Origin of the sequence: Pseudomonas sp. SMV71 (assembly GCF_052042015.1) — a bacterium.
Classification (GTDB): Bacteria; Pseudomonadota; Gammaproteobacteria; order Pseudomonadales; family Pseudomonadaceae; genus Aquipseudomonas.
The window spans coordinates 1-54,726 of record NZ_JBKGGU010000001.1 but is presented as its reverse complement, the minus strand read 5'-3'; the positions used below and the strand labels follow the sequence as shown (position 1 = coordinate 54,726).

Annotated in this window: 54 protein-coding genes and 2 tRNA genes (1 of these 56 only partly in view); 22 read left to right on the top strand and 34 right to left on the bottom strand. The window is 61.8% G+C overall.

Features of this window, described 5'->3' with window-relative positions:
• Window positions 1-247: the 3' portion of a recombination regulator RecX gene (recX, locus tag ACLEJQ_RS00280; protein WP_440791106.1), read on the top strand. Its footprint begins 221 nt before the window's first position; 247 of the gene's 468 nt are visible here — the last part of the coding sequence; the start codon falls outside the window, past its left edge; the stop codon is at window positions 245-247.
• A 47-nt stretch (window positions 248-294) separates the two neighbouring features.
• Here the strand turns inward: recX and ACLEJQ_RS00275 are convergent, their stop codons facing one another.
• The gene (locus ACLEJQ_RS00275; RefSeq protein ID WP_440791104.1) at window positions 295-1,413 is read right to left on the bottom strand and encodes a TIGR00730 family Rossman fold protein; all 1,119 of its coding nucleotides are present in this window, start codon (window positions 1,411-1,413) and stop codon (window positions 295-297) included.
• Window positions 1,414-1,877: 464 nt separating this feature from the next.
• Here ACLEJQ_RS00275 and ACLEJQ_RS00270 point away from each other — a divergent pair, with 464 nt between their 5' ends.
• A complete protein-coding gene (locus tag ACLEJQ_RS00270) occupies window positions 1,878-2,069 on the top strand; it encodes a hypothetical protein (RefSeq protein WP_440791102.1) in 192 nt (63 codons plus the stop codon).
• Here ACLEJQ_RS00270 and ACLEJQ_RS00265 read toward each other — a convergent pair whose 3' ends face one another.
• Window positions 2,070-2,492, bottom strand: coding sequence for a quorum-sensing-regulated virulence factor family protein (locus ACLEJQ_RS00265; RefSeq protein WP_245138880.1), 423 nt, complete (start codon window positions 2,490-2,492; stop codon window positions 2,070-2,072).
• A 181-nt stretch (window positions 2,493-2,673) separates the two neighbouring features.
• Here ACLEJQ_RS00265 and ACLEJQ_RS00260 point away from each other — a divergent pair, with 181 nt between their 5' ends.
• The 3 genes from ACLEJQ_RS00260 to ACLEJQ_RS00250 all read left to right on the top strand — a co-directional run bounded on the left by ACLEJQ_RS00260 (window position 2,674) and on the right by ACLEJQ_RS00250 (window position 4,722).
• Window positions 2,674-3,423, top strand: a complete 750-nt coding sequence (locus tag ACLEJQ_RS00260; protein ID WP_440791100.1) for a tRNA-uridine aminocarboxypropyltransferase — start codon at window positions 2,674-2,676, stop codon at window positions 3,421-3,423.
• A 211-nt stretch (window positions 3,424-3,634) separates the two neighbouring features.
• The gene (erdR, locus tag ACLEJQ_RS00255; RefSeq protein ID WP_245138878.1) at window positions 3,635-4,288 is read left to right on the top strand and encodes a response regulator transcription factor ErdR; all 654 of its coding nucleotides are present in this window, start codon (window positions 3,635-3,637) and stop codon (window positions 4,286-4,288) included.
• Window positions 4,289-4,359: 71 nt separating this feature from the next.
• Window positions 4,360-4,722 (top strand): diacylglycerol kinase, encoded by a 363-nt coding sequence (locus tag ACLEJQ_RS00250; protein ID WP_063322710.1) that lies wholly within the window; start codon window positions 4,360-4,362, stop codon window positions 4,720-4,722.
• A gap of 4 nt (window positions 4,723-4,726) precedes the next feature.
• On the opposite strand, the gene ACLEJQ_RS00245 is transcribed toward ACLEJQ_RS00250, so the two are convergent.
• Complete coding sequence (locus tag ACLEJQ_RS00245) at window positions 4,727-5,653, bottom strand: LysR family transcriptional regulator (RefSeq protein ID WP_440791098.1); 927 nt, start codon at window positions 5,651-5,653, stop codon at window positions 4,727-4,729.
• Between the two features lie 121 nt (window positions 5,654-5,774).
• Between ACLEJQ_RS00245 and fpr the strand changes: the two genes are divergently transcribed.
• Window positions 5,775-6,554: a ferredoxin-NADP reductase gene (gene fpr, locus ACLEJQ_RS00240; RefSeq protein WP_003198368.1), complete on the top strand. Its 780-nt coding sequence runs from the start codon at window positions 5,775-5,777 to the stop codon at window positions 6,552-6,554.
• 202 nt (window positions 6,555-6,756) lie between these two features.
• Here the strand turns inward: fpr and tsaA are convergent, their stop codons facing one another.
• The 5 genes from tsaA to rimO all read right to left on the bottom strand — a co-directional run bounded on the left by tsaA (window position 6,757) and on the right by rimO (window position 10,911).
• Window positions 6,757-7,455: a tRNA (N6-threonylcarbamoyladenosine(37)-N6)-methyltransferase TrmO gene (tsaA, locus tag ACLEJQ_RS00235; protein ID WP_440791096.1), complete on the bottom strand. Its 699-nt coding sequence runs from the start codon at window positions 7,453-7,455 to the stop codon at window positions 6,757-6,759.
• Window positions 7,456-7,538: 83 nt separating this feature from the next.
• Window positions 7,539-8,000 (bottom strand): DUF1456 family protein, encoded by a 462-nt coding sequence (locus ACLEJQ_RS00230; RefSeq protein WP_440791094.1) that lies wholly within the window; start codon window positions 7,998-8,000, stop codon window positions 7,539-7,541.
• Window positions 8,001-8,056: 56 nt separating this feature from the next.
• Window positions 8,057-8,767: an rRNA pseudouridine synthase gene (locus ACLEJQ_RS00225; RefSeq protein ID WP_440791092.1), complete on the bottom strand. Its 711-nt coding sequence runs from the start codon at window positions 8,765-8,767 to the stop codon at window positions 8,057-8,059.
• Between the two features lie 82 nt (window positions 8,768-8,849).
• Window positions 8,850-9,323 carry a GNAT family N-acetyltransferase gene (locus ACLEJQ_RS00220; RefSeq protein ID WP_440791090.1) on the bottom strand — a complete coding sequence of 158 codons (474 nt, stop codon included), beginning with the start codon at window positions 9,321-9,323 and terminating at the stop codon, window positions 8,850-8,852.
• A gap of 247 nt (window positions 9,324-9,570) precedes the next feature.
• Complete coding sequence (gene rimO / locus ACLEJQ_RS00215) at window positions 9,571-10,911, bottom strand: 30S ribosomal protein S12 methylthiotransferase RimO (RefSeq protein ID WP_440791088.1); 1,341 nt, start codon at window positions 10,909-10,911, stop codon at window positions 9,571-9,573.
• Window positions 10,912-11,246: 335 nt separating this feature from the next.
• Here rimO and ACLEJQ_RS00210 point away from each other — a divergent pair, with 335 nt between their 5' ends.
• Window positions 11,247-13,088 carry a potassium transporter Kup gene (locus ACLEJQ_RS00210; RefSeq protein ID WP_440791628.1) on the top strand — a complete coding sequence of 614 codons (1,842 nt, stop codon included), beginning with the start codon at window positions 11,247-11,249 and terminating at the stop codon, window positions 13,086-13,088.
• 242 nt (window positions 13,089-13,330) lie between these two features.
• Here the strand turns inward: ACLEJQ_RS00210 and ACLEJQ_RS00205 are convergent, their stop codons facing one another.
• The 3 genes from ACLEJQ_RS00205 to ACLEJQ_RS00195 all read right to left on the bottom strand — a co-directional run bounded on the left by ACLEJQ_RS00205 (window position 13,331) and on the right by ACLEJQ_RS00195 (window position 17,491).
• Entirely contained in the window at window positions 13,331-14,620 is a 1,290-nt protein-coding gene (locus ACLEJQ_RS00205; RefSeq protein ID WP_440791086.1) for a virulence factor family protein, read from the bottom strand.
• Window positions 14,620-17,262: a bifunctional lysylphosphatidylglycerol flippase/synthetase MprF gene (gene mprF, locus ACLEJQ_RS00200; protein ID WP_440791084.1), complete on the bottom strand. Its 2,643-nt coding sequence runs from the start codon at window positions 17,260-17,262 to the stop codon at window positions 14,620-14,622. Before mprF ends, ACLEJQ_RS00205 begins: the two co-directional genes overlap by 1 nt.
• A 152-nt stretch (window positions 17,263-17,414) precedes the next feature.
• Window positions 17,415-17,491: transfer RNA gene (locus ACLEJQ_RS00195), tRNA-Met, on the bottom strand.
• A gap of 96 nt (window positions 17,492-17,587) precedes the next feature.
• Between ACLEJQ_RS00195 and ACLEJQ_RS00190 the strand changes: the two genes are divergently transcribed.
• Window positions 17,588-17,734, top strand: coding sequence for a hypothetical protein (locus ACLEJQ_RS00190; protein ID WP_440791082.1), 147 nt, complete (start codon window positions 17,588-17,590; stop codon window positions 17,732-17,734).
• Between the two features lie 59 nt (window positions 17,735-17,793).
• On the opposite strand, the gene ACLEJQ_RS00185 is transcribed toward ACLEJQ_RS00190, so the two are convergent.
• A tRNA-Met gene (locus tag ACLEJQ_RS00185) sits at window positions 17,794-17,870 on the bottom strand.
• A 280-nt stretch (window positions 17,871-18,150) separates the two neighbouring features.
• Between ACLEJQ_RS00185 and dinB the strand changes: the two genes are divergently transcribed.
• Complete coding sequence (dinB, locus tag ACLEJQ_RS00180; protein ID WP_440791080.1) at window positions 18,151-19,212, top strand: DNA polymerase IV; 1,062 nt, start codon at window positions 18,151-18,153, stop codon at window positions 19,210-19,212.
• A gap of 175 nt (window positions 19,213-19,387) precedes the next feature.
• Here dinB and ACLEJQ_RS00175 read toward each other — a convergent pair whose 3' ends face one another.
• From ACLEJQ_RS00175 to ACLEJQ_RS00160, 4 genes are all read right to left on the bottom strand, one after another.
• On the bottom strand, window positions 19,388-20,341 hold the full coding sequence (locus tag ACLEJQ_RS00175) for a hypothetical protein (RefSeq protein WP_440791078.1): 954 nt from the start codon (window positions 20,339-20,341) through the stop codon (window positions 19,388-19,390).
• Window positions 20,342-20,358: 17 nt separating this feature from the next.
• Window positions 20,359-22,074 carry a proline--tRNA ligase gene (locus ACLEJQ_RS00170; protein ID WP_440791077.1) on the bottom strand — a complete coding sequence of 572 codons (1,716 nt, stop codon included), beginning with the start codon at window positions 22,072-22,074 and terminating at the stop codon, window positions 20,359-20,361.
• A gap of 108 nt (window positions 22,075-22,182) precedes the next feature.
• Window positions 22,183-23,742: an AmpG family muropeptide MFS transporter gene (locus tag ACLEJQ_RS00165; protein ID WP_440791075.1), complete on the bottom strand. Its 1,560-nt coding sequence runs from the start codon at window positions 23,740-23,742 to the stop codon at window positions 22,183-22,185.
• Between the two features lie 44 nt (window positions 23,743-23,786).
• Window positions 23,787-24,140, bottom strand: coding sequence for an MGMT family protein (locus ACLEJQ_RS00160; protein ID WP_440791074.1), 354 nt, complete (start codon window positions 24,138-24,140; stop codon window positions 23,787-23,789).
• Between the two features lie 160 nt (window positions 24,141-24,300).
• Here ACLEJQ_RS00160 and ACLEJQ_RS00155 point away from each other — a divergent pair, with 160 nt between their 5' ends.
• A complete protein-coding gene (locus ACLEJQ_RS00155) occupies window positions 24,301-25,308 on the top strand; it encodes a DUF481 domain-containing protein (RefSeq protein WP_440791072.1) in 1,008 nt (335 codons plus the stop codon).
• A 194-nt stretch (window positions 25,309-25,502) separates the two neighbouring features.
• On the opposite strand, the gene ACLEJQ_RS00150 is transcribed toward ACLEJQ_RS00155, so the two are convergent.
• Window positions 25,503-25,712 (bottom strand): cold-shock protein, encoded by a 210-nt coding sequence (locus tag ACLEJQ_RS00150; protein ID WP_002554837.1) that lies wholly within the window; start codon window positions 25,710-25,712, stop codon window positions 25,503-25,505.
• Between the two features lie 354 nt (window positions 25,713-26,066).
• Here ACLEJQ_RS00150 and dcd point away from each other — a divergent pair, with 354 nt between their 5' ends.
• Window positions 26,067-26,633: a dCTP deaminase gene (dcd, locus tag ACLEJQ_RS00145; RefSeq protein ID WP_017126297.1), complete on the top strand. Its 567-nt coding sequence runs from the start codon at window positions 26,067-26,069 to the stop codon at window positions 26,631-26,633.
• A 104-nt stretch (window positions 26,634-26,737) separates the two neighbouring features.
• The gene (locus ACLEJQ_RS00140; RefSeq protein ID WP_440791070.1) at window positions 26,738-26,944 is read left to right on the top strand and encodes a hypothetical protein; all 207 of its coding nucleotides are present in this window, start codon (window positions 26,738-26,740) and stop codon (window positions 26,942-26,944) included.
• Between the two features lie 58 nt (window positions 26,945-27,002).
• Here the strand turns inward: ACLEJQ_RS00140 and pdeM are convergent, their stop codons facing one another.
• From pdeM to ACLEJQ_RS00085, 11 genes are all read right to left on the bottom strand, one after another.
• Window positions 27,003-27,668, bottom strand: coding sequence for a ligase-associated DNA damage response endonuclease PdeM (gene pdeM / locus ACLEJQ_RS00135; RefSeq protein ID WP_440791068.1), 666 nt, complete (start codon window positions 27,666-27,668; stop codon window positions 27,003-27,005).
• Window positions 27,668-30,154 carry a ligase-associated DNA damage response DEXH box helicase gene (locus ACLEJQ_RS00130; RefSeq protein ID WP_440791067.1) on the bottom strand — a complete coding sequence of 829 codons (2,487 nt, stop codon included), beginning with the start codon at window positions 30,152-30,154 and terminating at the stop codon, window positions 27,668-27,670. The genes pdeM and ACLEJQ_RS00130 overlap by 1 nt, the downstream gene beginning before the upstream one ends.
• Before the next feature lie 227 nt (window positions 30,155-30,381).
• Window positions 30,382-31,146, bottom strand: coding sequence for an ABC transporter ATP-binding protein (locus ACLEJQ_RS00125; protein WP_440791065.1), 765 nt, complete (start codon window positions 31,144-31,146; stop codon window positions 30,382-30,384).
• 13 nt (window positions 31,147-31,159) lie between these two features.
• Window positions 31,160-32,278, bottom strand: a complete 1,119-nt coding sequence (locus ACLEJQ_RS00120) for a succinylglutamate desuccinylase/aspartoacylase family protein (RefSeq protein ID WP_440791063.1) — start codon at window positions 32,276-32,278, stop codon at window positions 31,160-31,162.
• A 28-nt stretch (window positions 32,279-32,306) separates the two neighbouring features.
• Entirely contained in the window at window positions 32,307-33,017 is a 711-nt protein-coding gene (locus tag ACLEJQ_RS00115) for an ABC transporter permease (RefSeq protein WP_440791061.1), read from the bottom strand.
• On the bottom strand, window positions 33,014-33,742 hold the full coding sequence (locus ACLEJQ_RS00110; RefSeq protein ID WP_003198406.1) for an ABC transporter permease: 729 nt from the start codon (window positions 33,740-33,742) through the stop codon (window positions 33,014-33,016). The genes ACLEJQ_RS00115 and ACLEJQ_RS00110 overlap by 4 nt, the downstream gene beginning before the upstream one ends.
• 57 nt (window positions 33,743-33,799) lie before the next feature.
• A complete protein-coding gene (locus ACLEJQ_RS00105; RefSeq protein WP_440791059.1) occupies window positions 33,800-34,582 on the bottom strand; it encodes a transporter substrate-binding domain-containing protein in 783 nt (260 codons plus the stop codon).
• Between the two features lie 270 nt (window positions 34,583-34,852).
• Window positions 34,853-35,986 carry an acyltransferase family protein gene (locus tag ACLEJQ_RS00100; protein WP_440791057.1) on the bottom strand — a complete coding sequence of 378 codons (1,134 nt, stop codon included), beginning with the start codon at window positions 35,984-35,986 and terminating at the stop codon, window positions 34,853-34,855.
• 495 nt (window positions 35,987-36,481) lie between these two features.
• Window positions 36,482-38,170, bottom strand: coding sequence for an ATP-dependent DNA ligase (locus ACLEJQ_RS00095; protein WP_440791056.1), 1,689 nt, complete (start codon window positions 38,168-38,170; stop codon window positions 36,482-36,484).
• Window positions 38,167-39,195: a ligase-associated DNA damage response exonuclease gene (locus tag ACLEJQ_RS00090; protein WP_440791054.1), complete on the bottom strand. Its 1,029-nt coding sequence runs from the start codon at window positions 39,193-39,195 to the stop codon at window positions 38,167-38,169. Before ACLEJQ_RS00090 ends, ACLEJQ_RS00095 begins: the two co-directional genes overlap by 4 nt.
• A 248-nt stretch (window positions 39,196-39,443) precedes the next feature.
• On the bottom strand, window positions 39,444-41,894 hold the full coding sequence (locus ACLEJQ_RS00085) for a penicillin acylase family protein (protein ID WP_440791052.1): 2,451 nt from the start codon (window positions 41,892-41,894) through the stop codon (window positions 39,444-39,446).
• Between the two features lie 358 nt (window positions 41,895-42,252).
• On the opposite strand from ACLEJQ_RS00085, the gene ACLEJQ_RS00080 reads away from it, so the two are divergent.
• The gene (locus ACLEJQ_RS00080; RefSeq protein WP_440791050.1) at window positions 42,253-42,810 is read left to right on the top strand and encodes a cysteine hydrolase family protein; all 558 of its coding nucleotides are present in this window, start codon (window positions 42,253-42,255) and stop codon (window positions 42,808-42,810) included.
• Window positions 42,811-42,997: 187 nt separating this feature from the next.
• Here the strand turns inward: ACLEJQ_RS00080 and ACLEJQ_RS00075 are convergent, their stop codons facing one another.
• From ACLEJQ_RS00075 to ACLEJQ_RS00060, 4 genes are all read right to left on the bottom strand, one after another.
• A complete protein-coding gene (locus tag ACLEJQ_RS00075) occupies window positions 42,998-43,201 on the bottom strand; it encodes an SEC-C metal-binding domain-containing protein (protein WP_003198420.1) in 204 nt (67 codons plus the stop codon).
• A gap of 5 nt (window positions 43,202-43,206) precedes the next feature.
• On the bottom strand, window positions 43,207-43,692 hold the full coding sequence (locus tag ACLEJQ_RS00070; protein WP_440791048.1) for an LEA type 2 family protein: 486 nt from the start codon (window positions 43,690-43,692) through the stop codon (window positions 43,207-43,209).
• 68 nt (window positions 43,693-43,760) lie between these two features.
• The gene (locus tag ACLEJQ_RS00065) at window positions 43,761-44,237 is read right to left on the bottom strand and encodes a YchJ family protein (protein WP_440791627.1); all 477 of its coding nucleotides are present in this window, start codon (window positions 44,235-44,237) and stop codon (window positions 43,761-43,763) included.
• An 11-nt stretch (window positions 44,238-44,248) separates the two neighbouring features.
• The gene (locus ACLEJQ_RS00060; RefSeq protein WP_440791047.1) at window positions 44,249-44,746 is read right to left on the bottom strand and encodes a DUF6231 family protein; all 498 of its coding nucleotides are present in this window, start codon (window positions 44,744-44,746) and stop codon (window positions 44,249-44,251) included.
• Between the two features lie 192 nt (window positions 44,747-44,938).
• Here ACLEJQ_RS00060 and ACLEJQ_RS00055 point away from each other — a divergent pair, with 192 nt between their 5' ends.
• The 4 genes from ACLEJQ_RS00055 (at window position 44,939) to ACLEJQ_RS00040 (ending at window position 47,616) form a co-directional block, all read left to right on the top strand.
• Window positions 44,939-45,634: an OmpA family protein gene (locus ACLEJQ_RS00055; protein WP_440791045.1), complete on the top strand. Its 696-nt coding sequence runs from the start codon at window positions 44,939-44,941 to the stop codon at window positions 45,632-45,634.
• Window positions 45,635-45,723: 89 nt separating this feature from the next.
• Entirely contained in the window at window positions 45,724-46,449 is a 726-nt protein-coding gene (locus ACLEJQ_RS00050; protein ID WP_440791043.1) for an OmpA family protein, read from the top strand.
• A 143-nt stretch (window positions 46,450-46,592) separates the two neighbouring features.
• A complete protein-coding gene (locus ACLEJQ_RS00045) occupies window positions 46,593-46,865 on the top strand; it encodes a DUF1145 domain-containing protein (protein ID WP_440791042.1) in 273 nt (90 codons plus the stop codon).
• Window positions 46,858-47,616, top strand: coding sequence for a collagen-like protein (locus ACLEJQ_RS00040; protein ID WP_440791040.1), 759 nt, complete (start codon window positions 46,858-46,860; stop codon window positions 47,614-47,616). Before ACLEJQ_RS00045 ends, ACLEJQ_RS00040 begins: the two co-directional genes overlap by 8 nt.
• Window positions 47,617-47,748: 132 nt before the next feature.
• Here the strand turns inward: ACLEJQ_RS00040 and ACLEJQ_RS00035 are convergent, their stop codons facing one another.
• Complete coding sequence (locus tag ACLEJQ_RS00035) at window positions 47,749-48,213, bottom strand: CopD family protein (protein WP_440791039.1); 465 nt, start codon at window positions 48,211-48,213, stop codon at window positions 47,749-47,751.
• A gap of 100 nt (window positions 48,214-48,313) precedes the next feature.
• Between ACLEJQ_RS00035 and dinG the strand changes: the two genes are divergently transcribed.
• From dinG to pdxH, 4 genes are all read left to right on the top strand, one after another.
• Window positions 48,314-50,458 (top strand): ATP-dependent DNA helicase DinG, encoded by a 2,145-nt coding sequence (gene dinG / locus ACLEJQ_RS00030; RefSeq protein ID WP_440791037.1) that lies wholly within the window; start codon window positions 48,314-48,316, stop codon window positions 50,456-50,458.
• A 266-nt stretch (window positions 50,459-50,724) separates the two neighbouring features.
• The gene (locus ACLEJQ_RS00025; protein WP_440791035.1) at window positions 50,725-51,870 is read left to right on the top strand and encodes a serine hydrolase domain-containing protein; all 1,146 of its coding nucleotides are present in this window, start codon (window positions 50,725-50,727) and stop codon (window positions 51,868-51,870) included.
• A 117-nt stretch (window positions 51,871-51,987) separates the two neighbouring features.
• Window positions 51,988-53,103, top strand: coding sequence for an OmpA family protein (locus ACLEJQ_RS00020; RefSeq protein WP_440791034.1), 1,116 nt, complete (start codon window positions 51,988-51,990; stop codon window positions 53,101-53,103).
• A gap of 24 nt (window positions 53,104-53,127) precedes the next feature.
• A complete protein-coding gene (pdxH, locus tag ACLEJQ_RS00015) occupies window positions 53,128-53,775 on the top strand; it encodes a pyridoxamine 5'-phosphate oxidase (protein WP_440791032.1) in 648 nt (215 codons plus the stop codon).
• Here pdxH and ACLEJQ_RS00010 read toward each other — a convergent pair.
• Entirely contained in the window at window positions 53,723-54,007 is a 285-nt protein-coding gene (locus ACLEJQ_RS00010) for a hypothetical protein (protein WP_440791030.1), read from the bottom strand. The genes pdxH and ACLEJQ_RS00010 overlap by 53 nt on opposite strands.
• Before the next feature lie 169 nt (window positions 54,008-54,176).
• Between ACLEJQ_RS00010 and ACLEJQ_RS00005 the strand changes: the two genes are divergently transcribed.
• The gene (locus ACLEJQ_RS00005; protein WP_245138243.1) at window positions 54,177-54,641 is read left to right on the top strand and encodes a glycine zipper 2TM domain-containing protein; all 465 of its coding nucleotides are present in this window, start codon (window positions 54,177-54,179) and stop codon (window positions 54,639-54,641) included.
• Window positions 54,642-54,726: the final 85 nt, after the last annotated feature.

Genomic DNA, 54,726 nt, shown 5'->3' with positions numbered 1-54,726 from the left:
CGGACCATTGCGTATTCGTGAAGAACTGGGCCAGCGCGGGTTGCAACGTTCGGATATTGAGATTGCCTTGCGCGAAAGTGGGATCGATTGGCAGGAGCAGCTTACCGACACCTGGCACCGCAAGTTCTCGGGGCATTTGCCTATCGATGCACGGGAACGAGCCAAGCAGGGGCGCTTCCTGGCGTACCGAGGGTACTCCATGGAGATGATCAACCGCTTATTCAGCGGTCGCGGCATGGACGATTGAATGAAACGGCCCGCTATTTTTATAGCGGGCCGTTTTTTTTTTGCGTCTCAAGTCACCTTGATCGGCTCCCAAGTGAGGGGTTGGACTTCCTGGGTGGGTTCGGCCCAGTTTTCCGGCAGATTTATGTAGTCCACCAGTTCCCTCAAGCGCCCGTGATCCCGGGCGTTGAAGGTAAAGGCCAGTCGGGTCAGATGACTGAACCGGGCTTCGTCGTGGTCATCGTCGCTGGAGTCGTGCTGACGGAAACAATCATTCAGGCACAGGTCGGCAAAGTTCGCCTGCATCAGTTGCATGGCCTGCTCGCTGAGCTTGTGATTCATGCGGATCACGAATTGATGCTTGAGCCAACGACTGGAGTGAAAGTTAAGGTAGAACCGGTTGATCTCCTCGACGGCATCTTCGGCATTGTGCACCAGGCGCATCAGCTTCAGGTCGGTGGGCAGGATGTAGCGGTTTTCCTCCAATTGGTCACGGATGAAGTCCAGGGCGCCTTGCCAGAATCTGCCGCCCGGTACATCGAGCAGGACCACCGGCACCAGGGGGCTTTTGCCGGTTTGCACCAGCGTCAGGACTTCCAGTGCCTCGTCAAGGGTGCCGAAGCCTCCCGGGCAAAGGACCAGGGCGTCGGCCTCCTTGACGAAAAACAGTTTGCGGGTGAAGAAAAAGTGGAACGGCAACAGGTTCGGCGTGCCCTCGACGGTCGGGTTGGCATGTTGTTCGAAAGGCAGGGTGATATTGAAACCCAGGCTGTGGTCCCGGCCGGCGCCTTCATGGGCAGCGGCCATGATACCGCCGCCGGCGCCGGTGATGACCATCATGTCCGAGCGGGCCAACGCTGCCCCGAGTTCACGGGCCATGCCATACAACGGATGTTCGATGGGGGTCCGGGCCGAGCCGAAGACGGTCACCTTGCGTCGTCCCTTGAACTGTTCGAGTGTGCGAAATGCATGCTCCAACTCCCGCAGGGCCTGGAGGGTGATCTTGGCGTTCCAGCGGTTGTGATCCTCCTGGGCCATGCGCAACACGGTCAGGATCATGTCGCGGTAGATGGGCAGGTTCGGGCTGTTGGGTGACACCAGGTTGAGTTGCTCTTCGACCTTGTGGATCAGGTCGTGGCCATGGCTCTCAAAATGACGGTTGAGCAGGTCATTCGGTTTGTAAGGCATTCAGCTTCTCCTTCTTGGCAGGACTCCCGCCCCGAACGAGACATTCGTCAGGGCCACGACAATCCATGTGTCGTTGTCCGCCCAGGCTCGGTGCCTGGACATTGACCTGGCTCGACGCGGTCTGCGCGGGGCAAACCGGTCATCCAGCAGGTCCTGCTTTTCCTTGGATTCAAAACAATCGCACGGCATGACGCGGCTGGGCAGCCTCGTTCTGCCCGACACCAAAAGAGATACCTCTGAATCTAGACCGTCGCACCGATCTTCGCAGACCTGATCATGGCGCCCGGGAGCGACCGTTGGCAACCGAAGTTCCAAGACTGTGGAGCACCGTGCCGCTCGTCAGATTGCCGACCGGCCGGGTACCGTTCTGATTTACTGATCAGCAAGCGTGTCAATGTCCTCGGCGTCTTGGGCCAGGCGGCACGCGATGGATTGAAGCGGATCGGGCATGGAGGCAGGAGAAAATGAGGGTGACTCTGGAACTCGACAGGCAGCTTTACCTGACACTGCTGGAAGCGGCCCAGGCCAATCGGGTGAGTCTTGAAGAAGAATGCTGCCGCCGACTGGAAGGGCGGACATGGCGCTCGCGCTATCTACAGGCACTGGTAGCAGAACTGCGCGCCGACGATGAGCAGCGGCGCGCACGCTCGGGTTGATTACTTCTTCGTCTTGGCCGGTTTCGGGCAATCCGATTCCTGGAAGCGTTCGGTCGCGACCGGACGGTTGGTCTTAACTTCAGTGAATTCGTAGCGCATCGTCGCGCCCTTGGCCATCAGCTTGCGGAAGCCCGGGTTGGTGCAGACCGTGGAGCCCAACTGGAAATACACGGCCTTGGGGTCGGCACGCATTTTCTGGGCATGGCTGCTTTGCACGCTGAGGTGGTTGATCAGCTCGGTGCCTTCAACCGTATACCCCTGGTCGAGGATATCTTCGTTGATCGCCCGTGGCGTACCGACGCTGCTTTCCCTGGCGACGTTCTGCAGCATCTTGTTCAGTTCGAGTTCTTTCAGCGAGGCAGCCTGAGCGCTGATGGACGTCGCCAGCAACACGGCAACGGTGGGGACGATAAGGCGCAGCATGAAACTCTCCTGGTTCAGTGACGGGTTGTTCGACCGATCACATGACTGTGCGTTCAGTGGCCGGGAATTATAGGGGAGGCGGGTTGGACGGTACAGGCTTGCGCGCTCTGGTAGACTGCCGGGCTTTGTTGTCCTGCCGAGTGTCGTTCGTGTCGAGTTTTTCTTTCTGGCGGCGTCGCCCATGAGCCTGCAAGCCCCGAATGCTGTTGCCCGTCTGCGTGACCAACGCATCGATGAAGGTATCAAGCCACTCCAGGCCCGTGGCTGGCGTGCGCCCCGTTGCAGCGCTTGCCGGGTGATCGAGAGCCATTGCCTGTGCGCTTGGCGCCCAAGTGTCGAGACCCGTTCCGGGGTCTGTCTGATCATGACCAACAAGGAGGTGTTCAAGCCAAGCAACACCGGTTGGCTGATTGCCGATGTGGTCCGTGATAATCATGCATTCATCTGGTCGCGTACTGATGTCGACCCGCAACTATTGACGCTGCTGAACGACCCGCAATGGCAGCCGTACCTGGTGTTTCCTGGCGAATACGTCGAGCCGTCGCGGGTGACGCACACGGTCGACCTCGATCAGTCCAAGCGCCCGCTGTTCATCCTGCTGGACGCAACCTGGACCGAGGCCCGGAAGATATTCCGTAAAAGCCCATACTTCGACCGGTTGCCGATCCTGAGCCTGCTTCCCGACAGACTGTCGCGTTATCGCTTGCGCCGGTCGACCCGTAGCGATCACCTGTGCACCGCCGAAGTGGCGGCGCTGTGCCTGGAGCTGGCGGGCGATAGCGACGCCGCGTCGGCCCTGGATGCCTATTTCGACGTGTTCAGCCAGCATTACCTGGGCGCCAAGCGTCAACAAGAGGTGAATCTGGCGACCCCGGCCCATGCCGAGTTGCAGCCCTTTATCCGCCCGCCGCAAAACATGTTGGCCCAATAGTGGCCCATACTGGAGGCAAGAGCGGCCGTGCTGCTTGACCACCCTGGCTTCGCTGGGCATGCTGGGCGCCGACTTGGGGCAGCCCACGTTTCAGACGCCGTTTCTGGCGTTGGACGCGCCCCTGTGGAGGCTGCGGCGAGCAGTGTCTTGAGTTGTCTTGGCGAGGCGCGAATGCATCGGGCCTGCCATTAAAAACAGGATCATTTGAACAATGGCCACATACGAAATCCTGATTGCCGATGACCACCCGCTCTTTCGCAGCGCGTTGCGTCAGGCAGTGACCCTGGGCCTTGGCCCGGATGTCCGATTGACGGAGGTGGCCAGCATCGCGGAACTGGAGGTCCGGCTCACCGAAAAGGCCGACTGGGACCTGGTGCTGCTGGACCTGAACATGCCCGGCGCCTATGGTTTCTCAGGCTTGGTGCTGTTGCGCGGCCAGTATCCGCAGATCCCGGTGGTGATGGTCTCGGCCCAGGAAGAGGCCTCGGTGATGGTCAAGGCCCGTGAATTCGGCGCCAGTGGCTTCATCCCTAAATCCAGTTCCCTGGAGATGATCCAGCAGGCCGTCAAGGCGGTTCTGGACGGCGATGTCTCCTGGCCACCCCAGGCGTTCGAAGCGGTGAGCGTATCCGAGGAAGCCAAGGCTGCCAGCGAGGGCCTGGCCAGTCTCACGCCGCAGCAGTTCCGCGTGTTGACCATGGTCTGCGAGGGTCTGCTGAACAAGCAGATCGCCTATGAATTGAACGTGTCGGAAGCCACCATCAAGGCCCACGTCACGGCAATCTTTCGCAAATTGAATGTGCGTACGCGGACTCAGGCTGCCTTGCTGCTGCAACAACTTGAGTCAATTTCACCGCAGACTTAATGTGCGTGTTCACGCTTTTTTGACCGGCTTTGCATTAGCTTCTCCATTCCTTTTCGATCAGTGCCCAACCTATGTCACCTTTCAAAGGCCAAACCGGCCTTAAACGCATCCTCAACGCTTCTGGCTATTCCCTGGACGGCCTGCGCGCGGCCTTCGTCGGCGAGGCGGCTTTCCGTCAGTTGGTGCTGCTCAACGTCGTGTTGATCCCCTTGTCGTTCTTCCTCAACGTCAGCCGTGTCGAGCAGGCGCTGTTGATTGCAGTCTGCCTGTTGGCATTGATCGTGGAGTTGCTCAACTCCGCGGTGGAAGCGGCCATCGACCGTATCTCCCTGGAACTGCACCCGCTGTCGAAGAACGCTAAGGACATGGGCAGTGCGGCCCAACTCGTTGCTCTGACGATGATTGCCCTGGTCTGGGGCGTGGTCCTGCTCTGACCGCTCAGGCGATGGCCGGCAGGACGATTTCATCGCTGCGCTGGGCCCCGGCCGTGAAGGCCCGGCACAAGTCGAGGAACTCGCGCATGGCCGAGGTCTGGTATTTCTGTTTGTGCCAGATGAAATAGAACTGCCGCGCCAGGTCCATGTCCGGGGTTTCCACCGGCACCAGGCTGCCGCGGCGGAAGGCATCGCGCAGGGCCAGGCGTGAAATGCAGCCAATCCCCAGGCCCGACTCGACGGCCCGCTTGATGGCTTCGGTGTGCTCCAGTTCCAGGCGAATATTCAACGCGCTGCGATGATGACGCATCGCCTGGTCGAAGGTCAGTCGCGTGCCTGAACCCTGCTCCCGCAGAATCCACGCCTCATGGGTCAACTCCGCCATCGTCGCCTGGCCGCGATTGGCCAGTGGATGCTGGGGCGCGCAGAACACCACCAGTTCGTCCTCTACCCAGCTTTGCACCTCGATGTCCGGATGGCTGCAATCGCCTTCGATTAGACCCAGGTCAATTTCATAATGAGCGACCTGGTGCACGATATTGGCAGTGTTCTGTACGTGCAACTTCACCTGGCTTTCCGGATGACGCTGCATGAAGCCGCCGATCAACAGGGTTGCCAGGTAGTTGCCGATGGTCAGGGTGGCGCCGACCGCCAGTGAACCGAAACCGGACTTGCCGTTGAGCAGGTCTTCGATTTCTTTGGCCTGGTCCAGCAGCGCCACCGCCTGGGGTAACAGCTGTTTGCCCAGGGCATTTAGACTCAGGCGCTTGCCGGCGCGGTCGAACAGCTGGCAGCTCGATTGGCGCTCCAGTTCGGTAATGGAGGTGCTGGCCGCCGATTGCGATAGGTTGAGCAGACCCGCAGCACGGGAAACGCTCTCCTGCTGGGCGACGGCGACGAAGACTTGCAGTTGACGGAGAGTAAATCGCATATCGATATAACCGATAACCCTTATCTTAATAATTCAGTTAACAGATATTGTCGTCGCCATTAGAATGCGATGCAATTGCGCAGATCAACGGCGCAGGCATCATTCCCAGGAGTCCCCGTACATGAGCAACATGAACCACGAGCGTGTCCTCAGTGTTCATCACTGGAACGACACTCTGTTCAGCTTCAAGTGCACCCGCGATCCGGGCCTGCGCTTCGAGAACGGTCAGTTCGTGATGATCGGCCTGCAACAACCCAATGGCCGCCCGCTTATGCGCGCTTACTCGATTGCCAGTCCGAACTGGGAAGAACACCTCGAATTCTTCAGCATCAAGGTGCCTGATGGTCCGTTGACTTCCCAGTTGCAGCATCTGAAGGAAGGCGACGAGATCATCATCAGCAAGAAACCCACCGGCACCCTGGTGCTGGACGATCTCAAGCCCGGCAAACATTTGTACCTGCTCAGCACCGGCACCGGCCTGGCGCCTTTCATGAGCGTCATCCAGGACCCGGAAACCTACGAGCGTTTCGAGAAGGTGATCCTGTGCCACGGCGTGCGTTACGTCAATGAAGTCGCCTACCGCGAGTTCATTACCGAGCACCTGCCGCAGAACGAGTTCTTCGGCGAAGCCCTGCGGGAAAAACTGATCTACTACCCGACCGTGACCCGCGAGCCGTTCGAGAACGAAGGCCGCCTGACCGACCTGATGCGCAGCGGCAAGCTGTTCCGCGACATCGGCCTGCCGCCGATCAACCCGCAGGACGACCGCGCCATGTTGTGCGGCAGCCCGAGCATGCTCGACGAGACCAGCGAAGTGCTCAACAGCTTCGGCCTGACCGTTTCGCCGCGTATGCGCGAGCCGGGTGATTACCTGATCGAGCGGGCGTTTGTAGAGAAGTAAGCTGTATTTGTGGAGTCTGATAGATCGCTATCGCGAGCAAGCTCGCTCCCACAGGGTTTGTGTTGAGTCATATTTGGTGAACAACCCAGATCGGGCGTGGGAGCGAGCTTGCTCGCGATGGCAGCGACTCGATCCAACAGTTACCCGCAGAAAAGCCCGCGCTACCTGATAAAGGCAGCGCGGGCTTTTTCGTTTCCAACACTCAGGATCTGGCCGGTACCACTTCCAACACCCGGATCAACCCCGGCTGCGGGTAATGCCAGCGCACATCCAGATCCCAGAACTGCGCGCCATATTCTCGCTCTGCCGCAGGAATCTGATACGCCGGGCGGGGATCCTGGGCCAGGCACTGCTCGATCAGCTCCCTCAGTGGCTCTTGCAGTCGTATGGCGTGCTCGTGGGCCTGTTGCAGGGCTGTGTCTGCCCACTGCACCGCAATCAACTCAGGCGCGGCGCTGGCGATGGTGTTGGACGCCGAGCCGATGATGTCGGCGTAGGGCACGTAGGGTTTGATGTCCAGCACCGGTGTGCCGTCCAGCAAATCGATGCCTGAGATCCACAGGCGCCCGGCTTCGACCCGGTCCAGCTTCACCACCGACTGACCGATGCCGTTGGGGCGGTGGGTGGCGCGGGTGGCGAACACGCCCATGGATTTGTTGCCACCCAGGCGCGGCGGCCGCACTTTCAAGCGTGGCTTGTCTTCCAGCGCCTGGTGAAACAGGAACAATAGCCAGACATGGCTGACCTGCTCCAGGCCCTGCACCGCCTCACCCTGGTCGAACGGCGCCACCAATTCCAGCACGCCGCGTGCGGCCGGAGCCAGTTGCGGTTGGCGCGGAATGGCGAATTTCTCCTTGAAGCAGGAGCGGACGAAGCCGATGGGGGAGACGTTATAGGTCATTTAAAGTCTCAAGCTTCAAGCTTCAAGCTTCAAGCTTCGAGCGACAAGTGAAAAGCTTGCAGCTTGAGGCTTGGAGCCATTGTTTAAGCTCTGACGCGCAGCGTCAGGCCCTTGAGGAAGTTGCGCAGCAACTGGTCGCCACAGGGGCGGTAGTTGGTGTGGCCGAATTTGCGGAACAGCGCACTCAGCTCCGGCTTGGACACCGGGAAGTCGGCGGCCTTGAGGATCGCGTGCATGTCGTCCTCCTTCAACTCGAAGGCCACCCGCAGTTTCTTGAGGACGATGTTATTGGTCACCGGCACTTCGATAGGCTGCGGCGGACGGCTTTCGTCCTTGCCACGCTTGAAGATCACCAGGCCATCGAGAAAGTGCGCCATGACTTCGTCCGGGCAGAACACAAAACCTTCTTCCTCATCTTTCTTCAGGTAGCCCGCCAGGTCGGTCAAGGAGACGTCCAGGCCGCCAAGCTTGATGATCTCGATGACTTTCTTGTCGCTGATGTCGAGCATGTAGCGCACGCTGCGCAGTACGTCGTTGTGAATCATGTGTGCAATCCCGATCAAGCTGCAATGGGCGTCCCGGCTCGGCGGGGCGCCGGAAATTAGAATTTCTCTTTGGCGGACAGGTAGCGCCACTGCCCCAGAGGCACCTTGCCGATGGACACCCCTCCGATGCGGATACGGCGGATGGAAACCACCCTGAGGCCGACCGCCTGGCAGAGCAGCGCGAGGATGCCCGGCTGCGGGTTCTTCATGGCAAAGCGCAAGCGGTTCTCGTTCTGCCAGCTGGCCTTGACTGCCGGCATTTCCTTGCCTTTGTAGGTCAGGCCATGGTTAAGGCGATTGAGGCCATGGGCGACCATCTCACCCTCGACTTCCACCACGTATTCCTGCTCGATTTTGGCCGCGTCGGCGGTGAGCTTGCGCAGGATCTTCCAATCCTGGGTGAACACCAGCAGGCCGCTGGCGTTGGCCTGCAAGTCCGCGCTGGCGGTCAGGCGCAGGAAGTGGCCCTTGAGTGGTCGTTTGCCAAAGCGGTGTTCTTCGCTCAGGGTCTGCGGGCCGAGGGAGGCCATGGCAGTGTCCACATCCATGCCCGCCGGGACGTTCAACAGGAGCGTCACTGGCTCCGGCGCGGTGGCCTTGGCGTCGGGGTCGAGCTGGACCTTCTGGGTGGTGACCTTGAATTGTGGCTCATCGATCACTTCGCCATCGACCGTGACCCAGCCGCCCTCAATGAACAGCTCAGCCTCCCGGCGGGAGCAGCCGACCAGTTCGATGAGGCGTTTGGAGAGGCGAATCGGGTCAGTCATGACAGGGCCGTAACAAAAAGGGGGTGGGCATTGTACCTGCCTGGCGCCGGTTAATCGCGGGTCCATTTGCGTCGTGTGGCTTTTAGCCGCGCCGGGCCTTCAGGTCAGGTTGTTTATAACGCATGTGCAGCAGTGGGTAGGGCTGGTCCATGCCGTCCCGCGCCGAACGGCCGACCACCTCGAAGCCTTGCTTGAGGTAAAAGCCCAGCGCCTGCGGGTTCTGTTCGTTGACGTCCAGTTCATCGGCGTTCAGGTGTTCGATGGCATAGCTCAGCAACAGTTTGCCCAGGCCCTGGCCCCGATGTTGCGGGTCGATGAAGAGCATCTCGATCTTGCCGGCGGCCACCCCGGCGAAACCGGTGATGCGCTGGCGAGCGTCCCGGGTGCAGATGAGCATCACCGCGTCCAGGTAGCGGGTGAGCACCAGGTTTTTCAGCAGCTCGATGTAGCTGTCCGGCAGGAAATCGTGGGTGGCCCGTACCGAGGCCTCCCAGACCTCGGTCAGTTCCTGGTAATCGCTGGATTTGGGTGTATGAATGACCGAATGCTGGCGCATGCCCGCCTGTTCCTTGTGCTGGAGGTTTCCACACGATAGTCGTAAAAAAGCCCCGCATCTTGTCGCAAGAGCGGGGCTTTATGATTTTTTTTGAGACAGGCGAAACAGTGACGGGGGATGCGGACCTGTGGCGAGGGAGCTTGCTCCTGCTCGATTGCGTAGCAATCGCAAAAAGCCGGGGCCGCTGCGCGACCCAGCGGGAGCAAGCTCCCTCGCCACGGGTGGTCGTTACAACGCTGGAAATTGGTCAGCCGATCTGCTCAGCCCACAAGTCATATTCATCGGCATCCGTCACCTTGCACCAGACCTTGTCGCCCGGCTTGAGGTTACTGCCATTGTCGATGAACACGTTGCCGTCGATTTCCGGGGCGTCGAAGAAGCAGCGGCCCACGGCGCCTTGTTCGTCCACTTCATCCACCAGCACTTCGATTTCACGGCCGATGCGCATTTGCAGACGGGCCGAGCTGATGGCTTGCTGGTGCGCCATGAAGCGTTCCCAACGGTCCTGCTTGACGTCGTCCGGCACCACGTCCAGGTTCAGGTCGTTGGCCGGTGCGCCTTCGACCGGGGAGTACTGGAAGCAGCCGACGCGGTCGAGCTGGGCTTCGGTCAGCCAGTCCAGCAGGTATTGGAAGTCTTCTTCGGTTTCGCCGGGGAAGCCGACGATGAAAGTCGAGCGGATGATCAAGTCCGGGCAGATTTCACGCCAGTTCTTGATACGGGCCAGGGTCTTGTCTTCGAAAGCCGGGCGTTTCATGGCCTTGAGGACTTTCGGGCTGGCGTGCTGGAACGGAATATCCAGGTACGGCAGGATCTTGCCGGCGGCCATCAGCGGGATCAGCTCGTCGACATGCGGGTACGGGTAGACGTAATGCAGGCGGACCCAGACGCCGAGGGTGCTGAGGGCTTCGCACAGTTCGGTCATGCGGGTCTTCACCGGCGCGCCGTTCCAGAAGCCGGTGCGGTATTTCACATCGACGCCGTAGGCGCTGGTGTCCTGGGAGATCACCAGCAGTTCCTTGACGCCGGACTTGACCAGGCGCTGGGCCTCGTCGAGTACATCGCCCACCGGACGGCTGACCAGTTTGCCGCGCATCGACGGAATGATGCAGAAGCTGCAGCTGTGGTTGCAGCCTTCGGAAATCTTCAGGTAAGCGTAATGGCGCGGGGTCAGCTTGATACCTTGTGGCGGCACCAGGTCGATCAGCGGGTTGTGGTCCTGTTTCGGCGGAACCACTTCGTGCACCGCGCTGACCACCTGCTCGTACTGCTGCGGACCGGTCACGGCCAGCACGCTGGGGTGCACGTCGCGGATGTTGCCTTCTTCCACGCCCATGCAGCCGGTGACGATGACCTTGCCGTTTTCCTTGATGGCTTCGCCGATGACTTCCAGGGATTCGGCCTTGGCCGAGTCGATGAAGCCGCAGGTATTGACCACCACCACGTCGGCGTCCTGATACGTGGACACGACGTCGTAGCCTTCCATGCGCAGCTGGGTCAGGATGCGCTCGGAGTCGACCAGAGCCTTCGGGCAACCCAGGGATACGAAGCCGACCTTCGGGTTGGCTGGCGCGGTAGTGGTGGACATGTCTAACCTCGGTGTAGGGGGATCGTCTCTGGCCGAGACAGGGCGCCTGACGCGCCTCTGATCAAAAAGTGCGCAATTCTAGCGGTGGCCGAGGCACTTGACCAGCTTTATACAGGGAAAAACGACGAGTGCTGCGCTATGCTTCGCGCCTTTGTGTCCTGACGGTTTACTGAGTCAAGGAAACGTCTGTAACAATGCGTAAAACAGCGCATGCTGCATCTACAAAAGCATAGTGCTTCGTTGAAGAAGACAGGTCTGGGAATCGGGAGTGTTGGATGGCTCATGCAAGTAGTCAGGCGGCAGGTGCCGAGCATTCGGCAGCAAAACCGCTGAGCATGCTGGTCGCGGCGGTCGGGGTGGTTTATGGCGACATCGGCACGAGCCCGTTGTACACCCTTAAAGAAGTGTTTTCCGGCGGCTACGGCGTGCCTGTCAACCACGACGGGGTGCTGGGAATCCTGTCACTGATTTTCTGGTCGCTGATCTGGGTCGTTTCAATCAAGTACATGATGTTCGTCCTGCGGGCTGACAACCAGGGCGAGGGTGGAATCATGGCGCTCACGGCCCTGGCTCGACGGGCGGCCGCGGGCAGGGCGCGCCTGCGTACCTTCCTGGTGGTCTGCGGCCTGATCGGCGCGGCGCTGTTCTACGGCGACAGCATGATCACCCCGGCGATCTCGGTGCTCTCGGCCATCGAGGGCCTGGGTCTGGCCTTTGACGGCATCGATCACTGGGTGGTGCCGCTGTCACTGGTGGTGCTGGTGGCGCTGTTCCTGATCCAGCGCCACGGCACCGCGCGGATCGGCATTCTGTTCGGGCCGATCATGGTCACCTGGTTCCTGGTGCTCGGTGCCCTCGGCGTGTACGGCATCATCCAGCACCCGGAAGTGCTGCAGGCGATGAACCCGGTCTGGGCCGTGCGGTTCTTTGTCGTTCATCCGGGCATGGGCGTGGCGATCCTCGGCGCCGTGGTGCTGGCGCTGACCGGCGCCGAAGCGCTGTACGCCGACATGGGCCACTTCGGCCGCAAGCCCATTGCCCGCGCCTGGTTCATCCTGGTGCTGCCGGCGCTGGTGCTCAATTACTTTGGCCAGGGCGCATTGCTGCTGGGCGATCCGGAGGCGGCGCGCAACCCGTTCTATCTGCTGGCACCGAGCTGGGCGCTAATCCCGCTGGTGGGCCTGTCGACCCTGGCGACCGTGATCGCCTCGCAAGCGGTGATCTCCGGGGCGTTCTCCTTGACGCGCCAGGCGATCCAACTCGGGTACATTCCGCGCATGTACATCCAGCACACGTCCAGCGCCGAACAGGGGCAGATCTACATTGGTGCGGTGAACTGGTCGCTGATGGTTGGCGTGGTGCTGCTGGTGCTGGGGTTCGAATCCTCCGGCGCGCTGGCTTCGGCTTATGGTGTTGCGGTGACGGGCACCATGCTGATGACCACGATTCTGGTGTCGGCGGTCATGCTGCTGTTGTGGAAATGGCCGCCGCTGCTGGCGGTCCCGGTGCTGATCGGCTTCCTCTTGGTAGACGGCCTGTACTTCGCCGCCAACGTGCCGAAGATCATCCAGGGTGGTGCCTTCCCGGTCGTTGCGGGGATTGCCTTGTTCGTGCTGATGACCACCTGGAAGCGTGGCAAGCAGATCCTGGTCGAGCGCCTGGACGAAGGCGCGTTGCCGCTGCCGATTTTCATCAGCAGTATCCGCGTGCAGCCACCCCATCGCGTGCAAGGCACTGCCGTTTTCCTCACGGCGCGCTCGGACGCTGTGCCCCATGCGTTGTTGCACAACCTGTTGCATAACCAGGTGCTGCACGAACAAGTGGTGTTGCTGACGGTGGTATACGAGGACATCCCCCGCGTCCCGCCGCAGCGCCGCTTCGAGGTCGACGCCTATGGCGAAGGGTTCTTCCGGGTGATCCTGCACTTCGGCTTCACCGACGAACCGGACGTCCCGCAGGCACTCAAGTTGTGTCACCTGGATGAGCTGGACTTCAGCCCGATGCGGACCACCTACTTCCTCAGCCGCGAAACGATCATCGCCTCCAAGCTCGAAGGCATGGCCCGCTGGCGCGAGCTGCTGTTCGCCTTCCTGCTGAAGAATGCCAACGGCAACCTGCGCTTTTTCAATCTGCCGCTGAACCGGGTGATTGAGTTGGGGACGCAGGTGGAGATGTAGTTCCGATCCACAATAAGCCCCCGTTGTCTTGCGGCAGCGGGGGCTTTTTTGTGAGTGGCATGAGGCACCTGTGGCGAGGGAGCTTGCTCCCGCTGGGTCGCGCAGCGGCCCCCGCTTTTTGCGATTGCTGCGCAATCGAGCGGGAGCAACCTCCCTCGCCACGGTGGGTTTGCAGCGCCTATTCGATAAAAAGCCCCTGCGGTCCGGAGACGGCAAGGGCTTTTCTGTCGGGCTCGATCGGTTTACTGATCGGCAGGCTTGGCCTGGCGCTTGTTGATCTCATCGATCAGGCGCCTGGCCAGGGCCGGGTAGTTTTCGTCGAAGTGATGACCGCCCGGTAGCTTGATCGCTTCGCCTACCGCAGTCTTGTCGGTGCAGCCGCTTTCGTCGGCTTCCTCGCCACCGTAGATGCACACCACCTTCTCGGCTGGCAGCTTGGCCATTTCCGGGCCAGTGGCCGCTTCGGTGCCGGCGTTGCCAAGCCAGCCTTCGACTTCGATTTCGAAGCTGCCGGTGCGGGCGAAGGCCAGCAGGATGATCGCATCGACCCGCTGTTGTTCGGTGGCCGGCAGGCGGTTGTAGATGGCCGGCAACACATCGGCGCCGAACGAATAGCCGGTCAGGATGAAACGCTTGGTGCCCCAGATCTGCCGGTAGTGCTGCATCAATTCCGCGAGGTCCAGCGCGCTTTGCTCAGGGCTCTTGTGCTGCCAGTAGTAGCGCAGGGTGTCGATGCCGACCACCGGGTAACCGATCTTGGCCATCTCATCGGCCACGTCGCGGTCCAGGTCGCGCCAGCCGCCGTCTCCGGAGAGGAACAAGGTCACGGTGTCCCGGGCCTGGCTGGCTGGAACCTCGACTACCGGGATGGCCAGGCCGCCCTTGCCTTTCTCGGCGCCGACCAGGATCTTGCGCAGTTCATTGTTCAGCACTTGCGGCAGGTTGATGTCGTAGTCACTGATGCTGGTTTCGGCGTTTTTCTGGTCCCGTACGAAACCGGCACTGGTGTCGTCGGGGTTGTCGTTCCAGGCCACCAGCCAGTGGCCGTGGGCTGCGCTTTTAGGCAGCAGATGGGTGCAGCCGGGTTTTTCCAGGGCCAGGTCCACCGAAACGGCCTTGGCCTTGTCATCCTTCTGCTCGGCCAGCCAGCGCCAGGCCAACACGGCACCCGGGCCGATGCCGCTGACCAGCGTGGCCGGTCCCTGGAGCTGGCGCAGGCCGGCTTGCAGGGCGCGTCCTTGCAGTATGCAATCCTGGGGCAGGATCACCTGGACGATCTGCGCCGAGCCGCTGCGGCTGAGGGTGGTCAGTTGGGTGTCGCTGAGTTTCTGGTCTTCATTGACGGCCACCAGTACCTGGGCGCGCGGCTTGGTGCCGGGGATGACACGGGTCATGGCTACGCCGTCGGCAGGCGCCAGCTGTTCCAGGGTCGGTTGCGGGGCGGGGCGGTTCCAGTACCAGTAGCCGCCACCGAGAATCACCGCCAGTACCAGCAGGGCGGCCACTACATATCGCCAGGAGCGTTGCATCATCAGCGTTTCACCAGTCCAGTCAGGCCGCCTGCAATCAGGGCGGCGGTATCGGCCAGCGCCACCAGTGGATCGAGTCCGGCGGGCACGGCCATGTAACGAGGTTCCCAGTCAGGCTGGAATTTATCTTTGAAGCGGCGCAGCCCCTGGAAATTGTAGAGCTGCTCGCCACGGCGGAACACCATCGAACCCAGGCGTTGGGTCAGCGGCGCACCGCGGCGCGGTTGCAGGCCCGACAACGGGACCATGCCGAGGCTGAAGCGGGCGTAGTCATGGTTTTTATAATGTTGGATCAGGCCGACCATCATGAATTCCATGGTCAGCTTCGGGGCGTCGGGGTGGGCGCGCATCAGGTCCAGGCTCGCCAGCTCATGGCTGTGGGTTTCCAGCAGGTTGGCGAACGCCACCGGGCGACCTTCGAAACGAATCACCGCGATGCGGAAGTGTTTGAGGTAGTCATCGCTGAAGCGCCCCAGGGAGAAGCCTTTCTCGCGCACGTTCTTGCCCGTCAGCCAGGCATCGGAAATGACCTTGAGCTCCTCCATCGGCGCCTGGCCCGGTTCGTGGATCTCCAGCGAAAGGCCGTCACGGGTGCCACGGTTCCAGGTGTAGCGCAGGTCTTTCATCTCCTTGCCCTTGGCCTCCAGATCGAACCGCTTGAGGTCGACCCGTGCTTCCTCGCCCAGCTTGATCGCCGTCAGACCGATGTCCATGTAGTACGGCAAGTTCTCGGCGCGCACCTGATAGAACACCGGGCGAGCATGGTAGACGTCACACAGGTCGCGGAACTGCCAGATCATCTCGGCACGTTGCTGGGTCGGGCCGATCGGGTCATACAGCGCCACCAGGCTGCGGCCACGGCGGGCATACATCAGGAATGCCTGGTCGTCGGGGTGGAACAGCAGCGCCTTGTCACCGGTCAGGGCCAGGCCGCCGTCGGGCTGCGAGGAGGCCATGAGGATGGTCCTGGCCCGTTCCAGCTCTTCGGCCGTGGGCAAGTGGATCACCGGGCGCGCCGTGCGCAGCAGCCAGGTCAGCGACACCACCACCAACAACACCGCAGCGCCCAGCAGCGAGCGCAGGCCACGCGGGGCGTCGGCATCCAGGGTGAACTGCCACCACAGTTGATGGCTGTAGGGCACGTCCTGATAGGCGAACAACAGCAGCCAGATCGATGCGCCGAGCACGCAGAGGCTGGCGATCAGGAACAGTGGGGAAAAGGGCAGTTCCGTCAGGCGGCTTGGGCGATAGAAGGAGCGCCGGAAGATCGCGAGAAGGGCCGCGGTCAGCGTCAGCAGGGTGGCTTCTTCCCAATCGAAGCCCTTAAGCAGCGAGAGCAGTGCGCCCACCAGCAGCAGAACGGTGGTCAGCATCCAGGCGGCCGACAAGCGTCGACGCAGGCCCTGCGCGAGCAACAGACAGAGCACGCCCACCAGGCTGGCGCCGAAGTGCGAGGCATCCACCAGTCGATGAGGGATCAGAAAACCGATGTGCTCCAGGCGAGTATCGATTTCCGGCGTCACTCCGGAAAACAGCAGCACCACACCAGACAGGAACACCAGCACCGCCAGGATCGGCGCGGCGAAACCCGAAGCCGCCCGCAAGGTCTGGCGCGTCTGGAACAGCCGTTGTGCCTCGTTGATCAGCAGCAGCACACAGGCCACCAGCATCGGCAGCAATACGTAGATCAGGCGATACAACAGCAGGGCGGCGGCCAGCGGCGCGGCCCCCAGTTTGTCGGCAAACGCGGCCAGCAGGATCGCTTCGAAAACCCCGACCCCGCCCGGAACATGACTGAGCACACCGGCGGCCAGCGCCAACAGGTATACCAGCAGGAACGCGCCAAACGGCGGTGCTTCAGGCAGCAACAGATACAGCACGGTGGCAGCTGCGGCCACATCCAGGGCGGTGATGACCAGTTGCAGGAAAGTCAGGCGGCGGCCCGGCAGGCGCAGCGTGCGGCGCCCGGCCTTGACCAGCAGGCTGTCGCGATGGGGCTGTTCCGGCAGGCGCCGACGGTAAATGCCGATGGCCAGGACGCTGGTGAGCAACAACACCGCCAGGGCGATCGAGCCCAGCAAGGCGGCAGGCAGGTGGAGTGCGGCGGAGGCGGCTGGCAGGTTACTGAGCGTTGCCAGCGCCGCCAGTGGCGGCAGTGCGCAACCCAGGGACAAGCTGGCGAACAGCGTCATGTGGGCGACGTCCGACGCCCCCAGGCCATGGCGCGCATACAGACGATAGCGGACCGACCCACCCGATAGCAGCGACAGGCCGATGGCGTTGCCGATGGCAAAGGCGCTGAATCCACCCAGGATCATCGTCTGCGGTGGCAGTGTCACTCCAGCATAACGAGCGGCGGACCACTCATAGCCCAGCAGAATGATGAAACCGGCGACGGTGGCGGCAATCGCGCCGAGCAGGGCAGGCCTCGGCACGTCCAGGATGGAGTCGTGCAGGGCATACAGGTCGAGTTCGCTCAACAGGTGGCGGCAGGCAATCAATGCAATCGCAAACAACAACAGCGTGACGGCAAGGCCGATGGGCTGGCGGTACTGGCTGATGCGATCCATCCAACGCAGTCGCTCGGCCTTGATCGGCTGTGTCGCAGTAGCGGGGTCTTGCGGGTCAGACGAGTGGGCGCGCATCAATCACCTCTTGAGCTATGCGCGACAGGATGGGGCTATCCAGCCAAGTTACCAATCCCTGCGGCAGAAAATAATTACAAAAAATTTGTAATGTAGCCTTTTTTCGGCAGACACAAAAAAGGCCACTCTTTCGAGCAGCCTTTCTTGATATTTGGTTGCGGGAGCCGGATTTGAACCGACGACCTTCGGGTTATGAGCCCGACGAGCTACCAGACTGCTCCATCCCGCGTCTGTGTGGCGGCATTCTACAGGCGAACGCTTGAGTGTCAACCGTTAAACGAGGGTAGGTTCAAATAAGCGGCCAATTCACGTGCGGCGCGGTTAAATGCGCGAAATCAAAAAGGAAATTGTCCTACAACTGGCGCTCACAAGTCGCCGCCAGCCCATTTTGGCGCTGGATCAGATTGCATTGATGTGGAAGGTGCCGACGCTATCGCGAGCAGGCTCGCTCCCACAGGAGGTGCGTGCGTGAGCTGCAAGGATTTACAGGCACAAAAAAGGCCATTCTTTCGAATGGCCTTTTTTGATGTTTGGTTGCGGGAGCCGGATTTGAACCGACGACCTTCGGGTTATGAGCCCGACGAGCTACCAGGCTGCTCCATCCCGCGTCTGTGAGGCGGCATTCTACAGAGGATCGAGCGACTGTCAACCCCAACTGCAAAAAAACCTGTTTCGGTTCAAGCGTTTAGCCTATGAGGATGAAATGTGACAGCGCTGTAACGCAGGTCTGGCAAGGGCTGGCGCTCTATCGCAAGGTTCGCTGCGATTGAAGAAACACATTTACGTAGGCGTTTTCGCGGGTAGTCGAAGGATCTTTCGCAGTACTGGTGCTATATACAGTAACCGATGCGATACTGAGCGCCCGATCCGTCGCACATCTCGCTCGTTATGACGCAACGTAAAATCATCCATGTCGACTGTGACTGTTTCTATGCCGCCATCGAAATGCGCGACGACCCGCGGCTGGCCGGCAAACCCATGGCGGTAGGCGGCTCCGCGGATCGGCGGGGTGTGATTGCCACTTGTAACTATGAAGCGCGGGCCTACGGGGTGCGTTCGGCGATGTCCTCCGGGCATGCGCTGAAGCTTTGCCCTGACCTGATCATTGTCAAACCACGGATGGAGGCCTATCGGGAGGCGTCGAAGGAAATCCAGGGGATTTTCCGCGATTACACGGACCTGATCGAGCCGTTGTCCCTGGACGAGGCTTACTTGGATGTGTCCGCCAGCGCGCATTTCGGTGGCAGCGCCACTCGCATCGCCCAGGACATTCGCCGACGGGTTTCCAATCAGTTGCACATCACGGTGTCCGCCGGGGTCGCGCCGAACAAATTCCTCGCCAAGATTGCCAGCGATTGGAAAAAGCCCAACGGGCTGTTCGTCATTACGCCGGACCAGGTCGAGGATTTCGTCGCGGCGCTGCCGGTCAGCAAGCTTCATGGGGTAGGCAAAGTCACCGCCGACAAGCTGAACCGTCTTGGCATCGTCGATTGCCTGCACTTGCGGCAATGGGACAAGCTGGCGCTGGTGCGTGAATTCGGCAGTTTCGGCGAGCGACTCTGGAGCCTGGCCCGTGGGATCGACGATCGGCTGGTGCACAACGACAGCCGGCGGCAGTCCATCAGTGTGGAAAATACCTACGACGTCGACCTGCCGGATCTGGCCAGTTGTCTGGCGAAACTGCCGGAATTGATGCAGACCCTCAGTGGACGCATGGCGCGGATCGACAGCAGCTACCGACCGGGCAAGCCGTTTGTCAAAGTGAAGTTCCACGACTTTACTCAGACCACGCTGGAACAGGCCGGGGCGGGGCGGGACCTGGGCAGCTACCAATTGCTGCTGACCCAGGCGTTCAACCGTGGCGGCAAACCGGTGCGATTGTTGGGGATCGGGGTGCGGCTGGAAGATTTGCGCGGTGGGTTCGAGCAGTTGGAGTTGTTTGAGCGGTGAGGTTGCCGGGAAAGGCAATATGGATCTGCTTTTGTGGCGAGGGAGCTTGCTCCCGCTGGGCTGCGAAGCAGACCCAAAACAGTGGATTCAATTTGGCTGATACACCGAGGCGGCGGTTTCAGGGTCGCTGTGCGACCCAGCGGGAGCAAGCTCCCTCGCCACAGGGCTGTGTGTCTCAGTGAGCCCCCGGATCCGCCACCAACCGCCCGCCATCCTTGGTCAGGGCTTTCATGAATTCAGTCTGCAGCTCCGGATCGTTGCGTGTGAGTTCGATCAGGCTCTGTTCCAGTTCGCTGGCTTCTTCTTCGAGGCCCAGTTCCGACAGGCGCTTGACCCGGTGGACCCATTGGCTCACCTCGTCGTCTTCCAGGTCGTCATAAATCAAGGCGTGGGCTTCCACCAACTTGCTGCGCAGGGTGCTGCTCAGGCTCAGGGATGAGTCGGTGTGGACCTCGTCCTGGGCGTCGGTGACGCTGATCTGCAATTTGCCGAACTGGCTCAGGTCTTGCTCGGCGAACGGGCTTTCCAGCAGGTTCAGGCGAAGCACGCCGTTGCGGTCGGTGCTCAGCTCGAATGTCTGCCGGGCGGCCTTGACCTCCACCGGGCGCTCGCTCCAGGGCAGGCTCGAATGCTCCGTACGCTTGTCCCGCTGGATTTCATCGATACCCGCCAGATTCTGCTGTGCGCGGCCATGGGACGGGACGTTCATGAACGGGTTGAGCCCGGCGAAACCATAGCTCAGCCAGTCGTGGGTTACCGACTCCGGCAGGTTGCCGAGGGCGAACACATTGACCACGTTCGCGCCGACACCGGCCACCACCGCCACCGCGCCGAGGGGGATCTCATAGATCTCTCGCCAGGGTTGGTACGGTGTGTAGCGATCGTAACGGCGGGTGACCTCGAACTCCGTGACTTCGAAAGTCTTCTGCTCATTGATCCGCACCCGACGCTGCGGCAGGTCGAGCACCTTGGGTTCGCCAACATCGATCTGCAGGCTGTGGTCGAGCAGTTTGCGCTCGACCCGCTCTTCGTGCTCGCTGCGTTGTGACATGTGGTTGGCACAGCCACTGACCAACAGGGCGCCGCACAGGGCGACGCCACCGAGGCCTAAGGTGTTTCGCTTGAACATGACGTCTCTATCTGGTCTCAGCGGCGGATACGGGCCTGGAGGAACGACAGGACCTCGGCGACCGGCAGTGCTTGCGGCTCTGCTTCGGTGCGGCTCTTGTATTCCAGGTTGCCTTCGGCCAGGCCTCGGTCACTGACGACGATCCGGTGCGGGATGCCGATCAGTTCCATGTCGGCGAACTTGATGCCGGGGCTGGTTTTCTTGTCACGGTCGTCCAGCAGCACTTCGAAGCCGGCGGCCGTCAGTTCGGCGTAGAGCTTGTCGGTGGCTTCGCGCACCAGGTCGGTTTCGTAGCGCAGCGGCACCAGGGCGATCTGGAACGGCGCCAGTGTGTCGCTCCAGATAATGCCCTTCTCGTCGTTGTTCTGTTCGATGGCAGCTGCCACCACGCGGGAAACGCCGATACCGTAGCAACCCATTTCAAGGGTCACCGGCTTGCCGTTCTCGCCCAGCACCTCGCACTTCATCGCCTTGCTGTACTTGTTGCCCAGCTGGAAGATGTGCCCGACTTCAATGCCTCGCTTGATTTCCAGCGTGCCCTTGCCGTCCGGGCTCGGGTCGCCGGCTACGACGTTGCGCAGGTCCGCCACGGTGGGAACCGGCAGGTCGCGTTCCCAGTTCACGCCGAAGTAGTGCTTGTCATCGATGTTGGCGCCGATGGCGAAGTCGCTCATCAGTTCCACCGAGCGGTCGATGATGATTGGCAATGGCAGGTTCAGCGGGCCGAGGGAACCGGCACCGGCGCCGATTGCATCGCGCAGCTCGGCTTCGGTGGCCATGACCAGCGGGCTGGCGACGCCTGGCTGGTTGGCGGCCTTGATTTCGTTGAGTTCGTGGTCGCCGCGCACGATCAGGGCGATCAGCTTGCCAGCTTCTTCGGCGCGCACGATCAGGGTCTTGATGGTGCGTTCGATGGGCAGGTTGTAGCCTTCCACCAACTGGGCGATGGTCTTGGCGTTCGGTGTGTCGACCAGGCGCAGTTCTTCAGTCGGCGCGGCGCGAGACGTTTCCCGTGGCACGGCTTCGGCTTTCTCGATGTTGGCGGCGTAGTCGGAGCCATTGCTGAAGACGATGTCGTCTTCACCGGACTCGGCCAGTACGTGGAATTCATGGGAGCCGGCACCACCGATGGAGCCGTTGTCGGCTTCGACCGGACGGAATTTCAGGCCCAGGCGGCTGAACACGTTGCAATACGCCTGGTGCATGCGGTCATAGGTGACTTGCAGTGAAGCCAGGTCGGTGTGGAACGAGTAAGCGTCCTTCATGATGAATTCGCGACCGCGCATCAGGCCGAAGCGCGGGCGGATTTCATCGCGGAACTTGGTCTGGATCTGATACAGGTTGATCGGCAACTGCTTGTAGCTGCTCAGCTCATTGCGCATCAGATCGGTGATCACTTCCTCGTGGGTCGGACCTGCACAGAAGTCACGACCGTGGCGGTCTTTGATGCGCAGCAGCTCGGGGCCGTATTCTTCCCAGCGTCCCGATTCCTGCCACAGCTCGGCCGGTTGGGTACCCGGCATCAACACTTCCAGAGAGCCGGCGGCGTCCATTTCTTCGCGAACGATGGCTTCAACCTTGCGCATGACCCGCAGGCCCATCGGCAGCCAGGTGTACAGGCCCGAAGCGAGTTTGCGGATCATGCCGGCACGCAGCATCAGCTGATGGCTGATCACGACGGCGTCGGAAGGCGTTTCTTTCTGTGTGGCGAGCAAAAATTGACTGGTGCGCATGGTTGGCCGTTGTCGGTTGCTGATGACGAGAAATGACGGAGCATTGTACGGGCGAGATGCCCTGGCGTACAGGCGCGTGGCCGGACGCCAGGGACAAACTGAAGTTTCCTACGATTCTTCCGCCGGGCGGGTGGGCGCCGGTTCGACGGTGGGCGCCTCACCCTGACGGCGGTTTTCCTGGAACCAGTGCAGTGCAATCAACAACAGGGTCGGGACGCCCAGCAGCGCGGTAATCAGGAAGAAGTTGTGATAGCCGAACTTTTCCACCATCACTCCTGAATAACCCCCGATCAGGCGCGGCAGCAACAGCATGATCGAGCTGAGCAGCGCATATTGGGTGGCCGAGAACTTCAGGTTGGTCAGGCTCGACAGGTAGGCCACGAAGGCCGATGTCGCCAGGCCGGAGCTGAAGTTGTCCAGAGAGATGGTCAGGATCAGCATCTTCAGGTTGGCGCCCATGTCGGTCAACATCAGGAACAGGATGTTGGTAGCGGCCGAGGCGACGCCGCCGATGAACAGGATCGGCAGGATGCCGAAGCGCACGATCAGCAGGCCGCCCATGCCGGCGCCGACCAGGGTCATGATGAGCCCGAAGATCTTGCTGACGCTGGCGATCTGATCCTTGGTGAAACCCTGGTCGATATAGAAGACGTTGGCCATGACGCCCATGACCGTGTCGGACATCCGGTAGGTCGCGATCAGCCCGAGCAGCAGCAGGGCCTGCCAGCGGTAGCGCACAATGAAGTCATTGACCGGTGTCAGTACCGGCGCCAGGCCGCGGCGGCCCATGGACGACAGGCACAGGGCGGTCAGGATGATGTAGAGGATCGCCCGCAGGAAGGCGCGGTCTTCGAGCAGGAGGTCGAGCAGGCTGACGCCCTCGAACAGTACGCTGGCGAAGTCGGTGTTATAGAGCTGGGTGAACATCGCCGGGACTGATACCAGCAACACGATCAGCACGAATACCGAGGCCAACTGGTGGACGAACGTGTAGCGTCCGGCCTGCAATTGCGTGCGCAGCGGTACCGGCGGTTCACGCATGAGCAGCGAGGTGAGCAGCGCCGGGACCATCAGCACGCCGAACAACAGGTACGTGCCCGCCCAGGCCGAGTGCTTGTAGCTGAAACCGGTGGAGCCGAAGCCTTCGGCGAAAAACAGCGCACCGGCGGTCGCCAGCAGGGCGGCGACCCGATAACCGGACATGTAGCTGGCGGCCAGTGCGGCCTGGCGGGTGTCGTCGGCGATTTCCAGTCGATAGGCATCGACGGCGATGTCCTGCGTGGCCGAGGCGAAGGCGACGATCACCGCGATGGCGATCAACCATGACAAATGTTTTTGCGGATCGCAAAAGCCCATGCCGATCAGGCCCAGGATCACCAGGGACTGGGAGAGCACCAGCCAGGAACGGCGCCGGCCCAGTTTGCCGAGCAGAGGCAGGCGCCACTGGTCGAGCAGCGGCGACCAGACCCACTTGAAAGCGTAAGCCAGACCGATCAGGCTCGCATAGCCGATGGTTTCGCGGGCCACGCCGGCCTCGCGCAACCAGACCGAAAGCGTGGAAAACACCAGCATGTAGGGCAGGCCAGCGGCGAAGCCAAGCAGCAACAGCACGAGCGTCGAGGGACTGGCATAGGCGGCGAGGGCGGCGCGCCAGGTTTTACGGGGCATGGGCTGGAGTCTGCCTCAAAAATTGCGAAAACAAAGCGCGCACTCTAACCGCTGTCCTCTACCGGGCGCCAGCCATGGCGCTGAATATCAACACGATTATTCAGGACACTGATCCCCTCGGTGCGCAGCCGTGCGCGTTGTTCATCGCCTGAGACGCTCCCCGCCGGCAGGCTGATTCGCCCGCCGGCACCGAGCACGCGGTGCCAGGGCAGCCTGGTGTCATCGGGCAATTGGCTCAGGGTGCGCCCGACCCAGCGTGCGGCACGACCGAGACCGGCCATCTCGGCGAGCTGGCCGTAGGTGACCACTTTGCCCGCCGGTACTTGGGCCAGAGTCAGGTAAAGGGTGGTGCGGCGAACGTGAGCGGCGCTTTCGGTGTCCGTGGGGTTGTCAGTCACGGTGCAGGGTTCCTGTAGGAAGAGTCCGTTTGTAGATTAATTCCTACAGGACCGGGTGAGAAATGAACTCAGCGGGAATACTCGGGTCAGTCGTTCCTGAGGTGTCGTCCTGGGGGATAATGCCGCCTTTTCAACGCAAACTTGAGCTCTTTATACGCTTATGTTGTCCAGAACCCTGCTATGCCTAGCCGTTACCAGCGTGTCCATGCCCTTGCTTGCCGATACCGTCTGGTTGAAGAACGGCGACAAACTCAGCGGCAAGATCACCGTCTTCGATGGCGGCAAATTGCTGATTCAGACCGATTACGCCGGTGCGATCCCCATCGACTGGAAACAGGTCAAGACCCTTGAAAGCGACCAGCAGCTGTTGGTCAAGCAGGACGCCTACAGCGGCGAAAAAGCCAAGTCGTTGCAGGCCGCCGAAGATGGCAAGGTGACCCTGGCCAATGGCGAGGCGCCCAAGACGGTCGAGCTTGCCAGCATCCAGCAGATCCTCAAGCCCAAGCCAGTCGTCGAGGATCTCGTCTGGAAGGGCAATATCGACGCCGCGTTGGACTACAAGCGTGCGGAAAACGATACAGACGACTACGACATCGACTTCAAGACCTCGGCGCGCCACGGCCGCTGGCGGCATAACGCCGAAGGCGAATACAACCGCGAATTCCAGGACGACGTGGTGTCCACCGATAATTGGCGCCTGGAATATTCCCTCGACCGGTTCCTGACGGACAAATGGTTCTGGCAGGGGCGCCTGAATTACAAGCGCGACAAGGTCGAAGACCTGGCTCGCCAGCGCGTGGTCGGTACCGGCCCTGGCTACCAGTTCTGGGACGACGAACTGGGTGCATTCTCCCTCGGTTCGTTGCTCAACCGCACCGATTACGAATACAAGGACGGTGGCAAGGACAACTTCTATTCCGTCGCCATGAAATGGGACTACAACCGCTACCTGATAGGCAAGCGCGTCGAGTTCTTCACCAACGGAGAGGTTGGCAAGCCGCTGTCCGGCGTGGCGGAGTACGCCTACGACACGGAAGTGGGGCTGCGCTACAAGGTCACCGACTGGGCATCGCTCAATCTCAAGGCCGAGAAAGATGTCATCGAGGGTTCCGAAGACAGCGACCTGAGCAAGACCCGCTATACGGCCGGATTTGGCGTGACCTGGTAATCCAGGCTCACCCATATCCCCCCTGTGGGAGCGAGCTTGCTCGCGATAACGGTGGATCAGCAACATCAACGTTAGCTGACAGACCGCTATCGCGAGCAAGCTCGCTCCCACAGTTTTTTGTGCGCTGGCAAAACTGACAGACACAAAAAAGCCCCGCTTCTGAGGGCGGGGCTTTTTACTAAAGCAAGGACAAGTTAAATAACTTGTACTTCTTCAGCTTGCATGCCTTTCTGACCGCGGGTAGCGATGAAAGAAACCTGTTGGCCTTCTTTCAGGCTTTTGAAGCCGTCGGATTGGATAGCTTTGAAGTGAACAAACAGGTCGTCACCGGATTGTGGGGTGATGAAGCCGAAGCCTTTTTCATCGTTGAACCACTTAACGGTACCGGTTTGGCGATTAGACATGGTGTAACTCCTTGAACAAAGATAACTGCGACTCAGGAAGAACCCTGGCCGAGACTGAGTGCAAAGAGCAGGAAAAATTCTTGTAGATGGTTGGATCGAAATTCAACATATCGTGTAGAGATTCTCAGTGACACAAGCAGCACAGTGGCGCCACCTTAACCCTTTTTCCGGAACGTGCCAATGGTCTTTGCGAAGGTTTCTCGGATTTGGTGACTGACGGCGCCGACGCTGCCCGCAGGGCCCCGTAAATCCAGGCGGATCGGCGAGAATTGCGTCCTGCGCTTTGAACCCGGCCCCGCGCCCCGGTAAGATGCCGGACGTATTTTTTCCACCTCGCTATTCAGGACACACGCCATGAGCATCAAATCGGACAAGTGGATTCGCCGCATGGCGCAGGAGCACGGCATGATCGAGCCCTTCGTCGAACGCCAGATGCGTGGCGAAGGTGCCGACCGGCTGATCTCCTTCGGTGTCTCCAGCTACGGCTACGATGTGCGTTGCGCCGACGAATTCAAGGTGTTCACCAACATCAATTCGGCGACCGTCGACCCGAAGAATTTCGATGAGAAGAGCTTTGTCGACATCAAGAGCGACGTCTGCATCATCCCGCCGAACTCGTTCGCGCTGGCCCGCACCGTCGAGTATTTCCGCATACCGCGCAATGTCCTGACCATCTGCCTGGGCAAAAGCACTTACGCCCGCTGCGGCATCATCGTCAACGTCACGCCGCTGGAGCCGGAATGGGAAGGCCATGTGACCCTGGAGTTCTCCAATACCACGACCTTGCCGGCAAAGATCTACGCCAACGAAGGCGTGGCGCAGATGCTGTTCCTGGAGTCCGACGAGGAGTGTGAAGTGTCCTACAAGGATCGGGGCGGCAAGTATCAGGGCCAGCGCGGTGTGACCCTGCCGCGTACCTGAATCTGACGAGCTGAGGGAATTCCTGGGCGGGCAGGCACTCTATTGGGTGTACTGCCCGCTTTTTTTCGCGTCAGCGCAGCGGGCCTTCGCTCAGGAGTTGCTCTATGAAGATCGATCCGCGAATCAGTGCCGAACTGGCAAGGCTTGAGCCCAATCAGATCGGCGTCATGGCCTGGTCGCTGCTGGCCCATCCTGCCGAATCGGCGGGCGGCATCCCCGGCCAGCCTGATCCCGACACCCCTAACGAACAACCTACCGAGCCCGGCGAACCCACTCTTCCGGACGAGCCGCCTCCTGCGCCTGTAGCATGACTTCAGCTGCACGCTGAAAGCCACAAGCTGCAAGGAGGCGCGGTGCTTCGCTTGCAGCTTAGGGCGTGGCGCTGACGGGCCATATTTCGCCGTCGCCGATGACGAAAATCCTGCAGTCGTTGTCTTGCTCGACCCGATAACCGCCCGTGAATGCCCCGAAGGCCGGTAGCAGGCTGATCTCGCTGCCCAGACGAAAGCACGCCAGGCGCAAGCGTTCCCGCCCTTTGCCCCGCAGGTGATAGACCGGGTGCACATGCCCGGCGAGCACATGACGGCTGGGATGCGGGTCGGGCTCGTGTTGCACGGCGAACGGGCCCAGTAGCAGCGGCTCCGGCACCACGCGAATGTTCAGGGTCGACGGTGGATCGCCGGCGCGTTTGTCATGGTTGCCGCGAATCAGCGTTATCGCCAACTGCGGATGACGCCCACGCCAGTCGTGAAGCGCTTTCAGGGTGCCGGTCGCATGGGAGCCGGGGCCGTGGAGAAAATCCCCGAGAAAGATCAACTGTCGACAGGGCAGGGTAGCCAGCAGGCCGTCCAGCACTGTGATGTTACTGGCCGTGGTGCCATGGGGCACCGGTTGGCCGAGGCTGCGATAGGCGGCAGCCTTGCCGAAATGTACATCGGCCACCATCAGGGTTTCCTGGGCGGGCCAATACAGGGCTTTTTCCGGCAGCAGCCAGAGTTCCTCACCGGCCAGATTGACTGGATAGGGCGCCGGCATCAGGCGTCAACGTCATCGGCGGTTTTCTCCAGCTCGCTGACCATCCGCCGGATGCGATCGGCGAGCTTCTCCGAACTCATGCTTTCCCTGAATCGCTCAACCAACAGCGGAAAGCCGAGGGGCGTCGGGCGTTTGATCACATGCAGGTCCAGCTTCAGCGCGTTGAGGCGTTCCAATGTCTGCTCCAGTCGACGGATATCCAATTCTTCCCGCAAGACTTCCTCACCGGCCTGGGCCAGCAGCAGGTTGTCGGCGTCGTACTGCTTGAAAACCTGAAAGAACAGCCCGCTGGAGGCCTGGACCTGGCGGGTGCTTTTCGGTGCGCCGGGGTAGCCGGCGAACACCAGCCCGGCGATCCGGGCGATTTCCCGAAAGCGCCGCAGGGCCAGTTCGCCGGCGTTGAGGCTGGCGAGCACATCGGCCAGCAGATGTTCGGTGCTCAACAATTGCGGAGTCAGGTAGCGGGACCAGTCCACTGCCGTGGCGCTGAGCAATTCCAGCCCGTAGTCATTGACCGCGATGGAGAACGTCACCGGTTGCTGCTGGCTGACGCGCCAGGCCATCAGGCTTGCCAGCCCGAGATGCACCTGGCGCCCGGCAAACGGGTACAGAAACAGGTGCCAGCCTTCCCGGGACTTGAGTGTTTCAGCCAGCAGCGAGTCTTGCGTGGGCAAGCCGGACCAGCGTTGCTGGGTCAGCAGCAGGGGCTTTACCGCTTGCATCTCCGGGCCGGCGAAGCGGCCGGCGGCGGCCTCGCTGAGACGGGCCACGACAGCGGCCGCCAGTTCGTTGGAAAGCGGCATCCGCCCGCCGTTCCAGCGCGGGACGGCGGCTTTTTTGGCCTGGCTGCGTCGCACGTAGGCGGTCATGTCTTCGACCCGTACCAGTTCCAATAGCCGCCCGGCGAACAGGAAACCGTCACCGGGTCGCAGACGGGCGATAAAGCCTTCTTCCACGCTGCCCAGGGTCTTGCCGCCACCGCCCTTGCTCCAGAACTTCAATTGCAGGCTGGCATCGCTGACGATGGTGCCGATGCTCATGCGATGACGGCGGGCCAGGCGGGCGTCAGGCACACGCCAGATTCCATGCTCGTCCGGTTCGACCCGCCGGTAATCCGGGTAGGCAGTCAACGACAGGCCGCCGTGACGCACGAAGGCCAGGGCCCAGGCCCATTCGGCCGAATTCAGGTCGCGATAGGCCCAGGCGCCGCGCACTTCTTCAAACAGTTCCTCGGGAACGAAACCGCCACCCAGGGCCATGCTGACCAGGTGCTGCACCAGCACGTCCAAGGGCTTGTAGGGTGATTCGCGAGGTTCGATGCGCCGTTGGGCCACGGCGTCCTGGGCAGCGGCGGCCTCGATCAACTCCAGGCTATGGGTTGGGACCAGGGTCACTCGCGAGACGCGTCCCGGCGCGTGACCGGAGCGCCCGGCGCGCTGCATCAGGCGCGCCACGCCCTTGGCCGAACCGATCTGCAGCACGCGTTCCACTGGCAGGAAGTCCACGCCCAGGTCCAGGCTGGAGGTGCAGACTACGGCTTTGAGCTGGCCGTCCTTCAGGGCGCTTTCGACCCAGTCGCGGGTCTCGCGGGACAGCGAGCTGTGGTGCAGGGCGATCAGCCCGGCCCAGTCGGGTCTCGCCTCGAGGATCGCCTGATACCAGATTTCCGATTGGGCCCGGGTGTTGGTGAACACCAGGCAACTGCTGCTGGCGTCGATCTCTGCCACCACTTGGGGCAGCATTTTCAGGCCGATGTGTCCGGCCCAGGGAAAACGCTCGAGGGCTGGCGGCAACAGCGTGTCGACCACCAGTTCCTTGCCATTGGCCCCTTGCACGCTCACGCCATTGCCTTGGGGCAGCAGCACCTGTTCGGCATGGGCCTGATTGCCCAAGGTGGCGGACACACCCCAGACGATGAGTCCGGGATTCCAGTGGCGCAGGCGCGCCAGGGCCAATTGCAACTGCACCCCCCGTTTGTTGCCGATCAACTCGTGCCACTCATCCACCACGACCATGCGTAGGGTCGAAGTCGCGGTTTGCGCGTCGGCCCGGGCGAGCATCAGGGTCAGGCTTTCGGGGGTGGTAATCAGCGTGCTGGGCAAGCGTCGGCCTTGGCGGGCCCGTTCGCTGGCGCTGGTATCGCCGGTGCGCAGGCCGACGCTCCAGGGCAGTTGCAGATCGGCCAGCGGTGCTTCGAGGGCTTTGCCGGTATCGGCGGCCAGGGCCCGCATCGGTGTGATCCACAGCACCGTCAGCGGTTCGGCCGGCGGTTTGCGTTTGCGCGGCTTATCCGCAGGTGGAAGGTGTCGGGCGAAGCGGTTGAGGGCGGCGAACCAGACTGCATAGGTCTTGCCGGCGCCGGTGCTGGCATGCAACAACCCCGATTCCTCACGCTTGACGGCGGCCCAGACCTGCTTCTGAAAAGCGAACGGCTTCCAGCCGCGGGCGCTGAACCATTGTCTTGCGAAGTCGTTGGATGTCGCCATGTCTGCCGCGTGCGCCCTGGGAGTGTTCTCTCAGTGACCACGCAGGAACGCGAAAGGTTTAATGGCGTAGCGCCGCTGGCGAAGGAAAGCACTGGGCACGCGAGGCTCTGGTGGCGAAGGAGCAAGCTCCCGCTGGACGCGTAGCGTCCCCTGGCGGTGTGTCAGTCTGAACCAGGGGCCGCTTCGCAGCCCAGCGGGAGCAAGCTCCCTCGCCACGGGTAGCGCAGTTATTTCAGGTTGCCACTGAGAAACTGCTTGAGCCGTTCGCTCTTGGGGTTGCCCAGTACGTCTTGCGGTGCGCCTTCTTCTTCCACCAGGCCCTGGTGCAGGAACAGTACCTGGTTGGAGACTTTGCGGGCGAAGCTCATTTCGTGGGTCACCATGATCATGGTCCGGCCTTCTTCGGCCAGGCCCTGGATCACCTTCAAGACTTCACCCACCAGTTCCGGATCGAGGGCCGAGGTCGGCTCGTCGAACAGCATCACCTCCGGCTCCATGGCCAGCGCCCGGGCGATTGCCACGCGTTGTTGCTGGCCGCCGGAAAGAAAGGCCGGGTATTGCTCGGCGACCCGTGCCGGCAGGCCGACCTTGTCCAGATAACGCCGGGCGCGCTCGTCGGCTTCCTGCTTGCTGACGCCCAGCACCCGGCGTGGGGCCATGGTGATGTTTTCCAGCACGGTCATGTGGCTCCACAGGTTGAAGTGCTGGAAGACCATGGCCAGGCGCGTGCGGATGCGTTGCAGTTCGGCGTCGTCGGCCACGCGCATGCCGTGGCGGTCCTTGATCATCCGGATCGATTGGCCGTCCAGGCTCATGGCGCCGTCGTTGGGTTGTTCGAGAAAGTTGATGCAACGCAAGAAGGTACTTTTGCCCGAGCCGCTGGCGCCGATCAGGCTGATGACGTCGCCGGTCCTGGCCTTGAGCGAAACGCCTTTGAGCACCTCATGCTGGCCATAGCTTTTATGCAGGCCTTCGATGGTCAGTTTGTACATGGAACATGCATCCTCAAGGCGAAAGTAGGTAGCCGCTGCGATAGGCTTCGGCGCCGGCGACATGGGCGATCACCATGCCGGCCGTGGCCATGCGGCGCAGCGAACGGGCGTACAGCAGCCCGGCGTTGCGGCAGTGGACCGGGGTGACGGTGTCGTTGACCGGATCGATGATCTCGGCGATCAGTTGCCCCGCTTCCAGGTATTCACCGGGCAGGGCGCTGTAGACCAGCAGTCCGCCCACCGGCGTTGCCACCGGCTCGACGCCGGCCAACGGCGTGGCCGGGTAGGGCAGTTCGGGCAGGGGCATCGGTTCGCCGTCGATGGCACCGAAGTGAATCAGGTATTCGATCAGGGCTTGGCAGTCGAGGCTCGCCAATCCGTGGTTGACGTCGCCCTGGCCACGCAATTCGACCGTCACCGAGAAGCTGCCCAGGGGAATCTCGAAGCGCTCGCCGAAGCGTTCCTTGAGCTGCCACCAGAGCAGGGTGAAGCATTCATCGAAGGATTGGCCGCCCGAATCGGTGGCCAGCAGACACGCTTCGGCACCGAGGTAGCGCGCCAGTGGCTCGACCTGCGGCCAGGCTTCGGGGGTGGTGTAGAGATGGGCCACGGCTTCGAAGTCGCAGTGCAGGTCCAGCACCATGTCAGCGTCGCAGGCCAGCCGCTGCAACACCAGCCGCAGGGACTGCAATTGCGTGCTGGCGCTCTGGCGAGCGAGGGCATCGCGCAGGCTGGTGCGGATCAGCATCAGGTTGTGCTGCGGGTCGTCGGTGAGCAGCTCTTCGATTTCGTTGCCGATCTCTTCGCTCAGGTCGACGAAGCGGCGATTGAAGTTCTGCCCGCTCTCCATTTCGTAGCGGCCCAGGGGCACGTCCATCAAGACCTGTTCCAGGCCGATGGGGTTGGCGACCGGCACCAGGACGATCTCGTGGCGCAGGTGCCCGGAGGCCTCGAGCTCGGCCAGGCGTTGCTTGAGGTGCCAGGCAACCAGCATGCCGGGCAGCTCATCGGCGTGCAGAGAGGCCTGGATGTAGATCTTGCCAGCGGCTTGTTCCGGGCCGAAGTGAAAGCTGTGGATCTTGCGTGCGGTCCCCGGAACCGGGGACTGCAAGTCATGAATCTGGTGGCGCATTTGCGTGTGTGTCCTGAAACGGAAGCCCTTAGTGGGCCGGGCCGAGGAAAGCCAGCCAACGGCGTTCGGCGAGGCGGAAGAGGCCCACCAGGGCGAAGGTGACGCTCAGGTAGATCAACGCGGCGATTCCGAACGACTGGAACGTCAGGAAGGTGGCCGAGTTGGCATCCCGGGCGACTTTGAGCACGTCTGGAACGGTAGCGGTGAATGCCACGGTCGTCGAGTGCAGCATCAAAATCACTTCGTTGCTGTAGTACGGCAACGAGCGTCGCAGCGCCGAAGGCATGATCACGTAGGCGTAAAGCTTCCAGCCGGTCAGGCCATAGGCCTTGGCGGCCTCGACTTCACCGTGGTTCATGCTGCGGATCGCCCCGGCGAAAATCTCCGTGGTGTAGGCGCAGGTGTTCAGGGCGAAGGCCAGGATCGTGCAGTTCATCGCATCGCGAAAGAAACTGTCGAGCAGCGGTTGGGCCCGCACTGCCGCGATGCTGTAGATGCCGGTGTAGCAGATCAGCAGCTGGATATACAGCGGCGTGCCCCGGAACAGGTAGGTGTAGAACTGCACCGGCCAGCGCACGTAAAACCTGGGCGAAACCCGGGCAATCGACAGCGGGATCGATACCACGAAGCCGATCAGCAGCGCGGCACTGAGCAGCCAGAGGGTCATCGCCAGGCCGGTGACATTGACGCCGTCGCTGTAGAGGAACGGCCGCCAGTATTCCTGTAGAAGTTCGATCATCGCACGGCCTCCCGGGCTCCGGCGGCGTAGCGGCGTTCAAGCCAGCGCAGAATGAAGTTGGACGCGCTGGTGATCAGCAGGTAGATCAACGCGGCCAATACCAGGAAGTAGAACAGTTGGTAGGTGCTCTTGCCCGCATCCTGGGCGGCCTTGACCAGGTCGGCCAGACCGATGATCGACACCAGTGCGGTGGCCTTGAGCATGACCATCCAGTTATTGCCGATCCCCGGCAGGGCAAAACGCATCATTTGCGGGAACACCACGAAGCGAAAGCGCTGGCCACGCTTGAGGCCATACGCCGTGGCGGCTTCGACCTGGCCGCGGGGCACGGCGAGGATCGCGCCGCGGAAAGTCTCGGTGAAGTACGCGCCATAGATGAAGCCCAGGGTGATCACCCCGGCGCCGAATGGGTCGATTTCGATGTATTCCCATTCCATGAAGTCGGTAAGAGAAGTCAGCCAGGTTTGCAGGCTGTAGAAGATCAGTAGCATCAGCACCAGGTCCGGCACGCCACGAATCAGGGTGGTATAGAGCTGGGCCGGGATTCGCAGCAGCTTGACGCTCGACAGTTTCGCACTGGCGCCGAGCAGGCCGAGCAAGACGCTCAACAGCAACGACAGGGCCGAGAGCTTGATGGTCATCCAGGTGCCTTGCATCAGCAGCGGGCCAAAGCCCTGCAGGCTGAAGGCCGAGAGCCCCAGATTTTGTAGGAGTTGTTCGAACATGGAAGAAGCCTTTGGCAGGAAAAAAGCGCCCATCTGAAACCGGATGGGCGCAGCGCATTATTTGCCGCTGTACAAATTCAGATCGCCAAAGTGTTTTTTCTGGATTTCGGCGTACTTGCCGTCATCGTGTAACGCTTTGATACCTTTATCCAAAAGCGCTTTCAACTCACTGTTACCTTTCTTGATACCAATGGCGGTCTTGGACGGCAGCAGTTCGCTGTCCACCGGCTTACTGACTTCATAGTCAGCGCCTTTTGGCGATTTCAGGAAGCCCAGTTCGGCCTGCAGCATGTCCTGGATGGCAGCATCGAGACGGCCGGAGGTCAGGTCGGCGTAGACCTGGTCCTGGTTCTGGTAGGCCTGGGTCTTCACGCCGGCCTTGTCCAACACAGCCTTGGCGTAGGCTTCCTGAATGGTGCCTTGTTCGTAGCCGACGGTCTTGCCCTTGAGCGAGGCTTTGTCTTCGCTCAGGCCCGAACCCTTCTTGAACACGTAGGCGGTCGGTCCGGAGAACAGCTCGCTGGAGAAGTCGATGACTTTTTCACGGGCCGGGGTAACGGTCATCGAGGAAATGACACCGTCGAATTTATTGGCCTTGAGGCCAGGGATCATGCCGTCGAAATCGCTTTCGACCCATTTGCATTTGACCTTCAGTTCAGCACAGATCGCATTGCCCAGGTCAATGTCGAAACCGACCAGGCTGCCGTCGGCGGCCTTGGATTCAAATGGAGCGTAGGACGGGTCGACACCAAAACGCAGTTCCTTGTATTCCTTGGCCGTGGCGGCGCCGGCCGCCATGCACAACGCCAGTGCGGAAAGGGTCAGCAGTGCTTTTTTCATTATTCAATCCCTAAAACCAATATGAGCGCTTGTGGCGCGTAAGTATTGTTACCGGTGAAGGCGAGAACGGTATGACGGCAAAAAGATAGCAATTTCCGAACCAGAGTGCCGAACAAACGTTTTAAAAAATTTAGGGACAGCAGGCGGGGCGTGATGGTGCGCGGGGATGAGCAGGCCATAAAAGGTGCACCGTAATGGCGCCTCGGCGCAGGCGCTTGATGAGCACGCCAGTGCGGTCCGAAGTTCGCCACGGTTTTTCAAGCTTCGGTATCAGACCTTCAGGCCGGACCGCTGCGTTCGAGGCCTACTGAGGGCCCGGCCGAGGGATTGCCCGGTCATTTCGACATATCGGTAGGTAAACATGGACACCAGGACTACCGATCCTGCAATCAGCAAAGCGACGAGGTGATTGAGCGCCGCATGACCGAGATCCAGGTAACGAGTGCCGTCGATCACCGGTGCAACATCCAACCCCAGGATGTTCTTTGCCACCATGAACACCGAGACCGCGCAAAACAGAACGGCCGCATGAGTCAGGTAGATGGAGTAAGACAACTTGCCGAGAAAACCGAAGCTGCGGCGCGTCAACAACCGCGAGACAGCGCCGCGATCAAAGGCGAATATCACAACGACGACACCAAACAGCGGGCTGGCCCACAGCTGCTTGGCCGCAAAATCATTGATCACGAACACCAGTGCCGCTGCCACCGCCATCACTTCAAGCGCGGTCAGCAGCCCAGTGTGGGCCGGGGTAGGATGGGGAAGCCTCTGATACACGGCGTAAGCCAGGCAGCCCGTAAAAAAATAGGCCAAGCCCCGCAATGACTCGACAGTGAAGAAGCTATTGCCTGTATATATCAACGCCAGGGCCACCAGGACCACGGTCATCCATACCCACGTCCTGACGCCGAAAGCGAGGTTAAGGATCAAGGCGAAGAGCATGTAAGTGTAGTACTCGATACTGATGCTCCAGGACGGATAGTTGAACGACAGCGGATTGGTCAAGTGTGTCCAGGACTGCAACAGCATTGCATTCGGAAGGATTTCAGAAGGGGCGAACTTTCCTGAAAATGGCTGATTGTTGAAGTCCATGCCTTTTTGCGCTGCTGTATACCTACCGAACTCCAACAATATAAAGACGCTCAGCATGACGAGATGCAGGGGTAGCAAGCGGAAGGTTCGGGTTATAAAGAATTTTCGAAAATTAAACCGCGTGGGGTTGCCATAAGCGTGCGTCATGACAAAGCCGCTCAAGACAAAAAAGAACGAGACAAATACATCGGCGTGGCGGAATAACTGCCACTCGGTGAAACTGCCGCTGACGCGCAAGTGGTAGAACATTACTGAAATAGCCATCAGGCCCCTGAAACTGTCCAGCGACTGAAAGCGCTTTTCTGCGTGCATATCAGGCTCCCTTGCGCGTGCGGGTGGCGGGCCTTGGGCTTCACTTGGATCACCCTCGCACCGGCGGTGGCCTTGCTCGGCTCACCCTGGCGGGAAGGGGCTGTCCGTTCCTTGAATGATTTATGCCCTTCACGGTTGCGTAAGAGGCTGGGCGCAGGATCTGGACGACTAGAGCCAATTGATAATTGGAGAACTGCTGTCACGTTAGCACCGCTTTTTCAAAGGGCCAGTCGGTTTTATTTATTGTGACTGATGTGAGTGACGCAATTACGACGTCAGAAAAGTCACCGGTACGGGTGTCATAGTTTTCCACAAACTTACCGGACCGTACGCGGTAACTATTTATTAGATACCGTTCATTGACGCTGAAGGCTGTCGTTTTCATGTCAGATGCAACGTGTCGCAACGGCGCGTTCGAGGTCGATGCCCTGGCGATGGTCCCTGGCGATGAACGCAGTGTGCTGATGGAGGTTCAGGCCGGGGAGCGATCGGTCGTCATTTTAATAAATCCTGCAGCGTCGCCAGGGTGTCGGCGTCCTCGACGCGCTTGTCCTGGCGCCAGCGCAACATCCGTGGGAAGCGCACGGCGATCCCGCTTTTGTGGCGCTTGGACAGGGCGATGCCCTCGAAGCCCAGTTCGAATACCAGCGTGGGTGTAACGCTGCTCACCGGGCCGAATTTTTCCACGGTGGTCTTGCGCACGATGCTATCGACCTGGCGCATTTCGGCATCGGTCAGGCCCGAATAGGCTTTGGCGAAGGGAACGAGCGTGCGTTCGCGGCTGCCCGGTGGGTTGTCCCACACCGCGAAGGTGTAGTCGCTGTACAGGCTGGCGCGTCGGCCATGGCCACGTTGGGCGTAGATCAGCACCGCGTCGACACTGAACGGGTCGATCTTCCACTTCCACCATACGCCCATGTCCTTGGTGCGCCCGACCCCATACAACGCGTTACGCGCCTTGAGCATCATGCCTTCGACCCCGAGGCTGCGGGAGGCTTCGCGCTGTCGGGCGAGATCGAGCCAATCCGCGCCGGTGACAATCGGCGACGGCAGCAGCACCGGGCTGTGGACGCGGGCAATCAGCGCCTCCAGTTGCTCTCGGCGCTCGGCCTGGGGCCGACTGCGCCAGTCCTCGCCCCGCCATTCCAGCAGGTCGTAGGCCATCACCACCACGGGAGCGTCCTCCAGGACTTTCTTGCTCAGGGTTTTGCGACCGATACGCTGCTGCAACAGGGCGAAGGGCTGGACGGTCGGTTGCAAAGGCGCATCCGGATCGAAGGCGTCTTCGGCCGGCGGTCGGGCGCTTTTCCACACGACGATTTCACCGTCGATCACCGTGCCGTCGGGCAGTGCCTGGGCCAGGTCGTGCAGCTCGGGAAAGCGCTCGGTCACCAGCTCTTCACCCCGGGACCAGACCCACAAATGCCCGTCACGCTTGATTACCTGAGAGCGGATGCCGTCCCACTTCCATTCCACTTGCCAGTCACTGGCCGGTCCCAGCAGCGCGTCGAATTGCTCCACTGGTTGCGACAGGGCATGGGCCAGGAAAAACGGATAAGGCTGGCCGCCGCGTTGGGCATGTTCATCATCGGACTCGGGGGCGATCAGCTTGAGATAACTGCCCGCCGTCGGGCGGTGGGACAGGTCGGTGTAGCCTACCAGGCGCTGGGCCACCCGCTTGCTGTCGAGGCTGGCGAGCCCGGCCAGGGCCCGAGTGACCAGCAGTTTCGACACGCCGACGCGAAAACTGCCGGTGATGAGTTTGATGCACAGCATCAGGCTCGACCGGTCCAGTTGCGCCCACAGCGTCGGTAACCGCTGTGCCAGGACCTCGGGCGATTCGCCGCGCAACGGCAGCAGTTTTTTCTCGATCCACAGCGCCAGCCCTTCATCTGAACTGTGAGGCGACTCCGGCAGCACCAGCGAGATGGTTTCCGCCAGGTCGCCCACGGCCTGATAGCTCTCTTCGAACAACCAGGGGGACAACCCCGACACCTGCACGGCCAGTTCCCGCAGGATCTTCACCGGCACCAGTTGTCGCGGGCGGCCACCGGACAGAAAGTACACGGCCCACGCCGCGTCTTCGGGGGCGGCGTGACGAAAGTAGTCTTGCATCGCGGTAAGCTTGGCATTGCTGGAGGTAGTGGCGTCCAGGTCGGCATATAACTGGGCGAAGGCCTTCATGGTGCGTCCTCGCCAGGGTCGGTGGCGCTGACGTCTTCTTCATCGTCGCCGTATTCGGTGGTGAAGCCTTGGGCGTCGAGGCCTAGCTCACACAGGTGACGCACCAGCACGCCCACCGAACCGTGGGTGACCATGACTCGCTCGGCCCCGGTCTGTTCGATGGCCCAGAGCAGGCCGGGCCAGTCGGCGTGGTCCGACAGCACGAAGCCGCGGTCCACCCCGCGCCGCCGGCGGGTACCGCGCAGGCGCATCCAGCCGCTGGCGAAGGCATCGCTGTAGTCGCCGAAACGGCGCATCCAGGAGCTGCCCCCAGCGGAGGGCGGGGCGATCACCAGTGACTGGCCGATGAGCGGGTCATTCTTTTTCACCTCGCCGGCGTAGATCGTCGGTGGCAGATGAACCCCGGCCTCGCGATAGACCCGGTTCAACGGTTCCACCGCGCCGTGGGCCAGGATCGGGCCGAGGCTTTCGTCGATGCCGTGGAGGATCCGCTGGGCCTTGCCGAACGAATAGCAGAACAGCACGCTGGCCCGACCCAGGGCGATGTTGGCCCGCCACCACTGATTGATTTCGTCGAAGATCTGCGCCTGGGGCTGCCAACGATAGATCGGCAGGCCGAAGGTGGATTCGGTGATGAAGGTGTGGCATTTCACCGGCTCGAATGGCGTGCAGGTCCCGTCGGGCTCGACTTTGTAGTCCCCTGACGCGACCCAGACTTCGCCTCGGTATTCCAGACGCACCTGGGCCGAGCCGAGCACGTGACCGGCGGGGTGAAAACTCAAGGTCACGCCGTGATGCACCAGGCGCTCGCCATAGGGCAAGGTCTGCAGATTGATGTCCTGGCCGAGTCGCGAACGCAGGATCCCCTCGCCGGGGGCCGCGGCCAGGTAATGCTGATTGCCGCCACGGGCATGGTCGCCATGGGCGTGGGTAATGACCGAGCGCTCCACCGGGCGCCAGGGATCGATGTAGAAATCCCCCGGCGGGCAATACAGGCCTTCGGGGCGGGCAATGACAAGGTCCATGCGAACAACCGTGGCGATGGGCTTGTCAGGTAGAGGCGAGGGCGGGGGGAGAAGTTCTATTGGGTTGCGCCCAAAGGATCAAGGATTGTGTTGTTACACCCTGATCCCAGGTGCGCTTGAGTCCTTGTGGCGAGGGAGCTTGCTCCCGCTGGGCTGCGTAGCAGCCCCTCATTTGCGGACGCTGCGCGCTGGAGCGCCAGCCCGGCCGAGCGGGAGCAAGCTCCCTCGCCACAGGATTGTGGTTGCGATTATTTGCCGGGCACCAAGGTCAACCGCGTCTTGCCATACGCCCGGTCAAAGTTCTGCGGTTGCAGCGGCAGGTTCTGATATTGGCCCTTGATCCACGGATCGATGCCGTTGACGTAGTTCGGGCTGGCCGGGTTGCCGGACTGGCCGGTGCCGCCCTGGACCAACAGCGGTTCAGGCTGGCCGAAGTCCACGATCAAGCGCATCGACGGCGCCTGGACCGTATTGAAGTCCTGGCCCCAGGCAAACGTCGAAACATTGAGCGTGCTGGCGTCACCACCGGCCGCGACTGGACCGCGCACGGTCTGTCCACTGCTGTTTTTCCAGGCGTAGCTGTGCAGTTTTCCCCACTGCCAGGCCTTGTGGTCGCCGCCCAACTGGCTGTCGCCGGCGTTGATGGCCGCGGCCAGGCTGCGGGCGAGAATCACGGCCTTGTCTTCTTTCTGAGGGGTGCGCACGTCATCCCAGAACGGGCTGTCCTCGCGACCCAACAGATGATCGGCCTGGGCCGAGTAGGACAATTGACCATTGGCCACCAGCGCTTTCCAGGCCGGGCTGCTCTCGGGGCCCAGTTCGTCGAGGAAAATCTGCTTCATGCTTTCTTGCAGGAACAGCTCATAAATCGCCGCGTCGGCCGAGGTCGGGCTGAGCCGGCCATCGAAGGCCATCAGGCGGGTATAGGCTTCGCGGGCCTTGGCCCGGTCCGCCACAGGCAGTCCGTCGATTGCCTGCTTGAGCGGTTGGGCCATGCCGGGCGCTTCGAAGACTTTCTTGAGCTTGGCCGCGAGCGTGGTGGTCTGGTCATATTGCATCGCAGTCAGGCTGCGGCTGTCGTGCTTGCCGGCATTGGCCAGTTCGGCCAGGCGCTCGCCGCGCTCCGGTGCGGCCCAGGAGTTGGAGAGCTGCATGCCGTAACCGTGGGGAATGACGCGCTGGTTGGCGGTGCCGAGCCAGCCCTGGGCGGGGTCCTGATCATAGGGGTGCAGCATCGGGTCGGCGTAACCGTCCCAATCGTAGCGGCCGTCCCAGCCCGGCGATGGCAGCAGGCCTTCGCCTTCACGGCGGTTCGGGTAGCGACCGGTGACCTGCCAGCCGATGTGGCTGGCATCGGCAAAGACCAGGTTGGCGGCCAGGGCGCGGATTTCCCGACTGGCATCCGAGGCTTTCTCGGCGCTCTGTGCCCGGGACAGATCGAAGAACGCGTCCAGGGTCTTGTCGTCGCTGAAGCTCGGCGTCTGCAAGGCCAGGCCGAAACCGTTGGCCATAGCCGGGCCTTGGGCGCTGTTGAGCAGCGGGCCGTGGCGGGTCTCGAACACCGCTTCACGAATCGGCCGCTGACCTTTGATGAAGTAGGTTTCGTTGCGCACCGTTGCCGGCTGCCATTTGCCGTTGACCTCGTAGGACAGACCATTGCCCTGACGTCGGATTTTTTCCAGGAACAGGTCCTGGTTGTCCCCCAGTACGCTGGTCATGCTCCACGCGACTTTACCGTTGAAGCCGGCGAGGATCATCGGAATACCCGCCACCGACACCCCGGCGGCCTGATACTTGGGAGCACGGATCTGCACCGGGCTCCACAGCGACGGCGCAACCAGCGGTCCGTGACTGTCGCTGGCCAGCAGGCTCTTGCCGCTGCGGCTGCGTTGCGGGGCGATGGCCCAGTTACTCGATGACGCCACGTTCAACAGGTTCAGCTCGGCCAATTGACCGGTGGCCTTACTGATTTCGGCGAGGCCCGGCACCTGGCCGTTGAGCCGGATGCCTTGGAGTTTGTCGGCTTCGGCCAAGGGCAACTGCTCATCCGGATAGGACGGGCTCAGCCAGGCGAGCTTGTCGTTGCTGACGCTCTGGGCCAGCACCAGGCTGGCGATTTCTTCCGGCAGGTTTGCCGACTGGCTGAAATTCAGCAGACAGAACATCAACGCCGAGTCTTCGGGTTTCCAGTATTCAGGTTTGTATCCGCTGGCGGCCAGGTCCGATGGCAGCTTGTCGCGGTAGCGGAACAGGTAAGCGTTGACGCCACGGGCGTAGACCTCGAAGAACCGCTTGAGCCGTGGCGAAGAGGCCTTGTACAGCTCGTCGGCGTTTTTCTTCAGGTTGACGGCACGCATGTAGCGGTCGACCTCCAGCCGCTCGGCGCCGGACATTTCCGCCAGCCGCCCCTGGGCCAGCAGGCGCAGGGTCACCATCTGGGTGATGCGGTCGCTGGCGTGGACATAACCGAGGGTGAACAGGGCGTCATGGAAGCTGTTGCTTTCGATCAGCGGCATGCCCATGGCATTGCGCCGGACCGAGACGTTCTGCGCCAGCCCCTTGAGCGGTTGCACGCCTGAAGTGGGCGGTACCGAATCCTGGGCATTCCAGGTCTGGCACCCGCTCAAACCGAGCACACTGGCTACTGTGGCGGCAAGGCCGAGCCGGGGGATGAGAGAAATAGAGGCTGGCGAGGCCATGGCAAAGCTCCTGCGGGAGGGGGTGGCACCAATAAAGGCGCTACGTTAGTGAGCGGGCGAAGGCCGCGCAAGCGGGGGCGGGGGTTATTTGTGGTTTTGCCGATGAAACCCGAATATGGCGGTCTGGCCCCGTTACCCGTGGCGAGGGAGCTTGCTCCCGCTCGGCTGCGCAGCAGGCGCAATCAACTTTGACGATTGAAAAGCGAGGGCGGCTTCGCCCGAGACGTCGGACCGCCCCAGCGGGAGCAAGCTCTCTCGCCACAGGATTTGTGTGAACCCGATGATCGAGGGCTTGCCTGTAGCAGCCCGTGATGCTCAAGTGCGGGACACCAAAGGGGCCGAGCAAGGAAAAACCGGCATGCAGCTACACAAAGACGCGGCGCTGATTCTCATCGATCAACAGAAAGGCATCCTCCATCCCAGGCTCGGCCCGCGCAACAATCCCAAGGCGGAACTGCGGATGTTGGAGTTATTGGCGTTCTGGCGGCACTCGGCGCGACCGGTGATCCATGTCCATCACTTGTCCCGCTCGCCGGATTCGGTGTTCTGGCCGGGGCAGTCGGGGGTCGAGGTTCAACCGCGATTCGAGCCGATGGCCGGGGAATGCCTGGTGCAAAAACAGGTGCCGGATGCGTTCAGCGGCACGCGCCTGGAAGCAGACCTGCGCAGCGCCGGGGTCAGGCAACTGGTGATTGTAGGTGTGGCGACGAACAACTCGGTGGAGTCCACGGCCCGCACGGCGGGCAACCTGGGGTTCGACACCTGGGTCGCTGAGGATGCCTGTTTTACTTTCGACAAGGCCGATTATTTCGGTAACCCGCGTTCGGCCAGTGAGGTGCATGCCATGTCCCTGGGCAACCTGCATGGCGAATATGCAACGGTGGTCAGTGTGCAGCGGATTCTTGAGGCAAGGTGATGGAGCTGTGGGTTTGGTCGGCAACAGGTGGATCGATGTCGGCTGATCCACCGCTATCGCGAGCAGGCTCGCTCCCACAGTTGGTCGGTGGTGGATGCCGGATCAGTGCACACCGCCCATCCCTCTGTGGGAGCGAGCCTGCTCACGATGACGGATCAACAGGCGAAGAAGTTCTGCGCCAGAATCCTCAAGCCCCGTGGCACTTCTTGAATTTCTTGCCATTGCCGCATGGGCAAGGGTCGTTGCGACCGACATCTTTCAGGGCATTGCGCACCGGTTCCTGGTGGGCATGGCCGCAGTTCGGGCCGTGGACGTGGCCGTGGTCATGGTCGTGATGATGGTCGTGATCGTGGTTGCAATCAGGGCCGTGAACGTGAGGTTGCTGGGTCATCGGGGTTACTCCGCAATAAAATCGGCGGCGATTATCACGCCATTGCGCTCCAGGTGCACGTAGTGGGCGATGAATAAACCGGTTTCCAGTTCGCCTTCCAGCCGATAGGGGATCTGCTCCCGGGGTTTTTGCAGCAGTTTCACCACCTCGCGCACCTTCGGCCACAGGTTGGTGCGCACCGGCACCTTGAAGTACGCGCTATGTCGCGGGCTGACCGTGAACCAGTGCTCATGCTCGCCTTCGGTCAGCAGCAGGTCCCCCAGATGGATGCGGTAGCTCAGGCCGCGCACTGTCAGGTCACTGTCGTTGGGGTTGTCGACACGAAAGTGCAGCATGAACTTCTGTTCCAGCAGCCGGGCCCGCACCACTTCGACCTTGACCAGATGCACCTGCGGCTCCGGGGCATCTTCCCCGTACCAGGACGCACAGCCGCCAAGCGCGACGAACAGCAGCAGGCAAGCAATGCGTAGCAGAGGTGATGAACGGGTCATATCCGCGCCTCGGGTTTATCTCAGTCTAGCCCGCAGGCGAGAGGGTGGGGCGTCGGACCTTTCCCAAATCAACGCGCGAAGTAGCCCGCGCAGCACTTCTTGAATTTGTGCCCGCTTCCGCATGGGCAGCTGTCGTTGCGTCCAGTCTTGACCGGCACGGTCGGGTCGATGAAGTACCAGTGCCCATTGTTTTGCACGAACGAGGACTGTTCTCGGTGGCTGTGTTCCCCCTGGCCGTCGTGCCAGCGTGCGGTGAAGGTGACAAAGGCGTGCTCCGGTTGCCCGCCGAACACCTCGCTGCTCTCCACCTCCAGCCCCAGCCAGGTGCTGTTGGCACTCCACTCGCTGATGGACTGGCGGTCGAGGCCGCCCTGCTGGGCGGGCAGGGTGGTGCGTACCAGGTAATCCACCCGTCCCAGCACGTAAGCGCTGTAGCGCGAGCGCATCAGGGCTTCGGCGCAGGGCGCCGGATGGCCGTCGTGGTAATGACCGCAGCAGGCCTCCAGTGAAATGCCACTGCCGCAAGGGCAGATGGTTGTGTGCATTGTGTTCACGGCTACCACCAATATTTTCCAAAGTTTTCCGGGTTGGCCCAAAAACGTGAGTTGAGCCAGTCGGGGACCTGCTTGTATTCAAGCAGATCGTAGGTGAACAGGGTCAGCACCTGCTCGTCGCGCTGGAATCGCTCACTGGCTTGCAGGGCCAGGGAAAAAAAGTCCGTTTCCTGCCAACCGCAGGCGGTGAGATCGGCCAGCACCGCGATACGGCTGGCGTTGAGATTGCGGATGCCGCCCAACAGGTTCAGACCGTCGCGCTTGGGCAAATGCTCCAGGCAATCGAGCGCCAGGGCCAGGTCAAAACGCCGCGCCGCCACGGTATCCGGCAGTGGACCGGGCCCGGCATGAACCACCTCGGTGTCCGGGTGGGCCTGCTGGAACGCGTCGAGTGCGGGAAAGCCGCTGGCGCCGATCAACAGCAGGGTTTGCGGAGCATAGCGGTCTAGCACGGCCGCCAGGGCTTGCTGGGGTGTGCGCGCGGAAATGGCAACGGTCATCGGAGATTCCTCGTTCAGAACCGCCACGATAGCCTGCCCGGACGCCGTGGCCTAGAGCGGTATGTGCTTAAACGAGTCGATGGGTCGCAAACAGGGGTGAACATCGCAAATGCACAAGGCTGGCGCAGATCCGAACTCGGGTCTTTACTCCCTTGAATCGGCGCCGAGCCGATCCCTCAAGGAGAACACCCGATGAGCATAGTTCGCACAGCGTTACCCCTGGTTCTGCTAACCAGTGTGTTGACTGGTTGCGCAGGTTTGCAAAAAACCGACTGGCCGATCTGTGCGGCCACCGGCGGCGTCGTTGGCGCGGGATTGGGCGCCATTGAAAGCAGTTCCTGGATCGGCCCTGGCGCGCTGGTGGCCGGCACCGTGGCGGGAGCCTGGTGCTGGGCCCATGGTGACGGCGACGAAGACGGTGACGGCGTACCGGACAGCCGCGACAAGTGCCCGGGCACGCCGAAGGGCGTGCAGGTCGACGCCGATGGTTGCCCTCCACCCGCCCCGGCGCCAGTGGTTGAAGAGCCGGTGGTGGTCAAGGAAGAAACCATCGTGATCCGGGATGTGCACTTTGAATTCAACAAAGCCACGCTGACCCCGGCTGACAAGCAGGCGTTGAGCACCGTCGCGACCCGACTCAAGGAAGAATCGTCCACCGCCCAACTGCGAGTCACCGGGCACACCGACAGCGTCGGCAGCGATGCGTATAACCAGCGCTTGTCGCAAAAACGGGCCGATTCGGTGGTGCAGTACCTGGTCGAACAGGGTGTGCCGCGTGCCAGTTTCGTCTCGGTGTCCGGGGCCGGGGAAAGCCAACCGGTGGCGGACAACAAGACTGCCGACGGCCGTGCCCTGAACCGCCGTACCGAGATCCGGATAAATCGCTGAACCCAAGCCCTGCGCGGCTTGTAGAGTTGCGTAGGCGGGTCTTTACTCCTGTGTGACCGGTATGGGCCGGTGACACAGGAGCCTTCACCATGAACGTTCTCATCAGAGCCGTCTTACCGGTGCTGCTGACCAGCAGCCTGTTGTCCGGTTGCGCCACTCACAGCGACGGCAGCGCCTCTCTCAATCAACGTACCTGGCCGATCTGCAGCTTGATCGGCGGTCTTGTCGGCGGCGGCCTGGGGGCCATCGAAAGCAGCGGCTGGGCTGCAGGCGGCGCCGCGCTGGGCGTATTGGGTGGCGGTTTGATCTGCTACGCCCAGGATGGCGATGAAGACGGCGACGGCGTGTTCGACCGCCGCGACCGTTGCCCCGACACGCCAGCCAATACTCCCGTCGAGCATCATGGTTGCCCGCTGCCTCAATACCCGGCCAGTGCTCCGCCGGTCGAGCCACAGGCACCGGCGAGCGAAGTCATCACCCTCAACGATGCCGGCAAGGTGTTGTTCGATTTCGATCAATCCGATCTCACCGCAGAAGCTCGAAGCCAGCTCGACGGGCTGATGAGTAAGCTGAGCCATGCCAATGTCGTCAGCATCCGCGTGGTCGGTCACACCGACAGTGTCGGGACCGATGCCTATAACCAGCGGTTGTCCGAACGGCGTGCCAGCAGCGTCGTGGAATATCTGCTGACCCAGGGGCTGGCGCCAGACAAGCTCACCAGCGAAGGCAAGGGCGAAAGCGAACCGGTGGCCGATAACACCACTGACGAAGGACGAGCGCAGAACCGTCGGGTTGAACTGCACCTGCAACGTTAAGCCCCGACCTAGAGCCGCCGGATTGCCAGGCAAGCGATCCGGAGACTCTGGCCGGACGGCAAATTAAATTTGCCCGGCCCTCTGGCGTAGCCCGCGCGTGAGCCGTTACTGTGCCTCAAAGAATAATGTTCCCCGGGGGGCGTATGAAGGTGTTATGGGGGCTGGGGCGCTTGCTGACCCTGCTGTTCTGGCTGGTGGTGTTGGTCAACCTGATCATGCCGTTCGTCCATCCGCTGCATCTGTTGGTCAATCTGGCGGGGGCGCTGCTGCTGGCGGTTCATGTGCTGGAGTTGCTGCTGTTCAGAGCGAATTTAGGCGGCCAACCCTCTTCCGGCCGTGATCGGCTGCGCGTGCTGCTGTTCGGCATCTTCCACCTGCAAACCCTCCCGACCGCGCCAGAGGCTTCCCATGCGTAAATTGTGTCTGCTCGCTGCATTTGTGTGCCCCTTGGCCAGTGCCCAGGTCGTCCAGGTCGAAAGCCACTCGTTGCTGCGCCTGCCCAACACCACCAGCACCCTGACCCTGGAGCGGCTGGATGTGGCCGACTACGGTACGCTGCTGGTGCCGTCCAACGTCACCCAATTGTCCATCGAACAACTGCACCTGGGGCGCGAAGCGCGGATCGCCATCGTGCCGGCGCAACAGGCCTTGGACATGAAGGTTGCCCAGGCCGAGCTGGCCGATGGCAGCCAGATCACGGCCCGTGGCGCACCCGGTACTTATACGAAGGCGGCCAAGCCAGGACGCGACCTGAACCTGCGATTCGCTGCACTGAATGCACCGTTGTTGTCGGTGGATGCCCGCGGTGGCGCCGGTGCGCCGGGTTACGTCGGTCTCGATGGCGCCAACGGCCAGGCACCGGGTTGCACCTGGGGTTCGGCCGGACGCGGCGCCGATGGCAGCAATGGCAGCGATGGCCAGCCGGGCGCGGCCGGCGCGCTGGTGCGCCTGGAACTGCCCCGCACATACCCTGCCGAGCAGATCAAGGTGGCGGTGGATGGCGGCGTCGGTGGTGCCGCCGGGCAGGGCGGCAAGCCCGGTAGCGGAGGCAAGGCCAAGGGCTGCCTGGTCTACACCGCCGACGGTGGCAAAAGCGGTCGTCCCGGTGCGGATGGCCAGCCAGGGCCTGTCGGCGCGGCGGGGTCGGTGACGGTGCAGCGGTTTTGAATGCTACGGATTAAACCTGTGGGAGCGAGCCTGCTCGCGATGGCGGAATGTCAGTCGAGGTAGATGTCAAGTGAACCGACGCCATCGCGAGCAGGCTCGCTCCCACAGGGTCCAGTGTCCGGGCAAGTCGCATCAAAACATCGGCCGCGCCGCGCCGATCGCCACCACCAGCAACCCGATCAGCAGGTTGATGCCCACCAGCTGGCGAATCTTGCCCAACACTGCCGCACCCGCCGGCCAATCCTGCCCCTCCACGGCGCTGCGCAATGACGGCAGTTGCAAGGCCTGGATGCGGATGAACAGGGCCGCCATCACTACGTACAACCCCATCATGATCTGCACATAACGCGGGGCGGTTTCAAAACCGCTGAAGCGCAGGTGGATCAGGCCTGTGCCGCTGATCGGCAAAAGTACCACCGCGACCCAGACCCAGACGAAAAAACGCTGAAACACTTCTAACCACAGTTTGAGCCTGGCAGGACCTTCAAGTGCCGCCATTGCGGCGGGTCGCAGGATCATCCAGGCGAAGAACATGCCGCCGACCCAGACCAGGGCCGCCAATAAATGCAGGGTGTAGACAAGGGCGAAAAGTGTCATTGGGTTACTCCGTTCTGCGCAGGATCGATTCGCGGGGTATGATAGCCGCCGATCCGAACCACTGAAAATTTATCCAGCGTTTTTTAGCGCCCGACCATTCATGATCAGCACCGAACTCAAAACCACGATCCAGGGCGCCTATTCGCGTTTTCTCGAAGCCAAGAGCCTCAAGCCGCGATATGGCCAGCGCCTGATGATCGCCGAAGTGGCGAAAGTCCTGGGTGACATCGACACCGACGACGAAGGCCGGCGCAGCGGCGAGCCTGCGGTCGTGGCGGTGGAAGCCGGCACCGGTACCGGCAAGACTGTGGCCTACAGCCTGGCGGCGATTCCCACCGCCAAGGCCGCCGGCAAACGCTTGGTGATCGCCACGGCGACGGTCGCCCTCCAGGAGCAGATCGTCTACAAGGACCTGCCCGACCTGATGCGCAACAGCGGGCTGAATTTCAGTTTCGCCCTGGCCAAGGGCCGTGGGCGCTACCTGTGCCTGTCCAAGCTCGACATGTTGCTCCAGGAAGGTCACGCGCAGACCGCCACGGCCCAGTTGTTCGAGGAAGAAGGCTTCAAGATCGAGGTCGACGAGGCCAGCCAGAAGTTGTTCACCAGCATGATCGAGAAACTGGCCGGCAATAAGTGGGACGGCGACCGCGACAGTTGGTCCACGGCGCTGGAAGACGCCGACTGGTCGCGCCTGACCACCGATCACAGCCAATGCACCAACCGCCATTGCCCGAACTTCGGCCAGTGTGCGTTCTACAAGGCCCGCGAAGGCATGGGCAAGGTCGATGTCATCGTGACCAACCATGACATGGTCCTGGCGGACCTGGCCCTGGGCGGCGGTGCGGTATTGCCCGACCCGCGAGACACGATCTACGTGTTCGACGAAGGTCATCACCTGCCGGACAAGGCCATCGGTCATTTCGCCCATTACACCCGGCTGCGTTCCACCGCCGACTGGCTGGAAACCACCGCCAAGAACCTCACCAAGCTGTTGGCCCAGCACCCGCTGCCGGGCGACCTGGGCAAGTTCATCGAGCAGGTGCCCGAGCTTGCGCGGGAGATCAAGACGCACCAGCAGTTCATGTTCACCGCTTGCGAGCAGGTGGCCGATTTCAAGCCCGGTGAAGACGTCGAAGGCCGCGAGCGACCACGCCATCGGTTTGTCGGCGGGGTGATTCCCGAGCACATGCGCGAAATGGGCATCGAGCTCAAGAAAGGTTTTGCGCGCCTGACCGACCTGTTCACGCGCCTGACCGATCTGCTCAAGGAAGGCATGGACGGCGAGGTCAATATCGGCATCGCCAGCAACCAGGCCGAGGAGTGGTATCCGCTGTTCGGCAGTCTGCTGTCGCGCTCACAGGGCAACTGGGAGTTGTGGACCGCCTTCACCACCGAAGACCCGGAAGACAACCCGCCGATGGCGCGCTGGCTGACCCTGGCCGAAAGCGGTTCGCTGTTCGATATCGAGGTCAACGCCAGCCCGATCCTGGCGGCCGAGATGCTGCGGCGCAATTTGTGGAACGTGGCCTACGGCGCGTTGGTGACATCCGCCACCTTGACCGCACTGGGCACCTTCGACCGTTTCCGTATGCGCGCCGGCCTGCCGAAAAAAGCCGTGACCGCTGTGGTGCCGAGCCCGTTTCACCATGCTGACGCCGGCGTGCTGCGGGTACCGGACCTCAAGGCCGATCCTCGGGATGCCGCGGGCCATACCGCCGCGATCATTCGCGACCTGCCGGAGCTGGTGGAGGGCTCGCGAGGTACGCTGGTGCTGTTTTCCTCGCGCAAACAAATGCAGGACGTATTCGACGGGCTCGACCGTGACTGGCGCAAGCAGGTCTTCATCCAGGGCAACCTGTCGAAGCAGGAAACCCTTAACAAGCACAAGGCGCGAGTGGACGGTGGCGATTCCAGCGTGTTGTTCGGCCTGGCGAGCTTTGCCGAAGGCGTGGATTTGCCCGGCGCCTATTGCGAACATGTGGTGATCGCCAAGATCCCCTTTTCCGTCCCCGACGATCCGGTGGAAGCCGCACTGGCCGAGTGGATCGAAGCCCGCGGCGGCAACCCGTTCATGGAAATCTCGGTGCCCGACGCTTCGTTGAAACTGGTCCAGGCCTGCGGTCGACTACTGCGTACCGAGGAAGACCGCGGCACCATCACCTTGCTCGATCGCAGGCTGGTGACCCAGCGCTATGGCAAGGCGATCCTCAATGCATTGCCGCCGTTTCGGCGGGAGATTTCCTGATAGATACAGCTACCGTGCTGGGGGCTTTCGTGGGGAGGGCGCTTGCTCCCGCTGGGCTGCGAGGCAGCCCCAAAGCCAGACACTGCGGTCTGTCAGGCTGATCGCCTTGGTTTTCCTTGGGGTCGCTGCGCGACCCAGCGGGAGCAAGCTCCCTAGCCACAAGAGCGGTAGGTGCCCAGGCCAACCGCCCCGCGGTTGTTTTCAAATGAACCAATGGCTGGAACAATGCCGGCCAGTCCAGAAGTGCTTGAGCAGGGGAGTTGCGGGTGCAGATTCAAGGCCATTACGAGCTTCAATTCGAAGCAGTGCGCGAAGCCTTCGCGGCGCTGTTCGACGATCCTCAGGAACGCGGCGCGGCGTTGTGTATCCAGGTCGGCGGCCGCACGGTGATCGATTTGTGGGCTGGCACTGCCGACAAGGATGGTCATGAGGCCTGGCACAGCGACACCATTGCCAACCTGTTCTCCTGCACCAAGACCTTCACCGCCGTTACCGCCCTGCAACTGGTGGCCGAAGGCAAGCTGCAACTTGACGCCCCGGTCGCTCGTTACTGGCCCGAGTTTGCGGCAGCCGGCAAGGCCTCCATCACCTTGCGCCAGTTGCTTTGTCATCAGGCCGGGCTTCCCGCGCTGCGTGATTTACTGCCGCCCGAAGCGCTTTATGACTGGCAAGCCATGACCGATGCGCTGGCCGCTGAAGCACCCTGGTGGACACCCGGCGAGGGCCATGGCTACGCCGCGATCACTTACGGCTGGCTGCTCGGCGAGTTGTTGCGCCGGGCGGACGGGCGTGGGCCGGGAGAGTCGATCGTGGCGCGGGTCGCCAAGCCGTTGGGCCTGGATTTCCACGTGGGGCTGGCCGATGAAGAATTTCATCGCGTGGCCCACATCGCCCGTGGCAAAGGCAACGTCGGTGACGCGGCGGCCCAGCGCCTGCTGCAGGTGACCATGCGAGAACCCACGGCCATGACCACCCGGGCCTTTACCAATCCGCCTTCGATCATGACCAGCACCAACAAACCGGAGTGGCGCCGCATGCAGCAACCGGCGGCCAACGGCCATGGCAATGCGCGCAGCGTGGCCGGTTTCTATACCGGCCTGCTCGATGGCAGCCTACTGGAAGGTGAAATGCTCGATGAACTGACACGTCAGCACAGTCTCGGCGAGGACAAGACGTTGCTGACTCGGACCCGTTTCGGCCTGGGTTGCATGCTCGACCAGCCGGATGTGGCAAATGCAACATTCGGTCTCGGCCCACGGGCGTTCGGTCACCCAGGGGCGGGGGGCTCCATCGGTTTTGCCGACCCGGAACATGACGTGGCGTTCGGCTTTGTGACCAATACCCTCGGGCCCTATGTTTTGATGGATCCGCGCGCGCAGAACCTTGCAAGGGTGCTTGCCACTTGTCTGTAAACCGCTTCGAGGGCTGCGGCCGGGGGAACCCGGTGCCCTTTTTCGTTTCCAAGCGTCTGTTTATGCGGCCGAATCCGGCCCTTCATTTTTTCCTTCAGTTCATTTTGTGGATATCCAATGTCATCGAATAAAACCCTCGCTCTGGCGCTGTGCTTCGCTATTACCGGTTGCGCACAAACTCCACAGAATGACGCCGAGGGCGGCGGTGGTTGGTGGCCGTTCGGCGGTTCCGATAAGGTCGCGAACAAGGAGCCGGCGCCTGCTGCGCCTTTGAAGCCGGCCGCCGTCGCGCCGCAAGCCAAGGCCGAGAGCGCCACTCACTGGTGGTGGCCGTTCTCCTCCGATGACGCCGGCGACGTTGCCAAAAAAACCGATGTGAAGCCTGAAGCAAAGCCTGAAGCCAAGGCCCCGGCAGCCGTTGCCAAGGTCGAAGCCGAAAGCAACGGCAAATGGTGGTGGCCGTTTGGCGGTAAGGATCAGGAAACCACCAAGGCGGCGCCGATGCCTGATCCCAAGGTCACCCAGGCCTGGCTAGACGACTACGAGCCGAAGCTGCGTACCGCGATCCAGGACAGCAAGCTGGAACTTGAGCGCCGCGATAACGTGTTGGTCGTAACCGCACCTGTGGACAGTTCCTTCAACCCGGATCGCCCGGCCATGCTGTTGCCGGTGACCCTCGGCCCGTTCACTCGCGTCGCCAAGGTACTCGAAGCTGACCCGAAGACGGCTGTGTTGGTCCTGGGGCACGCCGATACCTCGGGCGCCGCGCCGGCCAATCAGAAACTCAGCCAGGAACGTGCCCAGGCCGTGGCCGCGATCTTCCGTCTCAGCGGCCTGCAGCGCGATCGCCTGATGCTGCGCGGCATGGGCGCAGTGGCGCCCCGTGCGGCCAACGACAGTGCTGAAGGCCGCGCTCTGAACCGCCGTGTGGAATTGCTGGTGACCCCGGCCAATACGATGGTGGCACTGCTGAGCAAGTACAACATGCCGGCCCCGGCACCGGTGACGATGGTGGCCGCCCAGGACGTCAAGCCGGCCGCCCCGGCGCCGGCCCCCGCAGCGAAGAAAGCGGCGGCGCCGGCCACCAAGAAAGCCCCGGCGAAAAAAGCTGCAGCGAAGGCCCCGGCGAAGAAAGCCCCGGCCAAGCCCGCCACGCCGGCAAAGAAACCCCAACCGGCCAAGGCCGCCAGCGATACCAAGAAGGTCGCGGCCACCAATACCCCCAAGCAGTGATGGGCTAACCACAAGGAATGCGCCATGACCCAAGCGTTGGCTGATATGCGCCGCGACTACACCCGTGATGGCCTGGCCGAGGCGCAAGCCCCGTCCGAGCCGTTCGCCCTGTTCCACCAATGGTTTGCCGACGCGGTGAAAACCGAACAGGCCCCGGTGGAGGCCAACGCCATGACCCTGGCGACGGTGGACGCAGAAGGCCGCCCGCATTGTCGGATCCTGCTGCTCAAGGGCCTGGATGCCCAGGGCTTCACCTTCTTCACCAACTACGAGAGCGCCAAGGGTCAGCAACTGGCGGTGAACCCATTCGCCGCCATGACGTTTTTCTGGCCGACCCTGGAGCGCCAGGTACGTATCGAGGGCAAGGTGGTAAAGGTGACGCCGCAAGAGTCGGACGCCTACTACCAGGTCCGCCCATTGGGCAGCCGCCTTGGTGCCTGGGCTTCACCCCAGAGCCGGGTCATCGCAGGGCGCGGTGAGCTGGAAGAGTTGCTCAAGGCCACCGAAAGGCGTTTCAGCGACAGCCAGCCCCATTGTCCGGAGCACTGGGGCGGTTATCGGTTGCTGCCCGAGCGCATCGAATTCTGGCAGGGCCGCCCCAGCCGTCTGCATGACCGCCTCAATTACCGCCTGCAAGGGGCGGACTGGACTCGCGAGCGTCTGGCGCCTTAGTGTCGGGGTAAGCTGCCGCAGCGGTATGGAGCCATTGCGGCAGGTCGCGGCGCTTGATGCCTTGTGCCCGGGCACGGCCCAGTTGTTGCAGCATATAGGTTTTCTTCTGCTCATCCTGCCCCGCCAGCGACAGCGCCAGGTCGCGGTCCACCCAGCGTTTGATGCGTACATACAGCCACCAGTGGAAGTACAAACCGGCGACGGTGGTGGCGATGATGATGAAGTAATCCATGAAAAATCTCGGCGTTGATGACGCAGGTTTCTGAAATTGGCGCTACTGTTGGGTGAATTTTTCAGGTGCGCCTGTATCCCACCTGAATGAAAACAATTTTATCCCGGCGAGGCCGTGACAGGCGTCAAGTCGCGGAGTTTAATGAATACCTGTCTTTTGGAGTGATGCTATGCGTAAGTCTGTTTTGCTGGTTGCTTCCTTTTCCACGATGGCGATGTTGCTCACCGGCTGCCAGTCCAGCCTGACCGGCGACTCCTACTCCCGTGACGAAGCGCGTCGCGTGCAGACGATTCGCATGGGGACCATCGAGTCTCTGCGTCCGGTCAAGATCGAAGGCACCAAGACCCCGATCGGCGGCGCGGCCGGTGCTGTGGTGGGCGGTGTGGGTGGCAGTGCGATCGGTGGTGGTCGCGGTAGCGTCGTCGCGGCGGTGATCGGTGCCGTTGCGGGCGGGTTGCTTGGCTCCGCGACTGAAGAAGGCCTGACCCGGACCCAGGGTGTGGAAATTACCGTTCGTGAAGATGATGGCAGCATGCGTGCCTATGTGCAGCAGGTGCAGGAGAATGAGGTGTTCCGTGTGGGTGAGCGGGTGCGGATTTCGACTGTGGGGGGGACGAGTCGGGTGTCGCACTGAGTTGGGGTTGTTGGGGGTGGGGTACATATCCGTTGCTGCGGTAACGGCTGCTTAGGGTTCCGCCCTTACGGCGGGTCACTTTTGG

Bases quoted from the DNA above. Each gene is read 5' to 3' on its own strand.
- ACLEJQ_RS00275 (WP_440791104.1), bottom strand. From the start codon at position 1,413: ATGCCTTACAAACCGAATGACCTGCTCAACCGTCATTTTGAGAGCCAT.
- ACLEJQ_RS00270 (WP_440791102.1), top strand. From the start codon at position 1,878: ATGAGGGTGACTCTGGAACTCGACAGGCAGCTTTACCTGACACTGCTG.
- ACLEJQ_RS00265 (WP_245138880.1), bottom strand. From the start codon at position 2,492: ATGCTGCGCCTTATCGTCCCCACCGTTGCCGTGTTGCTGGCGACGTCC.
- ACLEJQ_RS00260 (WP_440791100.1), top strand. From the start codon at position 2,674: ATGAGCCTGCAAGCCCCGAATGCTGTTGCCCGTCTGCGTGACCAACGC.
- erdR (WP_245138878.1), top strand. From the start codon at position 3,635: ATGGCCACATACGAAATCCTGATTGCCGATGACCACCCGCTCTTTCGC.
- ACLEJQ_RS00250 (WP_063322710.1), top strand. From the start codon at position 4,360: ATGTCACCTTTCAAAGGCCAAACCGGCCTTAAACGCATCCTCAACGCT.
- ACLEJQ_RS00245 (WP_440791098.1), bottom strand. From the start codon at position 5,653: ATGCGATTTACTCTCCGTCAACTGCAAGTCTTCGTCGCCGTCGCCCAG.
- fpr (WP_003198368.1), top strand. From the start codon at position 5,775: ATGAGCAACATGAACCACGAGCGTGTCCTCAGTGTTCATCACTGGAAC.
- tsaA (WP_440791096.1), bottom strand. From the start codon at position 7,455: ATGACCTATAACGTCTCCCCCATCGGCTTCGTCCGCTCCTGCTTCAAG.
- ACLEJQ_RS00230 (WP_440791094.1), bottom strand. From the start codon at position 8,000: ATGATTCACAACGACGTACTGCGCAGCGTGCGCTACATGCTCGACATC.
- ACLEJQ_RS00225 (WP_440791092.1), bottom strand. From the start codon at position 8,767: ATGACTGACCCGATTCGCCTCTCCAAACGCCTCATCGAACTGGTCGGC.
- ACLEJQ_RS00220 (WP_440791090.1), bottom strand. From the start codon at position 9,323: ATGCGCCAGCATTCGGTCATTCATACACCCAAATCCAGCGATTACCAG.
- rimO (WP_440791088.1), bottom strand. From the start codon at position 10,911: ATGTCCACCACTACCGCGCCAGCCAACCCGAAGGTCGGCTTCGTATCC.
- ACLEJQ_RS00210 (WP_440791628.1), top strand. From the start codon at position 11,247: ATGCTGGTCGCGGCGGTCGGGGTGGTTTATGGCGACATCGGCACGAGC.
- ACLEJQ_RS00205 (WP_440791086.1), bottom strand. From the start codon at position 14,620: ATGATGCAACGCTCCTGGCGATATGTAGTGGCCGCCCTGCTGGTACTG.
- mprF (WP_440791084.1), bottom strand. From the start codon at position 17,262: ATGCGCGCCCACTCGTCTGACCCGCAAGACCCCGCTACTGCGACACAG.
- ACLEJQ_RS00190 (WP_440791082.1), top strand. From the start codon at position 17,588: ATGCGCGAAATCAAAAAGGAAATTGTCCTACAACTGGCGCTCACAAGT.
- dinB (WP_440791080.1), top strand. From the start codon at position 18,151: ATGACGCAACGTAAAATCATCCATGTCGACTGTGACTGTTTCTATGCC.
- ACLEJQ_RS00175 (WP_440791078.1), bottom strand. From the start codon at position 20,341: ATGTTCAAGCGAAACACCTTAGGCCTCGGTGGCGTCGCCCTGTGCGGC.
- ACLEJQ_RS00170 (WP_440791077.1), bottom strand. From the start codon at position 22,074: ATGCGCACCAGTCAATTTTTGCTCGCCACACAGAAAGAAACGCCTTCC.
- ACLEJQ_RS00165 (WP_440791075.1), bottom strand. From the start codon at position 23,742: ATGCCCCGTAAAACCTGGCGCGCCGCCCTCGCCGCCTATGCCAGTCCC.
- ACLEJQ_RS00155 (WP_440791072.1), top strand. From the start codon at position 24,301: ATGTTGTCCAGAACCCTGCTATGCCTAGCCGTTACCAGCGTGTCCATG.
- ACLEJQ_RS00150 (WP_002554837.1), bottom strand. From the start codon at position 25,712: ATGTCTAATCGCCAAACCGGTACCGTTAAGTGGTTCAACGATGAAAAA.
- dcd (WP_017126297.1), top strand. From the start codon at position 26,067: ATGAGCATCAAATCGGACAAGTGGATTCGCCGCATGGCGCAGGAGCAC.
- ACLEJQ_RS00140 (WP_440791070.1), top strand. From the start codon at position 26,738: ATGAAGATCGATCCGCGAATCAGTGCCGAACTGGCAAGGCTTGAGCCC.
- pdeM (WP_440791068.1), bottom strand. From the start codon at position 27,668: ATGCCGGCGCCCTATCCAGTCAATCTGGCCGGTGAGGAACTCTGGCTG.
- ACLEJQ_RS00130 (WP_440791067.1), bottom strand. From the start codon at position 30,154: ATGGCGACATCCAACGACTTCGCAAGACAATGGTTCAGCGCCCGCGGC.
- ACLEJQ_RS00125 (WP_440791065.1), bottom strand. From the start codon at position 31,146: ATGTACAAACTGACCATCGAAGGCCTGCATAAAAGCTATGGCCAGCAT.
- ACLEJQ_RS00120 (WP_440791063.1), bottom strand. From the start codon at position 32,278: ATGCGCCACCAGATTCATGACTTGCAGTCCCCGGTTCCGGGGACCGCA.
- ACLEJQ_RS00115 (WP_440791061.1), bottom strand. From the start codon at position 33,017: ATGATCGAACTTCTACAGGAATACTGGCGGCCGTTCCTCTACAGCGAC.
- ACLEJQ_RS00110 (WP_003198406.1), bottom strand. From the start codon at position 33,742: ATGTTCGAACAACTCCTACAAAATCTGGGGCTCTCGGCCTTCAGCCTG.
- ACLEJQ_RS00105 (WP_440791059.1), bottom strand. From the start codon at position 34,582: ATGAAAAAAGCACTGCTGACCCTTTCCGCACTGGCGTTGTGCATGGCG.
- ACLEJQ_RS00100 (WP_440791057.1), bottom strand. From the start codon at position 35,986: ATGCACGCAGAAAAGCGCTTTCAGTCGCTGGACAGTTTCAGGGGCCTG.
- ACLEJQ_RS00095 (WP_440791056.1), bottom strand. From the start codon at position 38,170: ATGAAGGCCTTCGCCCAGTTATATGCCGACCTGGACGCCACTACCTCC.
- ACLEJQ_RS00090 (WP_440791054.1), bottom strand. From the start codon at position 39,195: ATGGACCTTGTCATTGCCCGCCCCGAAGGCCTGTATTGCCCGCCGGGG.
- ACLEJQ_RS00085 (WP_440791052.1), bottom strand. From the start codon at position 41,894: ATGGCCTCGCCAGCCTCTATTTCTCTCATCCCCCGGCTCGGCCTTGCC.
- ACLEJQ_RS00080 (WP_440791050.1), top strand. From the start codon at position 42,253: ATGCAGCTACACAAAGACGCGGCGCTGATTCTCATCGATCAACAGAAA.
- ACLEJQ_RS00075 (WP_003198420.1), bottom strand. From the start codon at position 43,201: ATGACCCAGCAACCTCACGTTCACGGCCCTGATTGCAACCACGATCAC.
- ACLEJQ_RS00070 (WP_440791048.1), bottom strand. From the start codon at position 43,692: ATGACCCGTTCATCACCTCTGCTACGCATTGCTTGCCTGCTGCTGTTC.
- ACLEJQ_RS00065 (WP_440791627.1), bottom strand. From the start codon at position 44,237: ATGCACACAACCATCTGCCCTTGCGGCAGTGGCATTTCACTGGAGGCC.
- ACLEJQ_RS00060 (WP_440791047.1), bottom strand. From the start codon at position 44,746: ATGACCGTTGCCATTTCCGCGCGCACACCCCAGCAAGCCCTGGCGGCC.
- ACLEJQ_RS00055 (WP_440791045.1), top strand. From the start codon at position 44,939: ATGAGCATAGTTCGCACAGCGTTACCCCTGGTTCTGCTAACCAGTGTG.
- ACLEJQ_RS00050 (WP_440791043.1), top strand. From the start codon at position 45,724: ATGAACGTTCTCATCAGAGCCGTCTTACCGGTGCTGCTGACCAGCAGC.
- ACLEJQ_RS00045 (WP_440791042.1), top strand. From the start codon at position 46,593: ATGAAGGTGTTATGGGGGCTGGGGCGCTTGCTGACCCTGCTGTTCTGG.
- ACLEJQ_RS00040 (WP_440791040.1), top strand. From the start codon at position 46,858: ATGCGTAAATTGTGTCTGCTCGCTGCATTTGTGTGCCCCTTGGCCAGT.
- ACLEJQ_RS00035 (WP_440791039.1), bottom strand. From the start codon at position 48,213: ATGACACTTTTCGCCCTTGTCTACACCCTGCATTTATTGGCGGCCCTG.
- dinG (WP_440791037.1), top strand. From the start codon at position 48,314: ATGATCAGCACCGAACTCAAAACCACGATCCAGGGCGCCTATTCGCGT.
- ACLEJQ_RS00020 (WP_440791034.1), top strand. From the start codon at position 51,988: ATGTCATCGAATAAAACCCTCGCTCTGGCGCTGTGCTTCGCTATTACC.
- pdxH (WP_440791032.1), top strand. From the start codon at position 53,128: ATGACCCAAGCGTTGGCTGATATGCGCCGCGACTACACCCGTGATGGC.
- ACLEJQ_RS00010 (WP_440791030.1), bottom strand. From the start codon at position 54,007: ATGGATTACTTCATCATCATCGCCACCACCGTCGCCGGTTTGTACTTC.
- ACLEJQ_RS00005 (WP_245138243.1), top strand. From the start codon at position 54,177: ATGCGTAAGTCTGTTTTGCTGGTTGCTTCCTTTTCCACGATGGCGATG.